General features: G+C 58.3%; 47 protein-coding genes (1 of these 47 only partly in view). 9 read left to right on the top strand and 38 right to left on the bottom strand.

The window, feature by feature from the left end; translation table 11 throughout:
* Positions 1–142 precede the first annotated feature (142 nt).
* The 3 genes from ACSSVV_RS13290 to ACSSVV_RS13280 all read right to left on the bottom strand — a co-directional run bounded on the left by ACSSVV_RS13290 (position 143) and on the right by ACSSVV_RS13280 (position 2,046).
* Positions 143–721: an outer membrane beta-barrel protein gene (locus tag ACSSVV_RS13290; RefSeq protein ID WP_011787098.1), complete on the bottom strand. Its 579-nt coding sequence runs from the start codon at positions 719–721 to the stop codon at positions 143–145.
* Positions 722–841: 120 nt separating this feature from the next.
* Entirely contained in the window at positions 842–1,138 is a 297-nt protein-coding gene (locus ACSSVV_RS13285; protein WP_014422941.1) for a hypothetical protein, read from the bottom strand.
* Positions 1,135–2,046, bottom strand: a complete 912-nt coding sequence (locus ACSSVV_RS13280; RefSeq protein WP_022993262.1) for an esterase/lipase family protein — start codon at positions 2,044–2,046, stop codon at positions 1,135–1,137. The genes ACSSVV_RS13285 and ACSSVV_RS13280 overlap by 4 nt, the downstream gene beginning before the upstream one ends.
* Positions 2,047–2,256: 210 nt before the next feature.
* On the opposite strand from ACSSVV_RS13280, the gene ACSSVV_RS13275 reads away from it, so the two are divergent.
* On the top strand, positions 2,257–2,856 hold the full coding sequence (locus ACSSVV_RS13275; RefSeq protein WP_011787101.1) for an ATP-dependent zinc protease family protein: 600 nt from the start codon (positions 2,257–2,259) through the stop codon (positions 2,854–2,856).
* 1 nt (position 2,857) lies between these two features.
* On the opposite strand, the gene ACSSVV_RS13270 is transcribed toward ACSSVV_RS13275, so the two are convergent.
* The 3 genes from ACSSVV_RS13270 to ACSSVV_RS13260 all read right to left on the bottom strand — a co-directional run bounded on the left by ACSSVV_RS13270 (position 2,858) and on the right by ACSSVV_RS13260 (position 5,642).
* The gene (locus ACSSVV_RS13270; protein WP_031211824.1) at positions 2,858–3,745 is read right to left on the bottom strand and encodes a DNA ligase; all 888 of its coding nucleotides are present in this window, start codon (positions 3,743–3,745) and stop codon (positions 2,858–2,860) included.
* A 51-nt stretch (positions 3,746–3,796) separates the two neighbouring features.
* On the bottom strand, positions 3,797–4,234 hold the full coding sequence (locus tag ACSSVV_RS13265; RefSeq protein ID WP_014422944.1) for a YtoQ family protein: 438 nt from the start codon (positions 4,232–4,234) through the stop codon (positions 3,797–3,799).
* Positions 4,235–4,322: 88 nt separating this feature from the next.
* Complete coding sequence (locus tag ACSSVV_RS13260) at positions 4,323–5,642, bottom strand: glycerophosphodiester phosphodiesterase family protein (protein WP_022993264.1); 1,320 nt, start codon at positions 5,640–5,642, stop codon at positions 4,323–4,325.
* A 201-nt stretch (positions 5,643–5,843) separates the two neighbouring features.
* Here ACSSVV_RS13260 and ACSSVV_RS13255 point away from each other — a divergent pair, with 201 nt between their 5' ends.
* Positions 5,844–7,250, top strand: a complete 1,407-nt coding sequence (locus ACSSVV_RS13255) for an SPFH domain-containing protein (RefSeq protein WP_278350961.1) — start codon at positions 5,844–5,846, stop codon at positions 7,248–7,250.
* Positions 7,251–7,403: 153 nt separating this feature from the next.
* Here ACSSVV_RS13255 and ACSSVV_RS13250 read toward each other — a convergent pair whose 3' ends face one another.
* The 4 genes from ACSSVV_RS13250 to ACSSVV_RS13235 form a co-directional block, all read right to left on the bottom strand.
* Positions 7,404–9,023 carry a hypothetical protein gene (locus ACSSVV_RS13250; protein WP_454106372.1) on the bottom strand — a complete coding sequence of 540 codons (1,620 nt, stop codon included), beginning with the start codon at positions 9,021–9,023 and terminating at the stop codon, positions 7,404–7,406.
* Positions 9,024–9,058: 35 nt separating this feature from the next.
* Positions 9,059–14,323, bottom strand: coding sequence for a DNA repair ATPase (locus ACSSVV_RS13245; RefSeq protein WP_454106371.1), 5,265 nt, complete (start codon positions 14,321–14,323; stop codon positions 9,059–9,061).
* An 89-nt stretch (positions 14,324–14,412) separates the two neighbouring features.
* Positions 14,413–16,416, bottom strand: coding sequence for a hypothetical protein (locus ACSSVV_RS13240; RefSeq protein WP_011787107.1), 2,004 nt, complete (start codon positions 16,414–16,416; stop codon positions 14,413–14,415).
* Positions 16,417–16,459: 43 nt separating this feature from the next.
* Entirely contained in the window at positions 16,460–17,086 is a 627-nt protein-coding gene (locus ACSSVV_RS13235; protein ID WP_454106370.1) for a hypothetical protein, read from the bottom strand.
* Positions 17,087–17,291: 205 nt separating this feature from the next.
* On the opposite strand from ACSSVV_RS13235, the gene ACSSVV_RS13230 reads away from it, so the two are divergent.
* The 4 genes from ACSSVV_RS13230 to ACSSVV_RS13215 all read left to right on the top strand — a co-directional run bounded on the left by ACSSVV_RS13230 (position 17,292) and on the right by ACSSVV_RS13215 (position 19,946).
* Complete coding sequence (locus ACSSVV_RS13230; RefSeq protein ID WP_141067326.1) at positions 17,292–17,696, top strand: YjfI family protein; 405 nt, start codon at positions 17,292–17,294, stop codon at positions 17,694–17,696.
* Between the two features lie 14 nt (positions 17,697–17,710).
* The gene (locus ACSSVV_RS13225; protein WP_141067325.1) at positions 17,711–18,409 is read left to right on the top strand and encodes a PspA/IM30 family protein; all 699 of its coding nucleotides are present in this window, start codon (positions 17,711–17,713) and stop codon (positions 18,407–18,409) included.
* A 66-nt stretch (positions 18,410–18,475) separates the two neighbouring features.
* Positions 18,476–18,808, top strand: a complete 333-nt coding sequence (locus ACSSVV_RS13220; protein WP_014422951.1) for a hypothetical protein — start codon at positions 18,476–18,478, stop codon at positions 18,806–18,808.
* A gap of 43 nt (positions 18,809–18,851) precedes the next feature.
* Positions 18,852–19,946 (top strand): rhomboid family intramembrane serine protease, encoded by a 1,095-nt coding sequence (locus tag ACSSVV_RS13215; RefSeq protein ID WP_023012133.1) that lies wholly within the window; start codon positions 18,852–18,854, stop codon positions 19,944–19,946.
* Between the two features lie 26 nt (positions 19,947–19,972).
* On the opposite strand, the gene ACSSVV_RS13210 is transcribed toward ACSSVV_RS13215, so the two are convergent.
* The 19 genes from ACSSVV_RS13210 to tssB all read right to left on the bottom strand — a co-directional run bounded on the left by ACSSVV_RS13210 (position 19,973) and on the right by tssB (position 48,208).
* Positions 19,973–20,422 carry a DUF4124 domain-containing protein gene (locus tag ACSSVV_RS13210; RefSeq protein WP_011787113.1) on the bottom strand — a complete coding sequence of 150 codons (450 nt, stop codon included), beginning with the start codon at positions 20,420–20,422 and terminating at the stop codon, positions 19,973–19,975.
* Between the two features lie 137 nt (positions 20,423–20,559).
* Positions 20,560–21,123, bottom strand: a complete 564-nt coding sequence (locus tag ACSSVV_RS13205; protein WP_226538076.1) for a hypothetical protein — start codon at positions 21,121–21,123, stop codon at positions 20,560–20,562.
* A 481-nt stretch (positions 21,124–21,604) separates the two neighbouring features.
* Complete coding sequence (locus ACSSVV_RS13200; RefSeq protein ID WP_454106369.1) at positions 21,605–25,645, bottom strand: hypothetical protein; 4,041 nt, start codon at positions 25,643–25,645, stop codon at positions 21,605–21,607.
* A 39-nt stretch (positions 25,646–25,684) separates the two neighbouring features.
* On the bottom strand, positions 25,685–26,182 hold the full coding sequence (locus ACSSVV_RS13195) for a DUF4123 domain-containing protein (protein ID WP_454106373.1): 498 nt from the start codon (positions 26,180–26,182) through the stop codon (positions 25,685–25,687).
* A gap of 60 nt (positions 26,183–26,242) precedes the next feature.
* The gene (locus ACSSVV_RS13190; protein WP_454106368.1) at positions 26,243–28,366 is read right to left on the bottom strand and encodes a type VI secretion system Vgr family protein; all 2,124 of its coding nucleotides are present in this window, start codon (positions 28,364–28,366) and stop codon (positions 26,243–26,245) included.
* A gap of 101 nt (positions 28,367–28,467) precedes the next feature.
* Entirely contained in the window at positions 28,468–32,061 is a 3,594-nt protein-coding gene (gene tssM / locus ACSSVV_RS13185; RefSeq protein WP_454106367.1) for a type VI secretion system membrane subunit TssM, read from the bottom strand.
* A 27-nt stretch (positions 32,062–32,088) separates the two neighbouring features.
* Positions 32,089–33,537 carry a type VI secretion system protein TssA gene (gene tssA / locus ACSSVV_RS13180; protein WP_454106366.1) on the bottom strand — a complete coding sequence of 483 codons (1,449 nt, stop codon included), beginning with the start codon at positions 33,535–33,537 and terminating at the stop codon, positions 32,089–32,091.
* Positions 33,538–33,548: 11 nt separating this feature from the next.
* Complete coding sequence (gene vasI, locus ACSSVV_RS13175) at positions 33,549–34,184, bottom strand: type VI secretion system-associated protein VasI (RefSeq protein ID WP_022991308.1); 636 nt, start codon at positions 34,182–34,184, stop codon at positions 33,549–33,551.
* Positions 34,181–35,746 carry a sigma-54 interaction domain-containing protein gene (locus tag ACSSVV_RS13170; RefSeq protein ID WP_023008681.1) on the bottom strand — a complete coding sequence of 522 codons (1,566 nt, stop codon included), beginning with the start codon at positions 35,744–35,746 and terminating at the stop codon, positions 34,181–34,183. The genes vasI and ACSSVV_RS13170 overlap by 4 nt, the downstream gene beginning before the upstream one ends.
* A gap of 259 nt (positions 35,747–36,005) precedes the next feature.
* Positions 36,006–38,693 (bottom strand): type VI secretion system ATPase TssH, encoded by a 2,688-nt coding sequence (gene tssH / locus ACSSVV_RS13165; RefSeq protein ID WP_454106365.1) that lies wholly within the window; start codon positions 38,691–38,693, stop codon positions 36,006–36,008.
* Positions 38,659–39,480, bottom strand: a complete 822-nt coding sequence (gene icmH / locus ACSSVV_RS13160) for a type IVB secretion system protein IcmH/DotU (RefSeq protein ID WP_023008683.1) — start codon at positions 39,478–39,480, stop codon at positions 38,659–38,661. Before icmH ends, tssH begins: the two co-directional genes overlap by 35 nt.
* A 3-nt stretch (positions 39,481–39,483) precedes the next feature.
* On the bottom strand, positions 39,484–40,818 hold the full coding sequence (gene tssK, locus ACSSVV_RS13155) for a type VI secretion system baseplate subunit TssK (protein WP_014422964.1): 1,335 nt from the start codon (positions 40,816–40,818) through the stop codon (positions 39,484–39,486).
* On the bottom strand, positions 40,818–41,351 hold the full coding sequence (tssJ, locus tag ACSSVV_RS13150) for a type VI secretion system lipoprotein TssJ (protein WP_011787131.1): 534 nt from the start codon (positions 41,349–41,351) through the stop codon (positions 40,818–40,820). The genes tssK and tssJ overlap by 1 nt, the downstream gene beginning before the upstream one ends.
* Positions 41,348–42,658 carry a type VI secretion system-associated FHA domain protein TagH gene (gene tagH, locus ACSSVV_RS13145; RefSeq protein ID WP_454106364.1) on the bottom strand — a complete coding sequence of 437 codons (1,311 nt, stop codon included), beginning with the start codon at positions 42,656–42,658 and terminating at the stop codon, positions 41,348–41,350. The genes tssJ and tagH overlap by 4 nt, the downstream gene beginning before the upstream one ends.
* 17 nt (positions 42,659–42,675) lie before the next feature.
* A complete protein-coding gene (gene tssG, locus ACSSVV_RS13140; protein WP_454106363.1) occupies positions 42,676–43,692 on the bottom strand; it encodes a type VI secretion system baseplate subunit TssG in 1,017 nt (338 codons plus the stop codon).
* A complete protein-coding gene (gene tssF, locus ACSSVV_RS13135; RefSeq protein WP_023008686.1) occupies positions 43,656–45,428 on the bottom strand; it encodes a type VI secretion system baseplate subunit TssF in 1,773 nt (590 codons plus the stop codon). The genes tssG and tssF overlap by 37 nt, the downstream gene beginning before the upstream one ends.
* Positions 45,429–45,726: 298 nt before the next feature.
* Positions 45,727–46,164 carry a type VI secretion system baseplate subunit TssE gene (gene tssE / locus ACSSVV_RS13130; protein WP_011787135.1) on the bottom strand — a complete coding sequence of 146 codons (438 nt, stop codon included), beginning with the start codon at positions 46,162–46,164 and terminating at the stop codon, positions 45,727–45,729.
* A 3-nt stretch (positions 46,165–46,167) separates the two neighbouring features.
* Positions 46,168–47,649: a type VI secretion system contractile sheath large subunit gene (tssC, locus tag ACSSVV_RS13125; protein ID WP_011787136.1), complete on the bottom strand. Its 1,482-nt coding sequence runs from the start codon at positions 47,647–47,649 to the stop codon at positions 46,168–46,170.
* 61 nt (positions 47,650–47,710) lie between these two features.
* Positions 47,711–48,208 carry a type VI secretion system contractile sheath small subunit gene (gene tssB / locus ACSSVV_RS13120; RefSeq protein WP_011787137.1) on the bottom strand — a complete coding sequence of 166 codons (498 nt, stop codon included), beginning with the start codon at positions 48,206–48,208 and terminating at the stop codon, positions 47,711–47,713.
* A 272-nt stretch (positions 48,209–48,480) separates the two neighbouring features.
* On the opposite strand from tssB, the gene ACSSVV_RS13115 reads away from it, so the two are divergent.
* Positions 48,481–48,741 (top strand): acyl-CoA-binding protein, encoded by a 261-nt coding sequence (locus ACSSVV_RS13115; RefSeq protein ID WP_011787138.1) that lies wholly within the window; start codon positions 48,481–48,483, stop codon positions 48,739–48,741.
* Positions 48,742–48,865: 124 nt separating this feature from the next.
* A complete protein-coding gene (locus ACSSVV_RS13110; RefSeq protein ID WP_011787139.1) occupies positions 48,866–49,180 on the top strand; it encodes a site-specific integrase in 315 nt (104 codons plus the stop codon).
* 22 nt (positions 49,181–49,202) lie between these two features.
* On the opposite strand, the gene ACSSVV_RS13105 is transcribed toward ACSSVV_RS13110, so the two are convergent.
* A complete protein-coding gene (locus tag ACSSVV_RS13105) occupies positions 49,203–49,649 on the bottom strand; it encodes a hypothetical protein (RefSeq protein ID WP_454106362.1) in 447 nt (148 codons plus the stop codon).
* Positions 49,650–49,765: 116 nt separating this feature from the next.
* A complete protein-coding gene (gene greB, locus ACSSVV_RS13100) occupies positions 49,766–50,281 on the bottom strand; it encodes a transcription elongation factor GreB (protein WP_014422972.1) in 516 nt (171 codons plus the stop codon).
* Positions 50,282–50,562: 281 nt separating this feature from the next.
* Here greB and ACSSVV_RS13095 point away from each other — a divergent pair, with 281 nt between their 5' ends.
* Complete coding sequence (locus tag ACSSVV_RS13095) at positions 50,563–50,844, top strand: hypothetical protein (RefSeq protein ID WP_011787142.1); 282 nt, start codon at positions 50,563–50,565, stop codon at positions 50,842–50,844.
* Positions 50,845–50,846: 2 nt separating this feature from the next.
* Here the strand turns inward: ACSSVV_RS13095 and ACSSVV_RS13090 are convergent, their stop codons facing one another.
* Positions 50,847–52,325 carry a HAMP domain-containing sensor histidine kinase gene (locus ACSSVV_RS13090; RefSeq protein ID WP_222534080.1) on the bottom strand — a complete coding sequence of 493 codons (1,479 nt, stop codon included), beginning with the start codon at positions 52,323–52,325 and terminating at the stop codon, positions 50,847–50,849.
* Entirely contained in the window at positions 52,312–52,992 is a 681-nt protein-coding gene (locus ACSSVV_RS13085; RefSeq protein WP_011787144.1) for a winged helix-turn-helix domain-containing protein, read from the bottom strand. The genes ACSSVV_RS13090 and ACSSVV_RS13085 overlap by 14 nt, the downstream gene beginning before the upstream one ends.
* Positions 52,993–53,095: 103 nt before the next feature.
* Positions 53,096–53,875 (bottom strand): hydroxypyruvate isomerase, encoded by a 780-nt coding sequence (gene hyi / locus ACSSVV_RS13080; RefSeq protein WP_454106361.1) that lies wholly within the window; start codon positions 53,873–53,875, stop codon positions 53,096–53,098.
* A 20-nt stretch (positions 53,876–53,895) separates the two neighbouring features.
* Complete coding sequence (locus ACSSVV_RS13075) at positions 53,896–54,807, bottom strand: NAD(P)-dependent oxidoreductase (protein WP_036148750.1); 912 nt, start codon at positions 54,805–54,807, stop codon at positions 53,896–53,898.
* 326 nt (positions 54,808–55,133) lie between these two features.
* Positions 55,134–55,994, bottom strand: coding sequence for an RNA polymerase sigma factor RpoH (rpoH, locus tag ACSSVV_RS13070; RefSeq protein ID WP_011787147.1), 861 nt, complete (start codon positions 55,992–55,994; stop codon positions 55,134–55,136).
* A 192-nt stretch (positions 55,995–56,186) separates the two neighbouring features.
* Positions 56,187–57,191, bottom strand: a complete 1,005-nt coding sequence (gene ftsX / locus ACSSVV_RS13065; protein ID WP_454106360.1) for a permease-like cell division protein FtsX — start codon at positions 57,189–57,191, stop codon at positions 56,187–56,189.
* Positions 57,181–57,191, bottom strand: partial view of a cell division ATP-binding protein FtsE gene (ftsE, locus tag ACSSVV_RS13060; RefSeq protein ID WP_014422980.1) — the 3' portion only. It continues 664 nt past the right edge of the window; 11 of the gene's 675 nt are visible here — the last part of the coding sequence; the start codon falls outside the window, past its right edge; the stop codon is at positions 57,181–57,183. Before ftsE ends, ftsX begins: the two co-directional genes overlap by 11 nt.

The following is a 57,191-nucleotide window of genomic DNA, read 5'->3' as shown; positions in this document are numbered from 1 at the left end:
GCAGGGGACTTTCACCCCCAAGTCATCCCGAGGCACCACCCTCGGGAACAGCGCCAGTCAGGCGCTGCGCGCCATGCCTGGCGCACAAACAAAAAAGCGCAGCCTCTAAGGGCTGCGCTTTTTTTAACGACTGACGTCAGTGTCAGAACTGGAATTTCAGACCAACCCGACCGGTATCGAAATCCGGACCGTCGTTGGTTACCTGGCCGTTGAAGTCGTCTTCATCGATGTCCACATTGTAGCGGTTGTACTCAGCAAACGCCGTCAGCTGTTCGGTTACCCGGAAGTCGACACCGGCACCGACAAAAGGATTCACCTCATCGTAGGTTTCGTCCTCATCGAAGGCTTCAACATCAAACGCGGAAGCAAACGCACCGGCCTTGGCATAAACGCCAAAGCTGTCGGTCAGTGGCAGGCGACCGATGGCACTCAGGCCCGCGCCTTTAAGCTTACCTTCCACGTCATCATCGCCGAAATTGCCAAAATCGATGTATTCGGCTTCAAGGGCAAAGAATTCGTTGAACTGATAGCCCAGAGCCGCGCCAAGCAGATCGTTCTCGTCCTCGAATTCGCCACCGTGGGCCTTGTATCCCCCGTAACTACCACTGATGTACGGTCCTGACTTGTCGCGGCTGACATTATCCTGAGCCCAGACAGCAGGGGCAGTGAAGACGGCAGCAGTCAGAACAGTTGCACACGCAAATCCAGCTTTGTAGCTCATAACGCGTTTTCCTCTGTGGTTGGGTTTTCCATTCGTCGAAACGATCAATCGGAAATCCTGTTTCCCGATTGCGTAAAACCAGCCTACAGAAGAATTCAGGGGTACCGGGTTAAAACCGGACTAAGATTTCTTCACATTCCTGTCATCTCGTTCCCGCAGATAACCGTCGGTAATCCGCGTCACGGCCGCTCCCGCCATCGCCACACTGCCATAACTCAGCCGGGAAATGCCGTGGTGCCATACCCGAACCACTCTCGCTCCGGGCCGGGTAACCGGCACAGCTTCCAGTATCCGAAAGCTTTCTTCGGCCACCGACAAATGAACCCGCTGCAGTTTCACCGCGCCGTGTTGCACCCCGTGAGCGAGCAGATCTACCAGGTCCAGCCACCAGTGCATGTCGCCATTACCCTTGTTCATACCAACCAGTCCTCCAGTTGCTGGCACACCGATGTATGGTGAGCCAGGCGGATATGATCCACACCCGGAAAATTCGCACAGCCCGCCAGCTGCCAGCCGGATTGGCCAGCGCCTTCAGCACTGGCCTGCTGCACCAAGGCGTCACCAAAGAGCAGGTTCGCAGGGTGTTGTTGACCGCGCAGGAGCAAGCCACTGATCACATAATGCCGGGCCTCCGGTAACAGTGGCTGAGGCTCCACACCGGGTTCCAGGACATCGCCCCGGGACAGGTTACGGATACCCTCGCTACGCAGGTCGATCACTTCACCAATCACCCTCAGATAGTCCCGGGATCTCCGGTTTAACCAGCCGGCCGCCCGGTGGGCACCAACCGCCAGCCAGGAGCCATCGTGTGGCGAACCGATGTACACGCAATCCGGGTTCCGTGTGACCCAGGAGTGCCCATTCACCAGACCATAGTGGCAGGCACTTCGAATCAGCAATCCGCCCATGCTGTGCCCGATCAGGATCAACCGCTGCACCGGAACGGGCCAGTTACTGACCAGGGATTCAAGCAGAGCCGCCAGCTCCTGACCGTTACGATAAATCGGCCGACCGGTGTTGAAACGCAGTTTCAGGGCGCTGGCATCGCCAAGCTGTTCCGCCAGGTAGCGCCCATAGTGGTAACCCGGTCGCGAGGGAAAATCCCATACCGACTCCAGTTCCATGAGGCCGTGGATCGACAGGCACAGGGTACGGCCGGGCGCCTCGGGTTCCGGTTTCTCTACCTGCAGCTCTGTATCTCCGGCAAATACGGACATAGGAACGGCAAGACCATTGCCACGATGCTCCAGCCAGTCGCCAAGAAAACCACTGGCGATGGCCGCTACCTGTTGCTGGATTCGCCCGGTTGAGACCTGAGGTGCCATCATCATTCTCCTGTTGATAACTCCAGTGTACGCCTGCCAGGGACAATGGCTATGGCGATAATCGGGCCAGAATACGGCTCACGGGCGAATGGCTGCCAACGCTTCGGCTCAAGGAAGTTTAATCTGCCCGCAAGGGCGACAGAGAGGGAATCCTGATACGCTTTCGAACCGTATTTGTCGTTTAACCGGGAAAATACAAGGAAGCATCCAATGCGATCTGCTGTTCTCTTACTCACTCTGACAAGCCTGATTTTCTCCGCGCTTCCGGCATCGGCCGAAAGCACAGAAGAGGCCACACCGGAACCCGAGGTTATGGGGTTCGTGGAATGGGTGGTAATGGGCGAAACCGGCATACGCCTGAAAGCCCGTCTCGACACCGGTGCCAAGACCTCCTCTCTGCATGCGGTCAATGTTGAACCGTTCGAGAAGGACAATGAAGAGTGGGTCCGGTTCCAACTTCCACTGGGCGACCACAAAGACCAGCCCAGTGAAGGGGATATTGATCACGAAGAAGTGATTCTCGAATTCGAACGGCCGGTATACCGGACCGTTCTGATCAAGCGCAAGGGCGCGCCGTCACAACGCCGATACGTGATAAAAATGGACTTCTGTATTGGCGGCAAAACCCATGAAACCCAGTTTTCACTGACGGATCGGGGCAAGTTCTCTTATCCGGTGCTGCTGGGCCGTCGCTTCATGCGCGATGACAACATCCTGATCGACTCAGGCCGCAGCTTTATCGTTGAAAACGAGTGTGAATACAGCACCCTCGAGGAACTCGCCGAGAGTAAGAAGGCGCTGGCAGGCTGAACTATTCGATACTCTCCGGTTCGTCATTACGAATTCTTAGAAAGCTGGCGAACCGGGGTAAGCCTGTAGCCGTGAGGCCGCGATAGCGGAACGTAACCCGGGCGCCAATAGCAGGCGGATTGTGCCGCTCCTCATCGGTAAACCCGGTGCCAAGCCGGAACCGGCGACCACTTTCCAGCTCTACCTCCAGTGCCCCCAATAATCCCTCATACTTGCCCTTGCCGGGAAGATGAGCAACCACTGTGGCTTCCGCATCCTGATGTTTTTTCACTTTGAGCAGGTCATCTGAACGGCCCGCCTGATACCAACTTTTGCGGCGTTTCAGCATCAGTCCCTCACCACCGGCCGCGACCGTTTGCTCAAGCCGGGCCATCAGCTCATCGTGGCTGGCAACTACCCGCTGTTCCACCAGTACCAGATAACGCGAATCTGCTGCGGTCACCAGCTGTTGCAAGCGTCTATAGCGTTGCTCAAAAGGCCGATCTGGCTCGGGCAAATCAAAGACGTAGAAGCGCACCTGACGCCATTCCTGGTCTACTGGCTGAACTTTGCGGACTACGCCAGATAGTTCCGCAAAACGGCCACGACCGCTCCAGAGTTCGCCATCCAGCGGTTGAGCGGGAAACTGACGGGTAAACCAGGCCGGTGCGCTATACCTGTACCCGCCCCGAGACCAGAGCGTCTCGCCATCCCAGAATACCCGGACACCGTCCAGCTTTTCACTGACCCAGTACTCTTCCAGATTGACCCCGGGATGGTAGACATTGGCGAGCGGAAGAGCCGGCGGCCGGCCACTGGCGTGCCCAAACGCTGAAAGGAAGATTGATACAACAATAAAACTGAATGCCAGAGGCATCGCCCTGACACGGGTGGTATTGCAGAGTGGCATAGTCCTTTGCCCTGTTACGTCCCTGTTTACAGAATTCCGATATTGCGGCTCTTAAGCCGTTACATACTTCAGCAGCTCTACCACCTGTTCCGGCGTTTGAGCCCATGCCATGGCGGCGGCGTCCACTTCTTTGAGCGGATGCACAATGTCTTCGTCATGCAGGGTAATGTATGGCGTGCCCATGGCCGCACAATAACCGGCGTCGAAGGCCGCGTTCCACTGCTTGTACTTGTCACCAAAGCGGATGACCGCCAGATCACACTGCTCAAGCAGGGTTTTGGTGCGGATGGCGTTTACCTTGGACGACTGGTGGTCACGCCAGAAATTGTTCTCCGGCTTGCCCAGGAAGTCACCTGCGGCATCACTGGATTCGTGATCGGTATTGGCAGACGTGAACTCTACCGGCAGGCCCGCCGCCTCGGCACCCGCAGCAATCTGCTCGCGCCAGTCGGTGTGGATTTCGCCGGAGAGGTATACGGTCCAGATCATGTTGGGCTCCTTACGCCAGTTTAAAGCCGGCCAGTCTAACCTACAGGCCGGCTTTAATGTAGGCATCAGACAGGTGTTACAGCTCCAGCTAACGGCGCCCTTTCGGGTTCATCATGCAGTTGGCGTAATAGGTGGTCGTGGCCGGCCAGTCCGAGAATACACCAATGACGCCCACCTCCCGAGCCAGCACATCAATCACATTCATGACATCGCCGTCGTTATTGATGGCATCCGAAACTGTCTGGTAATACCAGCCACCGCCATTTGCCAGGGGACCACTACGCTCCACGGTCCAGGCGATCAGATCAAGACCAGCCATGCGGGCATTGCGGGCATACTCAGACGGTTCAATCTCGCCATAACTATCCAGCGCCAGCATTTTCCAGAGCGCTGGCGCCAGAATGTTCACGCCCCGGGACTTCAGGCTTTCCATGTGCGCCAGAGACTCTGTATCCGGCGTGATCGGCGACTGATCCAGAAACACTGCCTGTTCACCAAAGCGCGGCATTTCATTCACCCAGAAGAGTACGTCGTCCAGATTAAACGATTGCGGCCACACATCTTTCGGGTTAATGCCAGCGTCGATGTAATCCTGAATCATCTGACGGGCGTAGTCCCGCTGGCTGTACTCGCCCTCAAACGGCATATCGACCACTGGCGTTTTAAGCTCCGGTGTGAACTTGGCGCCCAGTGACTTGAACAGCTCTATACTCTCGCGGTGGGTCATCAAGGTGCCCCGGCTGGCATACAGATCGGTGCGCCAGTCAGCAGTGCCGCCGACATACTCTTCCGGTGTGGTCGCCATCGGATCGTAGGCGTCCATCTTACCCTCGAGGGTCTTGAACTCCGCCAGGGTGATGTCACTGGTCCGGCATTCAGCCTTGGCCGGAGTGCCGGATGCCGGATCAGCAGGGACGAACGGCTGGGTACACTTCGCGTTCAATTCCGGAATGGTGACAATGTTGGTGGTGGTGTGCAGATCATTCTGGGCGTGGCGACACACCAGCTCGCGATCCTTGGTGAAAGCAACATCACACTCCAGAATGCCAGCGCCCATCCTGGCGGCGGCGATGTAGGACTCCCGGGTATGTTCCGGGAACTGCAGGGGCGCTCCCCGGTGGCCAATCGAGAAGTCCGTAGCCTGGAAGTTGCGCACGTCACAGCTCTTGAGACGTTCCTTGAGCGGGCCGTCATCCATATCCTCAACCAACCAGTACGGCCTCGCGCCCACCTGAACCGATGGCTTGCCCTGATACTTGTACCAACCTTTATGCCCCTGGTGATCGTGCCATGCCTTTTCCAGCCCAGGCGGCATCCACTGACGTTCATCATGCCAGCCCGGTGTGGCATTGGCGGCTCCGGCCATCAGAGTACTCAACACCACACTTGCGATAACGCGTAACTTCATAACCTGCTCCTTGTGAAATGAATGATACTGCAGCGTCAGTGTTCACAAGAGCCATGACCACCGCATGACGTTTTTTTGACCAGCCGATCAACTTCTCTTCATATGCAGACTTTTCCTACAAGGATCTGACTGATCTTCCTACACACTATTTACGACATTCCGGTACATTCGGCCGCCCCAAGAACCCATCTGGAGTATCGAATGGACGCCCCGGCAATCTCACGGACAGAGAAAATGCTCTCTGCTGTTCTGAATAATCTGAAAAAATATCTGTTGGCCATCGCAAGCTCGCTGTTCGCGGTCTTCCTGGCCATGTCTTCCTTCTTTACCACGGAGCTGGGCTACACCTATGTGGTTCAGGACACCCTGTTTGGCACCATCCGCGTGTTCACCGAGCCCGGCCTGCACTTCAAAGTGCCGTTCTTCTCAAACGTTTATACCTACAATCAGGCCATGACCCTGAGTTTCGGTAACCAGGAGAGCGGTGAAAAGATCAAATCCACCCGCCAGCTGGGCGAAGTGGAAGTGCAGTTCGCTGACACCTACACCGCCCGGATTCCGGCCACTTTCCGGTTCCGACTGTCAGCAGATCCCGAAAAGATTGTGGCTATGCATCGTGAGTTCCGCAGCTACGACAACCTGATCGATTCCCTGCTGATCAAGAACGCCAAAAACGTGACCGTAGTGACCGCCACCCAGTACACCGGCGAAGAGTTCTTCCAGGGTGGTCTGAACAAGTTCAAGGTTCAACTGGAAGACCAGTTGCAGAATGGCCTTTACGAAACCGAGCGACAGCAGGTGGAAGTGGAGCAGACCGACCTGGCTGCCGTATCTTCAACCAATGACGACGGCGACCGGCTGGAGCGGAAAGTGCAGCTGGTCTGGAAGAACATCATCCTGCAGGACAGCGCCGGCCAAGCCAAGCGCATTGCCAACCCGCTGGATGCTTATGGCATTCAGGTACGCCAGGTGACCATTGGTCGTCCGCTGCCCGAGAAGCGACTGGATGAGCTGCTGGTGAAAAAGAAGGACCTGGTCGCCAAGCGGATTACCGCGATCCAGGCCCAGGAAACCGCCCGCGCCGAAGCCAAAACCGCGCAGCTGGAAAAAGAGATCGAGAAGGCCCGGGCCATCCAGGACGCCCAGCGCAGCAAAGAACTGGCCATTATTTCCAAGCAGAAAGAAGTGGAAATGGAGCGTCAGCAGGCAGAACTGGAAACCGTCCGCAAAGAGAAAGAAAAGGCCGTAGCCGTGCTGGAGAAACAGAAGCAGCTGGAAATCTCGGTTGCTGAGAGAGACATCCAGAAAGCCAATGCCGAAGCCGCCACCTACGCTGCAAAAGCCATTCGTGAGCAAGGCCTGGCGGAAGCCGAAGTCGCCAAGGCACACCTGCTGGCCAAACAGGCCGCCCGGGATATCTACATGGCCGAAATCCAGCGCGATATCGCCCAGGTAATGTACCCGGCCCTGAAGGACGTAACCATCGATATGCCGGACTACTATGTCGGGGCCGACGCAGGCGCCAGCCCAGTCAGTAGCCTGGAAGTATTTACCAGTCTTGGTGCTATGGAGCAGTTGCGGAGGGCGAACACTACGACAGCGCCATAAACACTCTACGACGTGGGGGTGTGACCTCTTCTGGTCACACCCTGCGAACGCTCTTGTCAAAAAACCAAGGACAAAACCATTTCCTGTTATTCAACGAATGGCCTGCACTTAAGGCGCTGTTATGACAAGCCATCCATTGCCATGCCGCGTATCTCAGCTCAGCACAAGAACGAGCACCAACAGGAAAGCCATAATCCCAAGACAGATGCCAATCACCGCACCGGGATCATCCGGATCTTTTTCAGTTGCAGGCATAACCCTGGACTGATCCCACAGAAACGCCTTCAAATCGGAAATGAGTTGAGTGTTAGAGGTTCGAATACCTGTGTACCACTCGTCAGGGAACTCGATGGCCGTCTGCGGCACCACAATAGGCCCGCACATCGAGCCAAAATGAACGACTCCATTCAACAGCAGACTGTCTCGGCGCAGTGTTCCCCTTGGCAGCTCTGCCGCTGACACTTGCAGGTCTTCCAGTGCTTCAACCACATAACCTTCGGGTAGCTCACCATGCACCAGCACAGGCAACGGTTGTTCGCCGCAAGGCATAGAAGCCAGTGCCGGGAACCGGGTATCGTCCAGGGGAGGATGAAAGATCCGGTCCAGATTATCCGGGCGAAAAGGCCTTAGCCCCGCAAACTGCCCGGGAATCAGCGACACTCGCGAACCAGGCTCTCGCCCCTTCCAGAATAACGTCCAGGCGATGGCCCGAACTATTTTCAAACGCAGAGATTCCGGAACTTCATGACGTCCGGGCGATTCTGGCAACCAGACCTCGTCCGAATAGTCCGTCACTGCCAAGCCATCGCCGCCCAGCCACAGGCACCACTCTGGGTGATCATCAAACACAATGCAGAATTTACGGCCCTCGACTCTATCCAGCTCGTCATCTCCGGGCTCTTCCAGTTCGGCGAAAACCTGACCTTTGCTAACGTCCAGATGAAGCCGGCGTGCATCGGGCATGATCTCATTGTTTATAGCCCGCTCAAGTTCACGAAATGAGTCCAGTAACGCCTCATCCAGCAATGATGGGTGAGGAACATAGGTGTCCTCAACAAGGTGATCCGCTTCCCTAACTGCATCCTTGGTTACAGCCTCAAAGTTATAGACCGGCGACGCCCAGGTGCCAAAGAGCATCGCCTCCTTGGCCCTTAACTGGCTGAGCTTGCGTGAAGAGAGGATTGAGCCTTCGTTCTCTGCGAACGCAAAGGATTTGCTGTCATCATAAACAAAGAACTCACGGGTCCGCTGAAGGCCGGCCCCACCCTCAATATCACTGACTTTCCAGATCTGGGCACTTACGTTAGCCGAGGTGCCGCTCTTATTCAGTGCAGGGGAGGCATAAACCTTCGCTTGATAAAGTCTCTCTTGCCCATCATCCAGCGTCACCAAGGCTTTCATCCCCAACAGTTCCATGAGTGAACTGTCCATGATGATCTTGGCATCAAACCAGTTCAGCCAGGCTCCCAGCATGTGGGCGTTTCTGGCCAACTCCCGTAACGGTACGGCCCTGACGAAAACATCGGCGTCTTCCGCCAAGACAAGGCGCTCCAGGAGGGCTTCTTGCACTTCATTTGCGTCCGGGCTTGCCAAAAAACTGCGGTGATCATCAACACTGTACAGCATTGGTAATTCGAGCCCCGGGTGTTCTCTAATGAACACGGTGTGAAACAGGACGTCACCCCATTCCCGAATGAGCTTCAGGTGGTTACCACTATTGAGTGCTTCCATAAACTCAGTGGCGGCCGGCACAGGCACATCTTCCTTGATCATAATGGGCAACATCCTTTTCTTGCCTTGTTTACGATTTAGCTCTGAGCTCCATCCTGAGTGAGCAATCTGTCCTGCAAGTCACGGATCACTCTCAACACACGACTCATTTCCTGCTGGGTTTTCAGATCCAGGTCCAGCTTGCCATCCATGGTTTTCACCAGCGGCACAATGGATTCTTCAAAGATCCGGGCGAAGGCCATCAGCGCGTCGCCCACCTGGGGCGGGCTGTCCAGGTTGACGGTGACAGCGGGATTCAGCTGTACCGATTGCAGGCCTTCGGTGAGGCCGGTTTCGAGGGAACGGGACAGCTGGCTCAGGGCTTTATCCAGATCAGGTTCCGGGTGTTTTCCGTTGTCCAGTCCGGCAACCAGCTGTTGCCCCAGTTGCTGCAAATGTTCCGAGATCAGGCCCAGCTGGCGAACCACTTTCACCCCGGTTTCCTCGTCGCCACCGGCTTGCTGACGGCGGCGGTATTCTTCACAGATAGCCTGCCAGCGCGCCGCTTCTTCGTCGGTCATGGTGCCGCGCATCTGCTTGAGCTTGAGCAGATTTTCTTCGGCGCCGTAGGTCAGCAGCTGAGCCTCGCCCTGATAGTGGTCATCAATCAGGGCTTCCAGCTCCTGGTCACTCATTACCGGTGACAGCTTCTCCGCCAGTTTGTTCATGTTCCGGTAACTGCCCTGCAGCTTGAAGGTGGGCTCGGTTCGGTAAGCCTCGGCCTGGGCGCTGGAGGCAATGTAAGCCTGATTGACCCGCAACACGGTTTCCCGCACCCGGATCATTTTCTTCAGCAGGGCAACGATTTCATCGCGCTCGGCGGCACTGTAGTCGTGTTCAAAGTCCGAATCCGCCACCGTTTTGCCTTCGGCCAGATCGGCGAACCGGTAAAAGTCCGCCATGCCCCGGGTGGCCAGCGGTGCCAGCACCCGGTTGGAGCTCAGGCTGTTCTCGATGTAGGACAACGCAAAGGCATGCTCCATGCCGGAGAGCACGTCACCCAGGTTGTAGATGTCGGCCCGGTTGGCGAGCATGTCGGGGACCTTGAAGACTTCGCCGCTCTCGGTATATGGGTTCCCGGCCATCACCACACAGAAACGTTTGCCACGCATGTCGTAGGTGCGGGTCTTGCCGCGCCACACCCCTTCAATGCGGCGCGTGCCGTCACACAGGGAGATAAACTTCTGCAGGAATTCGGGGTGAGTGTGCTGGATATCGTCCAGATACAACATCACGTTGTTACCCATTTCCAACGCCAGGTTAAGCTTGATCAGCTCTGCTTCGGCGGTGGAATGCGGTGCCTTTTCGGGGTCCAGCGACATCACGTCGTGGCCCAGGCTCGGGCAGTTGATCTTCATGAAGATCAGACCCAGGCGGTTGGCCACGTATTCCATCAGCGTGGTTTTACCGTAGCCCGGCGGCGAGATCATCATCAGCAGCCCGGACTGGTCGGTGCGGCGGTCTTCACCCGCCGTGCCCATCTGCTTGGCCAGGTTATCGCCAATGATCGGCAGGTAACTCTCGCTGATCAGCTTGTTACGCACGAACGACGACAGCGGGCGGGGCCGGAACTCGTCCAGCCGTAACTGGCCACGCCATTTCTCCAGTACCTGCTGCCGCACCTCCTGCAGCTGCTGCCAGCCAGGAATGATCTCCTGCTGGTGATAACGCAGGCGCTCGTCGAATTCATCCAGCTGCAGACTGAGCGTGCGCTCTTCAATGCGGGGATGCTGGCCCAGCAGGCCCTCAATCTGAAACGCCAGTTCGACACTGCGGACCGAGGTTTTCACCGTTTCACCCACGTTCAACACCGCCACGGCCTCCGGAAGATAGTGCAGCAGATGCTGCTGATCCGTCTTGGCCATCCAGGCTTTCAGCCAGTGGCTGGTGATGCTCCAGCGAGCGGCCGGCTGATCGGCCACAACCTCCAGTGCCTGCTGATACTGGGCAAACTGGTTATCCCGTTTCAGGGCTTCGACAAAGCCGGTCGCCAGATCCCCGGCATAGCGAGTGATATCGAAGGCTTCGGATTCTTCCGCCAGCTGCCGCACCAGATACTGAGCAGCCGAGTGCACCAGGCTGCGGCCATCGCTGCCCGGCCCGGCCAGCCTCAATTGCTGTTCTTCCACAAAGTTTGCGAGCTGCGGTTCCAGTTCCTGTTGCAGGGATTCCAGCAGCTCATCCGATTGCATCATGCGGCTGAGGATGCCGGCAGACAGGCACCGGGAACGCAGTTGCTGGCCCGCGCTCTGTTGCTGGCTCAACCCGGCCCAGAACAGCATGGCCAGTGCCCGCGCCCTGGGGCTGAAACGGAGCAACCCGGCGTTCTGAATCGCCGGCCACAGTGTACTGACAATCAGCGCTGCGTCGTGATCGTGGATGCCTTTTTCGTAGCCCTCCCGGTATCGGGGCGAGGCGAACTTGCGGATGTAACCGGTCAGTTCATCCAGATCCGCGACGTTAACCGGCAGGTCTCCGGCCTTGCGGAACTCATCGATTACCAGTGCCGACAGATACTCCGCCCGGTACACCCGGTCGGATTCCGAAGGCTGGCTCATGTTCCAGTAGCCCCGGAGGCGGTCCAGCTCGGGCTCCTCCAGGCGCTCGTAATACTGGGTTCCGGTCAGGTGCAGCAGCACATGATCGTCCCGGGGAATCAGGGTCAGATCCAGCTCCCGCTGGTTAACGCTGAACTTGTGCTTGCCCAGCCGGATAACGGCACCGCCATCCTCAAAGATATCGGCCTTGTCCCGAACGCTGCGCAGGGCGGTGTCCTGAGCCGCTTTGAGCTGGCCCAGGCAATCGTCCGCTTCCATGGCGGCGCCCAGCTCCCGTAACTCTCCGGCCATACTGCGCAACCGGCTAACCATGGCATCAGAGGCGAAGAAGGCATGCAGCTCTTCAGGGCTGCTGAAACGTTCGGTACGGCGGCCCAGGTTCTTGAGAATACGGGCAGCGGCATCGGTGAGCGTGGTTACCCGGCGCTGTTGCTGATCCTGGAGCTGCTGGCGCCGTGCCTCGATGCTCTCGTGGGCGTTCTCGCGCTGCTCCAGAATGGCCGCCAGGAACTCGTCATATTCGCCAAACTGGCTTTCCAGCTCCTGCAGCTGATCCAGCATCCGGGTCATCAGACCATCGCATTCGCGCACATCCGACAGCGCGCTGACGCCGTTCGCCAGGCTCTGCTCAAACAGCCGGATACGAGCCGCAAACTGGGCCCGGGCTTCCGCACTGCCCTGCTCTTTCAGCCGGATTTCCGCTTCGGAACGCTGCTGGTTGATGGTCGCGTAGATGCCCGAGATGTTATCGGTGATCGCCGTTTCCAGCGCGGCATCGTCACCGCCCATGGACGCCAGCATGCCCTGGATCATGTCCAGGCCTTCGGTCAATTCCCGATAGCGATCGACAATCTTCTTCAGGGCATCCCGGCTGTCGGCCTCGGCCAGCGCAGTCTGCAACTCGGTCAGGGTCTGGCGGTAGCCATCCAGCGCCTCCGGCGACGCCAGGAAACGGAAGGTGCGCTCGGTCAGCCGGTCCTCAGCCTCGGCCAGCTCCTCTTCAAGAGTGTCGATACGGGCTTTGTCGGCGTAACGCCGATCATTGAGGGTTCGCACCCGGCCGCGATGATCGCGCAAACGTGCCAGGTAACTGACAAACTGATCCGGTGCTTTCCAGCTATCCGGTTTCAGGTCCCGCATCAACGCGCCCTGGTCCTGAGCGACCTCGGTAATGGCAGCTTCAGTCTGGGCGCGAATGCTCTGGACTTTCTCATACTCATCCAGCACCAGCTCTGCGGTGCTTCGGATGGTGCTGAGCTGTTGGTTTAACCCGGCAAACAGGGCTTCTTCCTGGCGCGCTGACAGCCAGAAAAACTGATCCAGAATACGGTCCACGGTACGAATCAGGTTGGTGAAATGCCGCTCACTGGCGCTGGCGCCCTCCACCAGGGTAACCACCGTATTCAGCTCGGCAATTCCCCGCACCAGCTCGGGATTGCCAATGCGCGCCAGCTCGGAATCGTTGGCGACGTTCGCCGCAGCGTGGAAACTTTCAGAAGTGAACGGCGTTTCCCACACCTGCAACGGGTGCACCAGCGTAGGTTCCTTGTCGGCATTGAAAATCACCAAATGCCCGTTTTCGAACAGGGCGTAACCGTGGCCAATCAGTGGCACATCCGCCTGTTTGCGAATCAGGTTGTAGCGGAACAGGATCACCTGACCGGTGCGCTGTTCGAAGAAGACATACAGCATGTCTTCGCCGTTGGGGGCCCGCAAGGTACGCTTGAGCCGGAAATCCCCGTCGGGAATCTGGAAGGTTTTTAGCTCGCCGGTACTCAGGTAGTAACCCGACGGAAAAATCAGTCCGTGATTGTCCGGCAGCGACGCGACGGAACCGGCCATGGCGTCAACCCGCTCGATCTTGCGCTCGGTGCGATTGAACAGGTAATAGCGCCAGTGTTCTTCGTTAAACGGCAGAATCCGTACCAGCAGAATCTCGCCCAGATCGGCAAAATCGAAGCTGGCGTCGTCCAGTGACTGGGAATCGGACTCCACCGGGTCCGAGTAGATGCCTTCGCCGGTGGAGGTGTTGTTCTCCACCTTGAAAGTAATGTTGCCCCGCAGGTTATCCACAAACAGGGTGTCGGCGATGTTCAGGTGCGGAGAGCGGCCCTGAACCTGGCTGTCGCGGCCCACGGTTTTCCAGGGAAAACTGAAACGTTCCGGGAAAGACAGATCGCGCTCGCCGCGATTATCAATGTAGCGGCTGACCTCACCATCGGGCTTCAGTTCCCAGCGAAACACCCGAAGATCATCAAGCTTGTCACCGATGCGAAACGCCATCAGCAACATACCTTTGAGTATCACCAGTTGCGACAGCGTGGCGGTGTTGTAGTACTGCTGGAGTTCCCGGAAGTCGGTGGCGAAGCGTTCATCCTTGAGAAACGAGCCCTCAATGGCCGCTTCGGTCATCTCGAAGCCGCTGTCGCCGTCGTTCAGGTGGTACAGCCGGAACACGTCCTCAATCACCAGCGTCTTGCGCAAGCCCAGCTGTAGATTGAAACCGAACAACAGCTTGTCGCCCAGACGCACCACATCCCGGGCGATGGCGTTGTTTTCGGTTCGCACCCGGGCCCGGCCCAGCACGTTCATGCCGGCACTGCCAAAGATCTCTTCGCGGGCCTGGTTCAGCCCGGACACCTGCTCACGCAGTTGCCCGCCCTGCTCTTTCAGCCGGCGCTTGATGGTTTCAAAGGCTGAACCTTCCTGAACAATGCTTTCGAGCTCGGTGCGATCCGTCGACATACCAAATCATCCTGAACCAAAGAGGGGAATGCGGTTAGGGGAAAGCACTCCCGGCACCTTGGGTCCGGTACCGGGAGCCATCGGCCTTATCAGGCCGTCTCGGAACTGCGGTTAGGCTTTTCACCTGCCACCCGGCCGGCAATGTTCGAGAGCGCCGCCTGCAGCGAGGGGGACTTGTCCAGCACGCCCTGAACACTCTTGCCGTAGCCAAGGCCCTGGGCAAACTTCTCGAAAATGCCGCCGTCGCCGCCGATCATTTCGAACTTGGCGTCTTTCAGGGCAGCAGCCATAACCCGGCCATTTTCCAGCATGCCAGCCTTCTGGGCGTCGATCTGGGCCATCACTTCCTTCTCATGAACTTCCAGGTTCATGCGGAACTCTTCAAAGTGACGGGATTCCTCAGACATGCCATCGTAGGCCTTGAGTTTCTCAACCAGACCAGCCGCTTCGGCCTTGGCCATGGCTTCGCGGGCTTCGGCTTTGGCGTGGCCCATGCGCTGCTCACCTTCGGCTTCGGCCAGAACCATAGCCTTACGGGCATCGGCCTTGGCAACACCCAGTTTCTCTTCACCCATGGCTTCGGTTTCCAGACGCTGCTCAAGCACCCGAACCTCGGCCATGCCGGCTTCTTCATCGGCCTTGGCGGTAACCGATTTGACCTCGGCGCGGGCCAGACCATCGGCCCGGATGGCAGACGCCTGAGCTTCCTTGACCTGCGCTTCAGCAAGACCATCGGCAGCCGCCATGGCCTGGCGACCGCGAGCCAGTTTCTCATCAGCCACCGATTTCTTCTCGGCTGCATCCATTTCCGCCTGGGCGGTGACCCGAATCTGCTCAGCTTCCAGCTTGGAGCGCTCAAACGCCGCCTCGGCCGCTTTCACATCTTTCAGCTTCAGTTCTTCGGCATCGGCTTCAGCCGCCACCACTTTCTTCACCTTCAAGCGGTCGGCTTCAGAGCGGTTGCGAACATCCTTGATGTTCTCTTCCTCTTCCGCCACATTGCGCTCAACAGCAATACGCTGGCTGGTGATATCGGCAATTTCCTTGCGCTCTTCTTCCAGCGCCTTTTCCATGCCAATGCGCTCGATTTCCACCGCCCGCTCACGATTAACATCCTCGAGCTCCCGGGCCTGGCGAATACGCACTTCTTCTATCTGCACCGCACGCTCGCGGGCTTTCATGGCCATTTCAATCTGGCGCTGCTTGTTTTCGTCCGCAATCGCCAGTTCTTCATCCGTCTTGATGCGAGCGGCTTCGGCACGGGCCCGTTCCTGCTCACGCACCTGCTCGGTTTCCGAAGTCTCACGGGCCTGCAGGGTTTCAATTTCCCGGCGCTGGCGCGCTTCGGCTTCGGCCTGGCTGCGTTCCAGTTCCAGCGACGCTTCCCGGGCCGACACATTCTTGCGCTGGATTTCCAGTTCCTGGTCCCGCTCCAGACGGTTGGTTTCCACATTGTGGAGGGCGGTGATTTCGGTAATCCGCTTGATGCCCTCGGAATCCAGGATATTGTTCGGGTCCAGTGAGGTCTTCGGCGTCTGCTCCAGGTAGTCGATGGCCACGTCTTCCAGCACATAACCGTTCAGGTCTTCCCCGATGGTCTCGACGATGGAATCGCGGAAGCGCTGACGCTCCTCAAACAGCTGCATGAACTCGAGCTTCTTACCAACGGTCTTCAGCGCTTCACTGAACTTGGCATTGAACAGCTCGTTCACGGCATCGCGGTCTGAGGCACGGCCCACACCCACCGATTTGGCCACGCGCAGCACGTCTTCCTGGGTTTCATTCACCCGCAGGTAGAAGGCAACGGTAATGTCGGCCCGCAGGTTGTCCTTACAGATCAGCCCTTCCTTGCCGGTACGGTTAAGCTCCAGGGTAATGACCGAGATTTTCATGGTCTCGGCGCGGTGGATAACCGGCAGCACCATGGCCCCGGTGAAATACACCTTGGGCGTGGGCGACAGGTCGTTCACGATCAGGGCCTGGCCCTGGTCCACCTTGCGGTAAAACGCCTTGAACAGGGCCAGTATGCCCAGTATCAGCAGAACCAGGACCCCGACGGTCATGATTGCTGGCATCATCCAAGATAAATCCATTTAGTCATTCTCCTGCGCTGATTGAAGGGAGTAGGTGCGGGGATTAACCGGCCGATTCGCCGGCAAGGAATTCAGCTTCCGGAACCACCCACCAGGCGTTCTTGTCCGGAATATGTTCGATCAGCACCGCGCGCTCGCGATGCGCCAAAGGCGTATGGCTGCGGACCTGCAGCACCAGATGGGCACCGTCCAGAATCGCTTCTGCCCGGCCTTTGGTTTCAGTCACCGTTGCGGAGGTAATCACGCAAGCGGTACCGATAATACGTTTCTGAAGCGGGGGTAAATACGCCCGCCGGAACAGTGGCCGCAGTGGGCGGATAACAACGGCTGTCACCAGAACACTCATCACCAGAGCGCCGGCGATGACCGCCAGGCCGAACAGTGCATACAGGAAACCATCAGGCACCAGTGCACCGAGCAACAGCTCCGCAAAATAGCTCGCCAACCAGGCAATCAGGAACAACAAGGTAAGTACGAGTGGCAGGGGCACGCCCTGAAGCCCCAGGGTTACCATCAGGCCGGAGAAGTCGCCGGAGGCATCAATATCGCCATCGGCCTCGATATCGCCCAGACCCACAAGGGAAATCAGCCAGTAAACGATGGCCACGCACAGCAATACGGAAAAAATGACCGTGGGGAAGGAGAAGGCAATTGCAAAGAATGTATCCATACGCGACCAGACATCCGTTCTGGTAAATCCACTGGGCGACAGTCCGTGTCAGACTGACGAGTTGTTTATAACGTAAACAAACTATTTCTTGCAAATGTTTAATTGCGAGGTATAGACTCGGATTATTGACATAAAATGTCAAGCGACAGGACAAGGTTCGTCCGGATCGGCCGAACCGATTCAACGCCACAGGAAGGAGCTATTCGTGGATACCCAATCTCTCACCCTGGCCCTGGGTGACGCCACCCATGCTGGCCGAACCTTCGATGTCATGCCCATTGCCGGCGAAGAACCGGTGCTGCAGGTAATCGTGTCCGGCGCCGAAGAAACACCGGTGTATATTACCGTAACCGACACCCAGATTCTGTGCCTTGCGTACCTTTTCGACGAACAGGAACTGGCCCCGGAACGTCTGAACGAGCTGCATGAAAACATGTTGCGCATCAGTGTTCCCATGCCCTTAAGCTCTCTTGGCAAAACCAGCCAGCACTATGTGGTCTATGGCGCACTGAGCCCCACGTCCGGCACCAGCGAGATCATGCAGGAACTGGTAACCCTCGCCGAGAATGCCATCGACCTGTTACAGACTTTTGAAGACTACCTGGCTTGAGTGAGGGCTGAGACATGAGAACCGTACTTAAAAAAATCCTGACCGCCATGCGCGGGGGTGTGAACGAACTGGGTGAAGCCGTTGTCGACGGCCAGGGCAACCGGATTCTGGAACAGGAACTGCGCGATTCCGAGCATGAGCTGAAACAGGCCAAGCAAGAGCTGGCGTCACTGATGGCCGAAGCGGCCTCCCTGGCCCGCCAGATCCGCACCGAGCAAGACAGCGCCACCAAGCGTGAAGACGATGCCCGCAAAGCCATCGCGGCTGGCCAGGAAGACCTGGCCCGGGAAGTGGCCGAGCGAATTGCTGGCCATGAGCGCCGCGCCTCAGAGCTGACCCAAACCCGGGAACTGCTGCAACAGCGCATTGTGGGGCTGAAAGAGCGAGTTCAGAAAGCCGAGAAACAGTTGGCCGACTACCGCAGGGAACTGCAAGTGGTGAAGACCAACGAGCGGGTGCTACGCACCACCGCGCAGATCGACACCAACATCAACAGCCAGCAGTCCTCCCTGAGCACCGCGAAAGAGACATTGGAACGGATTCGCGAGCGCCAGGCCCGGGAAGAAGACCGCCAGACCGCCAGCGCGGCCCTGGAAAAAGAGCTGACCGGCGCAGATCTGGACGAAAAACTGAAAGCCGCCGGCATTGACGGCGAACAGGATGCCGTCAACGATGTGTTGGCACGCCTCAAGGGCGGCAACGCAAACCCGTAAACCCTGAGCGCCCCGAGTTCGGGGCGCTCACTCAAGCACCTCAAAGGCGCTCTCACAGGCAACCCCATGGCGAAGAAACAGGACTGGTCCCGAGAAGAACAGGCCGTTCAGGCGGTACAGATGGCCTTCGACCTGTCCAACGATATCCAGCGCGCGTTTCGCGTGTCGGCGGCCATGCAGGATATGACGACCGCCGACATGGTGCGCAAAGTGCTCCACCTGCCCTACCGTAAAGGCCGTGCCCGCCCGCGGCTGACGGTAACCCTCAAAGACGAGGACTTCGAACTGCTGGCAAGCAAGTACGAACTGGATCCGCAGGATCGTGCCGCTATTCGCCAGCGCGTGGCGGAGGAGTTGCAGGGATTTGCCAGGCAGTATCTGACTGCCTCGGATCAGTAATCGCCAGGCGCTTCAGAAACCGCTTTACCAGGAAAAGGACGTCATGCCCAGAAACCGCTATCGACAGTGCCCGGCCTGCAATACCGCAAGCCTGGACTCCTCCAGCCATCCCTCCATATTCGACTGCCGCCTGTGCCACGGGCTATGGTTTGAAGATGGCGCATTAAATCAGGCGATTGCCGAGCATCATGACGGCGTAGACCAGTACGATCACGAGCAGCACCTCGGCCCCGCGCTTCGCACCAGCGACCGGCTTTGCCGGCGGTGTCGCGTGCCCATGACCCACTACCAATTGCTGGCTCACTACACTACGGAAATTGACTGCTGCCCCGGCTGTGACGGTGTCTGGCTCGACAAACACGAAGTCGATCAGGTAATGCAGTCGCCGCAACTGAAGCAGGCTCTTAAAGACCTGAACCAGAAGGTGAGCTGGAAATCCTGGCTATTCCAGTTCCTGACCGCCATGCCGGTGGAATACAACGTAAAACCCCACCGCACCCCCTGGGTTACCCGAACCCTGGTGTTCCTCTGTGCCCTGGTGTTTGGTGTTGGCGCGCTGTCCCCTGAGGCTAATGAGTGGATCTTCGTAAACCTGGGATTGAACTCCGACACCCAAAGCCCGTCACATTTTGTGCTTCAGTTGCTGAGCTATCAGTTTGTGCACGGTGGCCTGATGCACCTGGTCGGGAACATGTACTTTCTGTGGATTATCGGCGACAACCTGGAAGATGCGCTGGGGCATGGTGCCTTCCTGGCACTCTACCTGTTTGCCGGCATTATGGCGGCCCTTGCGGAACTGCTGTTGTTCGATGCCAGCCAGGGCCCTCTGCTGCTGGTCGGGGCCAGTGGCTCCATCGCTGCCCTGTTCGGTCTCTACCTGATGTGGTTCCGGCACGCCAGTCTTACCTTCATGATCATTGTTTACCAGAAGAAACTCGCACCTCACTGGTACTTCCTGATCTGGAGCCTGATAAACCTGTTCGGGATGTTCACCGCCCAGGGCGGTGTGGCGTGGGCCGCGCATCTGGGTGGCTTTGGCTTGGGGTTACTGCTGGGCTACCTGTTGCGGGATTATGTGCTGCGGAAGAATCCGCTGATTGCGATGCTGAATCAGCCGGAGGCTGCGATTAACCGGTAGCTTTGCCGGTTAATCGCAATAGGTACCTACTCGCCGCAGGTTTCTTTAACCTTGGCGCGGAAACGGTCCCGAATCTGCTGATTTTCTTCCTCAGACACGTACTCCCGCTCACCCTTCTCATTGATATCGTAGAAGGTCGAAACACTCTCCAGGTGCTTGAGACGGGCCTGGAGATTCCTGCATAGCTCCTCCTGCTTTTCGGCCTGTTGCCGGGCTTTCGCTTCTTTGGCCTGACGCTCCTCCCGCTCCTTCTGTTGCTGTTCCAGGAACTCCGTCATTTTCTGCTGCCGGTCACGGGCTGTGGCATCAGCCTGGGCCGGCGCTGCATTGACGCGCACTTCCTTGGAACTGGCCTTCGCCGGGGGGCGATCGCCGAAATGGGTCTGACCGTTGGCATCTGTCCACTGGTAGACGGCAGCGTGAGAAAACGGACCAAGGGATAGCAGAAATAAAGAGATGAGAAGCTTGCGTGTCATAACTGAATTCCTTTTCGAATAATGCTTTGGACAACTTTCGAAGGAGTAGTCTACCCGATGATGTGTTTGGGAACTTTGACCGGGTAGTCACAAGAGCCGTCCTACCTGGTTCGCAATGGAAGCCCCCAGTTCACAAGTCAGGACGCATAACTCAGCTTTTCCGCCATCAGGTCTGGCCTGCGTGTGGTATCGATGATGGAGACATCGGTAAACATGTCGTCCACTTTCTGCTTGAACGTCTTGTCATCCATATCCCGCCAGTAACGCGACGGACGGCCTGTCGCCTGATCATGCTTTGCGGTGGTTGGGTCAAGGTGTCGATACTGCTCCAGCATGGGCAGCTCCGGCAGCGGCCTGGTGATGTCCATGTAATTCTGGATGAAATCCCAGTAGGCGTAACACATGGTGGGACTGCCGTGGGCGCCGAGAATATCGCCAACGGTAACATCCAGTTTGCTGTAACGGTGGGAGAGCACCAGGTCAAACAAAGTGCCAAAGCGATCCACCCTCGCGCAGCACCAGGCATCGAATTCGTAGAAGGGCTTTTCAACCACTACCGGCGGCTTTCTGGGGAGAAAAGGAAACTTTTTCGGGTATTGCCAAACCTTGATCATGCCGGTGCGACGGTTGAATTCCCATTCAGGGCCTCGGCCATTCCGTAAAAGCCATTTCGGGAAGAGGCGTAACGCCAGTTTGGCCATCAAAATGAGAAGCCAGCCGCCTCCAAGGAAAATCAAATAGGGCAGCGCTTGGTCCAGAGAGTAATCTAACCAGTTCCTTTCACGTTCACCAAACAAGGTTATTAAGACCAACATAAAAAAAGCGAATGGAGAAACAATATAGGCCCATAACGCACCTGTAACACTAATTATACTCACTAATCGAGCCTGGAGAGCCAATGGTGCATGCCGGAAGCATTCATGATTACTCTCAACGTGAAGTCCGTACTTCTCTGCCAGATCCTCTTTTTTCTCCAGGCGCCGCAACTTCTTGGGCGGGTTTCTTGACATGAAGGTGGGTGGCATCACTTCACGAGTATTACCCCACGGTAATCGTAAGCTGGCTGAGCGATCTAATCCGGTTCGGTTTAGTTCCTGAGTCTGATTGCTTAGCTGGGGAATCGAGTCAGAACGGTAGCTATGCGGTCCATAATAATCGCTCGAGCTACCGTGCGGAGAAGAATCAATTGACATTTTCTTGAACTCTTTGACTGTACCAAAATGGCTGGTCTTCACTGCTAAAGTCAGGTTTGGAATGGCGCTCGTCCGTTTCACTAAACACGAGAGGGTCTTCCGGTGGAGGTGCCGGGAATACCATTAACAAGGATTGTAGCGATTGCCTCGCCTGTATCTGGACTTTTGCCTTCCATCCATAAGTTCGCGTTTCCCATGCCTCGCTCTGCCAGACCGCGGTATCCAACTTACGTCTAGCGCTCTCAGGTGCATCCAGATAAACATACAAACCCGCACCAACGTTCTCGGTCATTAGTACATATGGTTTCAGATCAGCTCCTTCTATTCGGTTATTCCGAACGTGACCCGATCTACCTTTAGCAACTGCAATCGTTTCGTTGAGTTGGAGCTTTGGTAAAACACTGACAACCCCGCCAGAACTGAACAATTCAGGAATGGCGCTCTCAATAACAAGACGTTCACCAGCCATCGACAAAGCGGCTATCTGATCATCGCTATAGCCTTCCAGAACGCCGTCTCGCGCCATTCGTCGCAAGGGATTGTATTCAAGTCTGACCGTGACGCCCATTAACTGGCTGATCAAGCGATAGTAGGCTTCGTCTGGCTTTTTCAAGAAGGGTTTCTCCGCCAATGGCCCGAAAGGCCCATGCCGCATCCAGATGTCGAGCGGTTCGTCGCTGAATGCGAAAACCGTCGCCAGGCCCGCTACGGCCAGGATAACACCTACCGCTAGCCAACCTTTCGGTCCTAACACCAAAAGAAGTCCTGATTTACCTACAACACTTGCGAATCCGAAAGCGATCCCGCTACCCGCCAGCAATCCATAGCCGAACGCCGCTTTGTGATTACCCATCCGATACTCGTAATAGGCGTCCCACCCGGCATCCAAGGCCATAAAAAAACCGGCTGCGGCGCCAAGACCGCTTCTTACTGTTAGTGGAGCACCAAGCGATTTAACGAAAACTCTTCCAATGTCTTCTGGCAGTTCGAGCGCCAAGATCTTGGATGGCCCCAGTACCCACCGTTCACTAATTGCCGTGCCTGCAACAAACAAATCAAAACCAGCACTAAACTTCCGAAAATCCGCACGCAGCTGGCCTTTTACCCTGCCATCTTGAGCTGACGCCGACCAAACACTCGCAGTGTTAAACACCTCAATCAAACCAACAAATACCGGAAAAGCCGGCTTATTCAACACCCGATATAAACGACTGGATCTGTTACTGTTAATTTCTGCCTGATCAATCTTGTTCGCCGCATCGTTCGCGGCCTCCAGGTCACGGATATACTGTTCTTTCTTCGCAACACGGCTTCTCCGGCTATCAATCTCTTGCTCGAATGCTTTGAGTTCCCGTTCCGCTCGGGCAACTTCAGCTTTTGCTGCCTCGATTCTTTGCGCAGCGGCAGCCATTGCCGCGGCGGGGGTGCCGGGACTCGGCCCAACGAGCTCGTCGAGTTCAGCTAACGCACGCACCGCTTGCCGGAAGTCAGACTCAGCTTTCCGGATATCCTCAATTAACGTCACAACCGTTTCTGTTTTAGGGACTGCCAGCACGTATACATCCTCAGCAACCTCGGATGCGATACCCGCAGCCTTGCTGCGTCTTTTACTTGTTGACGCGCGAACGTCAGGTTCTTCGCCTGCCTGTATCAAGTCCCCAAAAAGCTCTACAGCCCGCTTTCCAGTTCCAGACTTGAGCTCAGCCTCACTAAACTCGAAGATGAAATAATCTTTCTGACGCGCTTTCGAGAGTCGCATCAACTCTACTTTCCCTAGAAGCTCTGGTAGGGACCGACGTAATTGCTCCAACGAAACAGAATAAAGCTTCATTCTGCCTGCAACCGCCGTTTTCATGATTGATTGTTTCTGCCGGCTCAGTTCTTTGAAGCGTACGTCGAGCTCGATCAGTTTGTTCCGGATCGCCTCAAGCTCAGCTTCTTTCCCTCTGAGGTTGTTAATTCTCCGTTCGATGTTCCAGCGTTGGTTTTCAAGATTGGAGATTTCTATTCGAAGCTCTGCCAACTGCTTCTTTATAGCCGCCAGCTTTGCATTTCTCGCCTCAATAGCTTGGCTGGCATGATGAATCGCAGCCCACATATTGCCGTGGACACTCATCAAAACCTGACTACCGAGCCTCATGTTCGCCGTCAGAAGTGTTTCGTAGGACCCTGCGGCAGCTTCGACTGCTAATTCAAGCCCATCGATCGTTTTTAGTTCATCAATATCGGGAAGATCGGTAATAGACATGGCAGCGAGTTCCGTTTCGCGGAACTGCCCGTTGCCATGATTGACCTGAGGCTCTGCCGGAGGTTGATACGGTTTTTTCTGATCTTCCGGGCTGAAGCGGGGGAACAGCAGAGAGTAGAGAACTCGACTGTGCCGGCCCTCACACAGCCCCTGTAACCAGTGTTTTCCTTCACCATCGACCGCACCCTCAACGTCAATGTCGAGGGCATCACATTCCGCCGGTTCGGTGACAAGGTTCATAACCAGAGATGTTACGAAATTGAATGCACCAGCGTAATCATAGCTGTCATGAGTGAACAAATCCGTCAGAACATGATGGGTGCGTTCGTTTGATAGCAATTCCAATAGCTCAGAATGCACCTTCTCGAGATAAGCTCGCCCCATCTGACGCTCAGAAACCGCAAGCGAGCGTTCAAGCTCTGCTCTGCCCTGATTATTTATTTCCGCCATGTGCTTGTGAAGCTGATTAGGCTCCGACGCAATGTGTTCTGGCTCGATTACAGAATGGACCAGCAAGGCAGAGTCAAAGTATGGTCTTGCCTTGGCGCGCCGCACAGCGGCATTCATATACCAGGCCGCCACCTGTCGACGACGCTGGTTGTATCGAAGCTGGTAGATCGGATCGTCCAGCAGAATAACGCCAATGCCACGTTCTTTTGCATTGATCGTAGCATCCGTCTCAGCAGTTCCAGAGCCAGGCCAAGTGAAGGGCTCTGGGTCCTCTGGCCGACACTGCTGTATCAATGCCTCCTCAGCCTGGTGCAATGATCGATGCAGGCAATTGCTGAGAGCAGTCATCTCCGGTCTTTCGTCTTCGGCGATCGGGTCTTCGGGATCCGGACTTTCCTGCCTCTGGTGAATGGACTTTGCTTTTTGCATAGCCCGATCCGGATAGGTTCCCTCTAAATCCAACAGATAGTCATCGGGGCGATCAAACTGCCACTCCAATGCGGGCACCCGGGAGCGTTGCGGTGAAAGATACTCCGCAAGAAATGCAACACTGTTACCGCTGGAAGTATTGGAGTTCTCTACACTTTCCTTCGTTTCTGATCCAAAACGCATATCGATGCTAACGCAACGACTTTCCCGGTCTGTAGCGGAGCGCTCCAAATGCATCACGCGCTCTCCCGGCCACTGCGATTCGCTGAAGGCCATCTCCAATGTCAGCCAATCACTTTTAATCCGGGCCGGTATCCAGATTTCACTCATTGCGGACCCAGTGACTTTCCGGTATCCAGACTCTAGCTGACCACTGCGCGAACGATACTTGGTAAGCGCCACATCGTGATACGAAGTTTGCCCTTCTTCATCTATGCGGATTTCAATTTCACGCCATAGCTTTTCCTTGTAAAAGATATACAGGAACCCTGCACGAGCCAGAACCTGGCGGGCAGGCTTCTGCCCATGTAGCTCTATGCCAGACAACAGGGTCGCCGGCACGACCGGTAGTACGACGTGGCGTTGATGCTCAACTTCCCTTTCGGTGCTGGTCGCATCATCCAGAAATGGCACCCGAATCGGGCCATCTTCAGACTTGATTTCTATCCAGACATTCCTTGAGGGCTGCCCCTTCCAGGGCCAGACATGCAGAATGGAATTTTCCAGAGGTTCTATTTCAACCTGTTTCTCCAACCACTCTTGCTGCTCGTAGTTGGATTCATCAAAGATTCGAAAAGCATGCCCATCCGGGTGCTCTTTGCCGATAACCTCAATAATCAGCGATTCGTCCTCGCAAGTCGGGCTACAACCAGTTGTAGACTGCTTTGCACTATTCTCAGACATCCCTGTCATTCCTTGCGTTCTAAACGTATCAATTCGGACTCAGGCCTCTGGCTTGTTCAATGCCTGCCACTGAGTTTCTGAAAGCGTTGGTACGGGCAACATAGTGAACAGACTTGGTCTGTCGGTGGTTTGCCAACGTTCCTGACCGCTTTCTCCGTACCAATAAATAACCCGTTCAATCACATCCGCCTGGTCTTGAGTACCCGGAGATAAGCGTTGCCATACCTCAGGGTCGTAAAGTCGCAGCAGGCCCTGTCGTTCCCCGTCAAAGCGCACTGTCAAGCGAGCCCTTAGCCAACTCGTCACGGACTCAAGGCTCTCAGAGGACTCCAGAATCAGCCCGATAAGCCGCCCTTCTTTCAAGCCTTTCAAAGCCCACTGATACTCCGGGCTCTGCTGTTTAGCCTCCAGAACAACGGGGCTTTCGGCCAGGTACTGTTGCCAGTCAGTCTCAGCAAACAGATAAAGCCACTTCGGAGCGTCTGTCTGTTCATACAAAGACCGCACAACTGATGGTTTCCGCTGCGCCTCCAGCACTAAAAAAAACACCTTGTCAGTCGAAGGTTGTGCAAATACCACAATGGGCTCCTTCACGTATCACGCTGTCTGATTCTTACCGCAAGGACAGTTCCCAAGCGGACAAGTGCCATCGGGTTTCTGCTGGCACTGCTCAACAATAGCCGTTCGATTCATCCGAGCCTGTTTCAGTCGGTGGGCAACGATGGCTTTTGGCTGAGCACTCGCTCTCTGGCTAACCTCCGCCAACGCCTCCGGCGCCACTGCCCCGCCAGCAGCCGTCACCAACCCCGGCATCTCCGGCACCTGCACCTTCTGCCCACTGCCTTTACCTGCAGCCCCACCGGCATTCATCTTGATACTCGCGCCCCCCATGGCCACGCCACTGGGATCGATCTTTACGAAGCTGCCGCCGGCTTTCAGGGTGATCTCAGCGCCGGCTTCGATCACGGCTTTCTGGCCGGCTTTGATGTGCAGTTCGGTGCCGGAATTGCTGAGCCAGGCGGTGCCGGCTTTCAGGTGCAGAGTACCGGTGACATTTAAGCTGTGGTCTTTGCCGGTTTGCTCGCGCTTTTCGCCGTCCACGGTGTGATGGCTGTTGCCTTTGGTGTGGCTGAAGCGGTTGTTTTCCACCGTCAGGTGGCTGTCGTTCCTGATGACTTCGGTGCGGTTGTTTTCCGTCAGCAGGTCCAGGTCTTTCTGGGCGTGCACGTAGATCTGTTCTTCGCCGGCTTCGTCTTCAAACCGCAGTTCGTTGCTGCCCTCGCCCTTGTGGGTTTTGGTCTTCAGGGTGGTCCGGGTTTTGTGTTCCGGCAGCGCGTACGGCGGTGTATTGGTGGCGTGATAGGTTCTTCCGGTGATGATGGGCTGGTCCGGGTCGCCGTCGAGGAAGGAGACGATGACTTCGTGGCCAATTCTGGGCAGAGCCATAAAGCCGTACTGGCCACCCGCCCAGCCCTGGGCCACGCGCAACCAGGCGCTGCTGTGTTCGTCGTTCTTTGAGTATCTATCCCACGGGAATCGTACTTTCACCCGGCCGTACTGGTCGCAGTGGATTTCTTCCCCGTCCGGGCCAGTGACCAGAGCCATCTGGGGGCCGTCCATCACAGGTTTATGGTTGCACAGGGGGCGCCAGGTTTTGTCGGCCGGGATGGCACTGAAGGTGTTGTGGTAGCTGGTGGGCTCACTGCCACCCTCTTCTTCCAGGGCCTGGGGCTGTTTGCCGGTGTGGGTGATGGCGGTGAGCAGCCATTCCCGGTTCAGAGTCTGGCTGTCGTGGTCCTGCAGTTCCACTTTGGCGCCGGGGGTGAAGTCCGGGCGGTTGCTTTTGCCGTTGGCCATGGCGGCGTTGTTTCGCAGGGCATCCAGTTTGTTCTGGGTGAACGGCTGGCCGCTGGCGTCGGCTTTGTAGCGGCCGGGGTAGTCGTAGTGCTGGTAGTCTTCCCGGTGGTTAACACCGCCGGCATTTTGTTCGTGCATCAGGGCGTAGGCGGGGTTCTTGAAGGTGTAGTCCTTCATGGCCACGGTGGCGGCTTTGACCCGTTCTTCGTAGGCAAACTGGAACACGCAGGCCTGTTGGGTGCTGCCACCGGCTTTGGTGTTGCAGGTGACCGGGTCCAGTTTCGGGGCGTCGCCGTGGTGGTCGGCGAGAATCAGTGCCGGTTGTTCTTCACCATCCACGCTGCCGTGCTGGTAGCGGTAGTGCCAGCCTTCTTCGGCGGCCAGGCGTTCCAGGAACTGCAGGTCGGTTTCCCGGTGCTGGACGCAGTATTCCCGTTCTTCCGGTGGGCGTTTGAAGTCGAAGATGGAGTCCACAATGCCCCGCTCTTCGAGCAGGGTGCGCACGATGGCGTCGGTGGTCTGGGTCTGGAAGATGCGGCTGTTGTGCATCAGGCCCAGGCGCCACAGGGGCGGCTGGATGACCACTTCGTAGCGGGTGCGGCGGTGGCCGGTGTCGCCCCGCATAAATTCGTTCACCACGCCGGTGAACCGGCGCAGGGGCTGGCCGTCCTGCCACACCACCAGGTCTACCGGCTGTTCCAGTACATCGGCGGCGGCCACATCCGGGTCGGTGCTGGCCAGCTGCAACCGGCCATGGAACAGATCAGACAGACGTTCGGTCAGCGCGAAGCCGACAACGACAAAGTGATCCGAGGGGAATTCGCCTACACGGGCGGTGAACTGCAATCCGCTTGCCTGGGGCATGACTTCGATCCCTGAAGATTGAATGTATCCGTTTTCAGCCTGCGCCATCCGGGTGCCGGCTCCCGCCAACCCGGGCACAAACCCGGGCGACGGGACACAGTTTAATACAAGCTGCGGGGTATGCGGTACCCTGAGAGCAATTGCTCTGTGAACGGGTTGGTATTGCTGGCCGCGTGCAGGCGATAACGCATTTCCCCGTCATCCACCGTGAACTTCACGTCCACCGCATTGCTGCTGACACCGGTAATGTCCGCTTTACCCAGCAGCCGGAACAGTGCCCAGGGACCGCTCTCGGAAATACTCCGGGGCGAGCGGTTAACCTGAATCGGCACCAGCGTTACCCGGCTCTCCACGGTGTCCCGCAGGGTGTTTGGCCATACCAGCGGAATGCTCTGGCTGGGGCCATGGGAGAACTCCACCAGCTGGCCATCGATGTTCACCACAGAGCGACGTTTGTTGTTGCTGAGGTTCAGGGGTTCCAGCGCGAATTCCACATCCAGCGTACCGCTGCGGGTAAAGAACGCCTGGCGAATCTGCCGGGCGCGGTCCAGCGCAGCAACCACGTCCCGTCGCACCAGGCTGGCCCGGCGGGCATCACCCACATGTTCCGGATGGTCTTCCAGGAACAGCTTCAGGTTGTCGTTGTAGAAGGTTTCCAGAATACCGTCCGGCGCGAAGAAGCGCTCAAAGTCCTGAAGTGCGGCATCACGTCCTGCTCCCTGGGTAAACGGATAATGCCGGGCCAGGTTCTGCTGGAATGGCTGGTAAACTTCGCGATACCAGTCACGCTCCAACTGGGCTACCGCACTGTCCAGAACCACCCGCCAGCTTTCGGTGGCCAGGCGGTTCAGTATCCGGTTCAGGGGTTCCGGCTGATGACCGGCCATGCGCTGCAGGGTGAAGATGGGGTCGGCGCCCTGCAGACCCATGCGGGCACGGGCGGCACTGAGGGCGGCTTTGCCGGTATCCGGGGATTCCTGGATGCTACGCATGTATTCATGCAGCTCACCCACCACCAGCATGACTTCCTCCAGCCCAGACGGCTCCTCACCCTGCTTGCGGGTAAGCTGGTTCAGATCGCTGAACTGGCGCTCTATGTCCTGCAGCATGCGGTAATGGGGGGATTGCTCAAGCAACTTGCGTGCGGCTTCCGCTTCGCCTTCACCTACCGGAATCAGGCGGGTGTTTTCCCGCACCTGCGCCAGCAATCGGGCCAGTGGCTGATGGCCGCTGGTCAGGCTGTCGAGAATACGAACGCCGTGGTTGAGATCCTCAAACCGATGGATATCCAGCCGGCTCAGCGCTGTGCGCCAGGCCTCGGCATAGTGCTCGGCGTACAGCGTTTGCAGGCTGGCCAGCAGTTCGGCTTCATCGGCCTTGCTGAAATCAACATCATCCCGACGGCCCAGCACCCAGGCGTCAATCAAGGCCAGTTCGGTGACCGATCCGGATTCCCGAAGGAACCATTTTTCCAGTCCCTCCCGGGTCAACAACGCTGGTATCGAGAGTGGATCCTCAGCAGACGGCACATCCTCGGCAAGCGGCTCGCCGTAACTGTCCAGGCGCGTGAACACGGTCGAGAACGCCGGGCCGGAGCTGCGGGCCAGTTCCAGTGGGGTCGGGAAATCACGGCTGGCCTCGTTCTCCAGCTCGCGGTATACGCGGTCTGAGGTGCTGATACGACCAAGCTCGTGCTGTGCCCATTCAACACTGCTGCGGAAGGGCGCCAGAGCCATAGTGGCGGTTGGGTCGCCGTTGGCTGCCAGGTCCGACAGGTCAGTGTGGGCCATGGCGTATTGCAGGTGCCCATACAGGCGATTCTGCACATCGCGCTGGCCGGGGAAACGGGCCTGCCAGTATTCACGCATGTAACCGGACACGATGTCGGTACGGCGGCCGCTGGCATCGTATAGCATCCGCAGCACGCGCAGGTGTTCGAGCCGCTCAGTGCTGTTATCCGGGGCCTGGCCCATTTCCTCCATCACACCAAACATCAGCGCAGGCAGGTATTGATAGGCCAACATGTTCAGGTAGGCCTTATCCACTTCCGGGCCCACCTTGTGCCCCTGGTACAGCCCCATATCGGTCACCAGCGGCCACTCCTTGCGGTAATCGCCGAAGGCCAGCGTGGCATCCCGCAGCTCATCCAGCGGTTGCAGAAGATTACGGCCGGTGGTGTCCGGCTCATAGCCAACCGGCTGCCAGTCGTTCAGATAGCTTTTCACTCGGTTTTCCACCTGGGCGGCCGCTTCGGCATTCTGAAGAAAATAATGCTGCCAGCCCGCGGTCATGCCCGCACCGGCGGCCAGAGCCACCACGGCGGCTACCGCCACCCGACGATGACGCTGGCGCACCACCCGCCGGTTATCCCCGGCCAGGCCCGCCTCCGGATAGATGATTTCGGGGAACAGGCCCTTGGTGAACAGGCTCGCAGACTGGCCACCACGCTGGGCCGGCTGAATCGGGTTCGACATCTGGTAGTTCCGGGCAGCAGCGGAGACAAAGGCGTCCTCGGGCACACCTTCCTGCAACACCGAGGTGAAGTAGGTGCCGCGTACCAGTGCCGGCGTGGAGAAAGCATCCGCCGACAGCAAATCCGTCAGGAACTGCTCCATGGCGGGCTTCAGGCCCGCCAACTGGCGGGTGAACGAATAAGCCGCCGCCCGTTCTTCGTTATCACGGGTGTTAGCCAGCACGTCCGGCAGACGTTCGGTGAGCTCATCCACCATATCGGCGTAACGCTCGGCAAACTGTTCCAGCCACTGGTCCTGATCCTGCTGGCCGTCCAGCCTGAAGGTGAACCCGAGGGCCTTGTCCTTCTCCGCCTTGCTGAGAGTACGGACAAACGGCGCAAATCCGTACATCAGATCCATCTTGGTGAAGATCACATACACCGGCAGCCGTGACCCAAGCTGTTCCATCAGCTCCCGCAGGCGGGTGCGCAGCAGAATGGCGTGGGCTTCACGCTGTTGTTCGTTGGCGGCACTCAGGCGCGCAAGATCCACAGCCAGGATAACGCCATTGAGCGGCCGCTGGGGCCGGCTGCGTTCCAGCCAGGCGATAAAGTGGTTCCACAGCCGGCTCTGGATTTCGCCAGTGGCGCCCTCACCCTGGTTCTGGCTCAGCAGTTCGCCATCCGGGTCGATCAGGACACCGTTGTCGCCAATCCACCAGTCAAAACTGAACGGGTTACGGTCGCCACGGTTGTTACGGGTGACGTTGGTCAGGGTATAGGTTTGCCCGGCACGCTGAATCAGGCTGGTCTTACCGGCATCTTCCAGGCCCATCACCAGATACCAGGGCAGACGGTACAGGCCCTTGCGACCCGGCAGATTGCTTTTCAACGCCTGCAGCTGGCGGTCCAGCAGCCGCTGTTGGCGACGCTCCATGGGCAGAATCGGGTCTTCCTGCTCCCGCTGCTCCTCGGCCTTGGCCCTGTTCACTTTACCCAAGCGACGGGCCAGCATGGTACCCCAGACCATCACCACCAGCAGGACCACCCCGAGGGTGACCAGAGCACGCATCTGCCAGGCCATCAACGGGTAGTCGCCGTTGATTTCCAGGCGTGGCCCCAGCCACCAGGTGGCTACCAGCAGGGCAATTACCCCCAGAGCCAGGGTGACGGGGGCGGCGCTGCGGATGTAGGGCAGAAGCCAACGACCAATGAGTAATGCTTTTCTCCACATGGTTTCCATTCCTGCGTTCGTTGCGTCTTGCGGGCGTTACGCCAGTCGTTCCAGTTGTTTTATAAGAGCCGGTTCCCAGTCATCGAGAACCCGCCCCTGGATCTGATTTTTCAGATCCTGAATCTGTTCGGCGGCCAGGGCTTTCAGGCCGGTTTCCTTGAGCAGCCGGGCCGTGGCCAGGCGCCAGTAGAAGCGCTCGCGCGGCTCCCGGGCATCGGCCAGACCCTGCTCCAGCAGTTCCATGGCCGGCGCCAGTTTGTTCTGCCGCACCAGCTCAAGCGCACCGTCGAATGCCTGCTCCCAGGGATTGGCACCTGCGCCCGTTCCTTTGCCAGCTGCCGGGGCTGTGTGCAACCAATCTGCACCATCGTCACTGAGAAACGGTGTGCCATCGTTGAAGGTGAGCTCGGCCAGTTGCGGCAGGCGGTCGACAAACGCTTTCAGGGCTTCCCGGATGGCCTCCGCGCAATCGGTATTGCCAAGGGCCATGGCCGCCCGGGCGCTGAGCCAGTGGCCATCGAGCCAGAACGGGCTGACCGACAGGCTTTGTTCAATGCGCTGCCACAGTTCAAGGTCCGGTGTTTTCTCCAGAGCTTCCTTGTACTCGGCCACCCGATCTGCACTGACGGCGGCCAGGTCTGTGCGCTTGCCATCCCGGGTTGGCGGCAGGCTGGTGATACTCTGCCAGATGGCGTACCGACGCATGCGGTAGCCCAGGGCGTTGTCCGGTTCGCTGCTGGTCAGCAGTTCGGCGACCCTGAGCAGACTCTGTCGGGTCGCACGCTCGTTACTCGGGTCCAGTGTCAGATTGCCCAGCGACGCGGCCGTGGTGTTGGAACTGGCCGAGCTGGAGGGCGATGAGCTGGCCGTGCTCTCCTGTTTGTTTGTCGAGGTGCTTTCAGAAGCTGTCCGGGGCGCCGTGGCCTGATCCGGCTTGGGCAGCTTTTCCACGGCCCGCTTCAGGTCGAACAGGGCGGCATCAGGCAAATCCCGGTCTTTGGCCTGGGTATCCAGTTTCTCAACCAGGTCCAGACAGAACTGACGACCATCTCCTACACTGGCATCAAAGTTCAGGCTCTCGACCGCTTTGAGGGCCCGCTGCAGCATCTGGGTAAACAGCATCTTGCGGGCCCGCTGCCCCTTGGCACCGGGATAGGGCCAGGCGTTTTCCCACCAGTCGTCCAGCACCCGATGCAGCAGGTACAGCGACAGGGCAAACCGTTCACCATCGCCGCCGCGTTGCAGGCTGAGCATGACAAAACCCAGCACCTTGATGTCCTTGCTGCGATCCGCCAGCAGTTTCAGTGCTTCGCTTTCAACCTTGTGCCAGTCGATGTCGTTGTGGGCCAGCGAGCCCACTTTCATGATCTCGTCTTCGAGAAACTCCAGCGTGCTGTCTTCAGCCAGGCTTTCGCCGACCCCGGTGTCACCCGGGATCGGGTTCAGTACCTGGTCCACGTAAGGATGCTGTTCAATCACCTGCATGCCATCACTCCTTACCAGCCACAGGCCTGGCGCAAAGGCTTGATCGCCTCAGCAAAGCCGTTGAGGTCAAACAGCAGGCCATCAAGCTCCCGAACCCCCGCCTGCAGGCGCACATCCGGCTGGTTGACCACATCCAGTACGGTGCGGATAGCGGGCAGGCCGCGACCGGCGCTGACCACCAAACCTTCATCCCTAACCCGCCAGTGTGCCCGATGGGGCCCCAGAGTTACGTCCACTCGCTCGCGATCCAGTGGCTCCGGCAGCATGATGGCCAGCTCGGTGATGTTGTTGTGGCACTGCAGCGACAGCACCGGGCGTGGAGGTTTTACCCCGAGCGCGGTCACCGTCACCAGATGACCCGCCGCGCTGCCGGTGTCGCGATAGACCACCCCGCCGGCATCGTTCCCGCTGGCCTGTGCAAACACCCGGCGCCAGCGCTCCGACTGGTTCACCAATGCCGGATGCTGGCCGGCCTCGTACTGCGCCAACGGCGTACCGAACACCTCATCAAAACAGGCCAGACGTTCCAGCCGGTTCGGTTGTTCAGTGCAGGCCCGGGCTTCCGCCAGGCGGGTATCGGCCCAACTGCTGGTACTCACCAGCAACAGGACCATCAAGGGCAATCGGTGCAGGTCTTTCAGGGTCATACGTCGGTTACCTGATACTTCAGACATTTATGGGCCAGTGTGCGTTTTGGCAGGCCCAGGCTTTCCGCGGCCTGGGCGCGATTGCCGCCATACTGGCGCAGACGTTCGCGGATGATGGCGGCCTCAAAGGCCTGGGCGGCGGCTTTCAGGTCTCGGATATCATCGGCCGGAGGTACGCCCGGGATGGTTTTGGCTTCCACGAAGGCCATGGTCGACTCCGGGGAGTCGGCAAACAGATCATCCAGGCGCAGGACTTCCGGCTGAATGTCGTCACCGGCCGGGGTCTGCAGACAGGCCAGTTCGATGATGTTGCGCAGTTCCCGGACATTGCCCGGGAAGTGGTAGTCGGCCAGCGCACTCAGGGCATGGCTGCTGATGCCCAGCGGGCCACTGCCCTCGCGCTCGGTGTAGAGCCGGATGAAGTGACGGCTGAGCGCTTCCAGATCTTCACTGCGTTCCCGCAGTGGCAGAACGCGCAGGGGAAACTGGCTGAGGCGGTAGAACAGGTCACGCCTGAACCGGCCATCCTCAATGCCCTCCTGAAGCGGCTGATGGGTGGCCGCCACCAGGCGGAAATCCGAATGTTGCTCTTCCCTGGCGCCCAATGGCCGGAACTGTCGGCTTTCCAGCACCCGCAACAATTTGGATTGCAGTGCCATGGGCATATCGCCAATCTCATCCAGAAACAGGGTGCCGCCGTTGGCCTGGGCCAGCAGGCCTTCTTTGGCCTGGTCGGCACCGGAGAAGGCACCCTTGGTGTGACCAAACAGTTCACTCTCCAGCAAGGTGTCCGGGATGGCGGCACAGTTGACCACCACCAGAGGCCCACTGGCACGGTCGGACATATCGTGGATGCCCCGGGCCACTACATCTTTGCCACAACCGGTTTCGCCCTGAATCAGCACAGACAGCTGGCTGCCAGCCGCTCGCACCACCTGGGCCCGGAGGTGGGTCATGGCTTCGGAATTGCCAACCAGGGTATAGGCTAACTGGCTGCAGCGCTGGCGCAGGCTTTCGGCATCGTGCAGGTGGTCCAGGGAGCGCTTGAGCAGCCGCCGTTGCCACACCTGGTCACGGGTTTGCAGCTGGCTGATCCATTGATGCACCAGCAGTTGCTTCAGGCCGCTGTACAGTGGCTGCGTAACGATGCCCTGCCAGTCAGGATGGTCGCCGCACAACACGAGCATGCCGAGGGTGCGGCCATCTTCGCCCTTTAATGGCTCCAGCCAGAAGCTTCTTGGGCGGCCACTAAGTTCCAGGAGCGTCTGGAAGCCGGCATGATCCAGGCGATAGCTGGCAGCACGGGTGAGTTCCCGCGGCTGGCCTGTCTGCAGCACGTGGGCAAAGGGGTGGCTGAAGTCGTTACAATCAAACTCGCCCGCTTCGTCCAGTTTGCTGCAGTGCAAGGTCCGGCCGCTGAGGTCGAGTTCCAGCGCCCAGCACTTGCTGAGCCCGAAGGCGCTTTCGAGTTGGCGGGTGGCGGTGTTCAACAGCGCTGGCAGTGTGTCCTGTTTGATCAGTGCCACCGCCAGATCGATGCCGGTGTGCAGTTCCTTCTGCATCCGTCCCATTGATATCGTTCCTTCTTCATGGAGATCGCCGCCCGCACACCGTGGGGGATAGCTTTCCAAAACACGCTGTGAATACATCCCTGTAAGCTCCGCTCCGCCCCTCACTGCTTACTGCTCCTGCGTCGCAGTGAGGGTCCTGTCTTGGCCATCCCTGGCCAACCCGTGAAGGGCTTTCGCCCTTCACCCATGGCTCCGCAGGGTTTTGGAAAGCCATCCCCCACGGTGCGCTACGATTCAGTCAGCCCGAAAGTCAGGCGACTGTGCCCGTGAACTTGTTTTCAGTAACCCCAAGCGTCACCTTCGTCACCGGCTCCCTGGCCGCCAGTTTTTCCAGCAGCGCCAACGACACCGGTGGCAGCAGTTCGCCTTCGATGATCGACTCCAGCATCCGCGCGCCGTTTTCACTTCTGGTGGCGCGGCTGCGGATGGCTTCGACCAGGCCGTCTTCCAGTTCCACCTCGGTGTGGTAACGAGCTTGAATCTGATCCGCCAGGCGCTGGAGTTTGTCCTCAACGATGCGGTTAAGAGTGTCTTCACCCAGCGGCAGGTAGGGCACCACTTCAATCCGCGCGAGCAACGCCGGCTTGAAGAAGTTGGCCAGTTCCGGGTACAGCGCTTCTTCGATCTTCTCCGGCTCTTCGGCGTGGTTGACGATGGTCTGGAAGCCGAGGTTGGAGGTCAGGAAGAAGACCACGTTCTTGCAGTCGATCAACCGGCCTTCGCCGTCGGCCAGTTCGCCTTTGTCGAAAGCCTGGTAGAACAGGTTGAGCACTTCCGGGTGGGCTTTTTCGACTTCGTCGAGCAGCACCACGGAATAAGGCTTCTGGCGGATGGCTTCGGTGAGGATGCCGCCTTCTCCGAATCCGACGTAGCCTGGGGGCGAGCCGATCAGGCGGGAGACAGTGTGTTTCTCCTGATATTCGGACATGTTGATGGTGGTGAGGAACTGGCGGCCGCCGTAGAGCAGTTCAGCCAGTTGCACCACGGTTTCAGTTTTACCTACGCCACTGGGGCCCACCAGCAGGAAGGCACCCATCGGGCGGCCCGGTCGGCGCAAGTCGGCGCGGGCGGTGAGCAGGTGCTGGTGCAGGCAGTCGATGGCGGTGTCCTGGCCTTTGATATGGGCCTGCAGGTACGCCGGCAGATGGGTGATTTTTTCCAGCTCGTCGGTGGTCATGCGATTAACCGGGATGCCGGTCCAGTCGGCGATGACTTCGGCCACCTGGCGGGCATCCACCCGGGCGTGTACCAACGGTTCGTCGGCCTGGAGTTCAGCCAGTTCCTGTTCGATGGCGGAGGCTTCGCTTTTCAGGTCCGGGCGTTCTTCGCGATCGCTCTCGGCCAACTCAACAGCAACGTCATCTGCGGTTTCGCGCTCGACATCCCCCACCAACAGCTGTTCACGGATCTCGACCAGCCGGGCAACAAGCTCCCTCTGGTCATTCCAGCTTTGTTCCAGTGCTCCGGATTCGGCGGTCAGGTCGGCAATCTTCTGTTCCAGGGCCTGTTCGCGCTCGGCATCCACGTTCTGGCCAAGCGTGTGTTCCCGGCTCAGAAGCTCCTGTTCCATGGCCAGCTGGTGCAATTCACTGCGCACATGGCTGAGACGGCGTGGCGGTGTACTCAGGTTCAGGCTGACCCGGGCGCATGCGGTATCGAGAACATCGATGGCCTTGTCCGGCAGCTGGCGACCGGCCAGATAACGGGCGGACATTTCTGCGGCGGCTTTAAGGGCGCTGTCGGCGATCAGTACCTGATGGGCTTTTTCATAGACCGTGCGCAGGCCACGGAGGATGTGGACAGCTTCGCCCGGCGTTGGCTCGTCCAGGGCCACCGGTTGGAACCGGCGGCTGAGAGCCGGGTCTTTTTCGAAGTATTTCTTGTACTCGCGCCAGGTAGTGGCAGCGATGGTGCGCAGTTCGCCACGGGCCAGGGCTGGCTTCAGCAGGTTGGCTGCGTCGGAGCCACCTTCGCTGTTACCCGCGCCGATCAGGGTGTGAGCTTCGTCGATGAACAGGATGATCGGGGTCGCCGAACCTTTCACGGCTTCGATCACGCCCTTCAGGCGTTTTTCAAACTCGCCCTTCACCGAGGCACCGGCCTGCAGGGCACCCATGTCCAGGGTCCAGAGTTCGACGTTCTTCAGGCGGTCCGGCACGTCGCCGTTGACGATGCGCAGGGCCAGGCCCTCCACCACGGCGCTTTTGCCCACGCCTGCGTCGCCCACCACGATGGGGTTGTTCTTGCGGCGACGGCATAGGATATCGATCATCTGATCGATCTCGGCATCGCGACACACCACGGGGTCCAGTTTGTCTTCCCGGGCCAGCTTGGTGAAGTCAGTGGCATAACGTTTGAGCGGGTCCATATCGGCTTCAACCGCTGGCCTGGCACCACCGCTTTCCGTCAGCTGCGGACGCTCCACAGAACCCTCGGTTACCCGATCAAACTGCTTGCGCAGCTGTTCCCGGTTGATGTCCACCAGCGCCTGCGCCACCCGGGGCATCAAGTAGCGATCGGCGTTCATCAGCAGGGCCAGGAACACCGCGCCGGAACGCAGTTCGGTATGGCCGAGTTCGGTGGAGGCCAGCAGCCAGGCGTCCTGCATCAGTTCTACCAGCAGTGGCGAGAACGACGGATACGGTTCGGCGGTCTGAGGTTCGCCATTCAGGCTGTCACCCACCACGGGTTGCAGTTGCTGGTGGTTGATGCCGGTGTGTTCGAGGATCTGGCGCACATCCGAGAACGGCGTTTCCAGCAGTTTGAACAGCAGGTGCGCCGGGGTAATCTCGGCGCCCTGACGGCTGATGCACAGGGCCGCGGAGGCTTCCAGAGCCTGGCGTGAAATGTCGTTAAGGCGCCCGATCAGCGCCGGCAGTTCTACCCGAATCACAGTGATGTCCTTATTTCGGTAGTTGTTCCAGAACGCTGAGCACATCCCTGATGCGTTCGTTCAGCGCCATGTTATAGAGCGAATAGATCCCGGCCATGGCCGCCACAAACAGGCCACCAATACCCCACAAGGGCAGGCCGCTGCGCAGGCGGTTGCGGGCCGGCATCAGGTTTTCCGTAGCGTCGGCCAGCGGCCGGCTGTCGCGGTCGCCACGCAGTTCGCGAAGCTGGTCATAGAGGCCACGAACCACCTGTTCGTATTCGTCCCGACCGTTTTCCATAACCTTGTAGCGACCCTCAAAACCCAGACACAGGCACAGATAGATGAACTCGAGCATGTCCCGGTAACGAGTCGGCTCTTTTTCCATGCGGGCCAGGATGGCAAACACCTTTTCGCCACCCCAGGTTTCGTTATGGAATCGGCTGAGTAGCGAATGCTGTGACCAGACGCTGTGGGCGCCCCAGTCAGTGCCCAGCACGGCCTCGTCGATGAAGGCGCAAAGCACGTAGCGGTAGGCCACCACCGTGGGGCGCTCATAGCCCTGCTCCACCAGTTCCCGGTCAACGGCGGCGACTTCGTCCACTACCTGCTGGTACAGGGTTTCCACCTCGCGGAAATCCGCCAGTCGCCGCACCCGAATAACCAGTCCCAGCAGCGGGGTGGCGGCGTCAATCAGCCGGTTATCTTCCAGGCCACGAAGCTGGAAGCTGCTGTCATCGGATTCAACCGGCGACTGGCCGGCGCCGCTATCGGCAAACAAAAGGTCGCTGAATGCACGATCACCCGAATCCCTGGTGTTGTCTGGTCTGTCCATTACCGGTGCATCTGCCATGATTTAGCTCCTGATTGCCCAGAATTGCATCTCCAGCCCCGGGAAGCTGCCCGCCACGTGGAAGGCAAATCCACTGGCGTTGTCCAGCATCTGCCAGGCCTGGCTTTGATCGTCCAATCGGAAATACACAAAGCCGGCGTGGTAGGGCAACTGACGCGGGGCCACCGGAAGTGCCGACAGTGGGATGCCCGGCAGCTGGAGGCTGATGAGATCCCGAATCTTCTCCACAGAGGCCACCTTGCACTGTTGAACAAACTGTTTGCGCAGGTCGTCCAGTGGCATATCGGCTTTGACCGCCAGGATGAACTCGGCGTCGTTCATCAACTGGCCATCCTGAACCGGTGCCACGGTGAGTCCGTACTGGCGCTGCTGCAGGGCAATCGACAACGCCCGGGGTTCCAGGACCGTGCTCAAGGCCTGCCGCAGAATCTGCATCAGCGGGCTGAAACAGCCTTCCGGCAGATCGTGATCGTAAGGGGTGAATTCCCTCGGCAAACGGCTTTCATCGGTAAAGGTGACCAGCTCGCCACACAGCTCCAGAAGCGCTTCGTACAGACGCTCCGGGTGCAGCTGACGCAGCCGTGCCAGGTGCATGAAACGCGGGTGCGCCCGGTTCAGCATCTGCAGCAGCATGAAATCCGAAACATCGGCGACACCGCCCTGCCCGGGCGCGCCCACCCGTTCGGCAATGTTGCGGGCCCGTTCCTGCATCAAACCCGCCATTTCACCGACAAAGCGCTGAAGCCTTGGCGCCGAGCGCACGCTGAGCATGGTCGGCAGGAAGTTCGGGTCCATTACCAGGCTGCCATCGGGGCGCTTTTCCAGAATCCGGCCAATGGCCAGTGCTGCATAGGCACTGCGGTCTTCCCGCTCCAGCATCAGGCGCGGAGCCACCCGCCCCACATCGATAGTGTGAGCATCGCCGTCAATGGAATGCAGATCCCGCACTTCCACCGGCTGCGCCTGGAACCGGCCGGCCACGGGCGCTTCCGGCCATTCGACTTCGGCCAGGCTATCGCTGCCCAGAGGTAAAGCCAGATAGACCACCTGGTTGGCCACCGAGGCATCGGTGATCTCCAGCGGCTCCGGCATCACGTCGTCCTGGGGCAGGTTGAACCGGGTTCCGTCCGGAAACAGTCCGGAGGCCCGCACCAGTCCGACCCGGCCAAAACTCAGGTATTCGGCATTGAGCTCCAGATCACTGAACCCGAACAGGTAGTCCGAGACGGCCAGCGCCCGTTCATTAATCTGGTGTTCCAGATAGCGTTGCTGTTGCTGGAAGTGCTGGGGTTTGATGAACAACCCATCACTCCAGACCACTCGATTCGTGACTGCCATTAGCTTTCATCCGACCGTCTGAGTTGCACTTCACGTTCGCGCAGGTTCACCAGCAGGTGATACCGTCCGCCAATCGGGTCGACCTTCACCACTTTTTTCCACTGGGACAGGTTCGGGTAGGCGTAGAAGGCGATCACGGCGATGTAGCGGGTGTCGGTACTGACCTCAAAGGGCTCGACAAATTTGAACTGGCCGGGCACGAGGCTGTAATCGCTATGGTCTACGTAATTCTGGCCCAGAGAGTCCTCCAGGTCGTTCAACAGCTGGTCGAAATCGCCCGCCATTAGCAGCGAGCTGTCCCGCAGTTCAATCACCTGAAACGCAATGGGGGTGGGTGCCAGGGATTCATTCGGGTTCACGTTCGGTTCCGCCAGCATGGTGAGATCCACCCGGCTGGGCAGATCTTCCGGGTAGCCAACAGGAATATCTGGATCCCAGAGCACCTTGGCGGTCTTGGTCACCGCGTTGTAAGGGGTGCTACACCCCGCCAGAATCAAAGCAACAACCAGCAAGCTCCATTTGCAGTACTTCACAACAGTTTCTCCCTCTGTAATTGGCGCAAGTGTTGGTCATAAGCCTGGTCGAACACTTCCTGGAACAGGCGTTCGAAACCCTGCTGACGACTGGATTTCAGTTCACGGTAATAGTGTTTGTACATATCCCAGGCCCAGCGGCCCTCGTCTTCGTTGTCCTGCAAACCACGGCGATAGCCGTGAAACCGGCGCAACAAGGCTTCCGGTGAGAAGGCGTGCAGAATGGCTTCCAGCGCCTCGCGAATGGCTTCCCGGGTGGCCTGCTGGTGGTGATTCAGGCTTTCCAGACTCTCACGGACAGCGGCGGGGGCCGACAGATGCACCGGGCTGCGCTGGGCGGCAAACAGGGTCTGAATGGTGTCCGGATAGTCGTTGGCCAGCCGCAGCGGGTTGTCCTCGATGGGCTGCAAGCGGGTGCGCAGCGCCTGGTGACGGCTGTCTTCGCCCTGATGCAGCGCCAGCAATCCTTCCACCGTTGCCTTCAGGGTCTGGCCGGCTTCCTCCAGAAACAGCCGCATTTCGTCGCTGTCGGCAAAATCAATATCCGCATCCAGCCCCCGGAGCAGTGGTGCACCACTGATGTGCTGGCGGCTGACCTCCCGCATGTTTCGTGTCGTTTCGGGCATTCCCTGTCGTTCCTTATGCTCGCGTTGTGGGGTGACCGGCAGACCCATGGCCACATCCCGGTTCTCCCGGTACTCATCGCTAACCTCAGCCGAACGGGCAAACCAGGCTTGGTCGCTGGCCAGCAGCTCGGGAGCCTCCTCGTCCGGGCGCGCCGGTTTTTGCTGCCAGGGCGCCAGCGGATCACAGCTGACCGGATCGCCGGCTGCCGGCTGCAAACCCTCCAGAGGCTCGCGACCTTCAGGCCGGCTCTGTTCGTTGGCGGCATGCCGTAAACCATTCTCGGGCGCATCCACCAGACCATGATCTTCGCGTGCGTCGTGTTCGGTTTCACCGACAGCCGCCGGGACGCCGGAGAGTTCGGCCCGTATCTGGTAGCGGCCTATGGTCACGGTGTCGCCGTGGCTCAGTCGGGCACGACGGCCCCGCCCCACAGGCTGACTGCTGCTGTTGATGTAGGTCCGGCCACTGCGATCAATCAGGCAGAAGCCACCGTCCAGGTAACGCACCTCGGCATGGCCGGCGACAGCGCCGGTACGGTGAGGCGAAAGCTGCCAGCTATCGCTGGCCGCGGTGCCGATGGAACCGCCACGGGTTCCGAAGCTATGTTCAATGCTGGCGCCACCACCGGTTTCCGTCGGGTTGGTGATCACTAATGTCAGTTCTGCTGCTTGTTGTGCCACGTCTCCGGCTCCCTGCCCTAACGTCTGATCTGTATCCGCACCGCCGGACGCTCACGGGCCCGATCCGGTGTTACGAAGGAATTCCAGCCCAGGCGAACATCCTCGCCCAGTTGCATGGGGCGAATATCCTTGGGCCGCATTTGCAGCTCCAGGTCATAGGCCAGTTGCTCCCGGGTAGCGAACTCCACCAGTTTGACCAAGCGCTGGTGATCCCGGCCATTGGGCAGAAAATCCGCAAACCGCTGCCGGGTCAGATTGCGCAGCCGGAGAATGAACTTGCCGCTGCGATCCCGGATGCGCGAACCCACCAGCGTGTCTTCGCCCAGGGTGGCGTTGGCCCTGCCCAGCGAGGTTTGCTGATCCCGGGCGATGTCCACTTTGCGCAGTACCCACTGTTCGATGCTGACGTCGTCCAGGTCAAAGCAGTGGCCGGTGATACCGCTGACCACTTCCGGTGACCGGCTCCGGCCCGCCATCAAGCCGGCATAGGCCAGCATCTTGGACCAGTTCACCGGTGTCGCTTCCCGCAGCCGACTGTCGCCCAAACCGGTCAGGGCAAACACCAGTTCCGAAAAACCGTCGCTGGCCCCGGGCTGGAATCGGATGTAGTACCGGTATTTGCGCCAGGCCCGATGGAACAGGGTCACCAGCCGGTGATTAAAGAAATCGAGAAAATGCCGACGAACACCGAGATTCTGCCCCGCTTCCCAGGCTAGATCTTCCAGGTAATAACCGGGCAGTGGCGACTGGGAGCCGTGAAGCCCCAGAAAGCTGACTTCCATCTGATAGGGGGCGTGCTCATGCTCCGGCGACAGCGCCGACACCACATCGCTGCCAGGAAACCCCAGGCCGGCCGAGGCCGAGAACCGGATGCGTTCCTGGCGGGGCTCATCGTGACCGCCACGCTCCAGGTCGTCTCCATGGTGCCGGTGAATCAGATCCACCAGCTGAAAAAAACTGTATCGCCGCGCGTTGCCGAGAACGGGTTCCAGCCCGGCTACATCAGCGGCTGCTGACCTTGCTGTAACGTCCATGTGTACCGTTCCTGATTGTCTGTATTCACCACTTCCAGTTGGTGAAACGCATTGATACTCGCGTAAAGCGCAAAAAACTGACTCAACACCGTGCCGAACAGGTAGAGGTCACCTTCACTGGCAAACCCATGCTGATCCAGCTGCAGCTCTGAGCGGATACCGCGCACCGGCAGCCCGCGAATCATGCGGTCAACCGGCTTGGTGGTGATGCCCGTGATACCCGCCAGCCGCTTCTGGGACACCCGCTCAGCCTGTCGGTCGACGAGGGCCCGGAAGTCATACACTCGCAGCACGGTGCGCAGGGCATCCACATCCAGCATCGACAGGTAGTTCAATGACAGGTTGGAGATCAGCGTCCACAACAGGCTGCCATCCAGGGTCGGCCGCAGGGTCGCCGTCGGGCGCGTGATATTGCTGAATGCGGCAAAGGCCGGTGTGCTCTCGGTGGCCATGCACACTTCCCCGACGGCCAGTTGTTGTGGCAACTGGCGATTGGTGCAGGTGAGCGTGAGCGAGACCGCTTCCTGACGATTCAGACATTCGGTTTCATCACCGCGAACAAAGGAAATGTAGTGATCAAAACCATCACCACGCACGCTCTCCCGGGTACGTACCCGGTAGTACAGGGCGGTGCGGCCCCGATCCCGCTCCACTTCATGCTGGAAACTCTCGAACGCCGTGTAGATGCGCGGCTCGCCTCTACCGGAACGACCTTCCAGCCAGCCCTCAACCTGCTCGATACTGAACACCTCGTAGTGTTCCGGGCAGCGGCTGGAGGGTGAAATACGGTATTCAGTCTGGCGACCGTTCAGGTCTACCGGCTCGCCTTCGTGGCTAAAGAGATTAACCGCGGGGGTGCAGTACAACTGCATGGAGTCGCGGGTTACCCGGGTGTCCGGGGGCAGAATCCGGCTGAAGTGGAAACGCAGACTGATCTCATCAGCCTGCACCGCTGGCAACCGGGATTTCAGGCCGGTGATATCAACAAACCGGAAGGCCTCCGGGAAACTCAGGTACTCCTGGATAATCCGGTAGCCGGCATAAGCATTCTTGGGGTAAGGCAGGATCGCCTCATCTGCCGCAAAGCCAACCGGCTGCAACAGGGATGAAGGCAGGCTGACCACACGGTCGCCCACCACCAGTTCCATACGGCTGAGGTAATGGTTCAGCCACAGATACAGAGTCTCTGCCGTGTGGTTGTCGCCGCCCAGGTAAAAGCGCAGATTTTCCAGGCCAATGCCATTCAGTGGCTGGTCCGTATGCAGCGCCAGGTCTACGGTTACGGAGGAGACTTCCCGTGAGTGCTCGGCATTGGCCTCGGCCACACTGATCGGAAAAATATCCACCGACCGGCAGGTGCGGAACCGGCATTGGGTCTGGCGGCTGGCGTCGCCCAAGGGGCGGCTCTTGATCTCGGTATGACGATCAACAACCTGACGTTCACTGATGGCATGCAGCTGTGGATCAAAGCGCATGATGGTGCAGCTGGGCACTGGCCGCAGATAATTGGGCCAGAGCATGTTCAGCAGCGAATGAGTCAGCTCCGGAAACTCGTCTTCAACTTTTTCCCGCAGTTTGCCGGTCAGGAAGGCGAAGCCTTCCAGCAGCCGTTCTACGTCCGGGTCGGTGCTCTGTTCGGATAGAAAGCGGGTGAGCTGCGGGTGGGCTTCGGCAAATTCCCTGCCTTGCAACCGCAGAAAGCTCAACTCATCCCTGTAGAACCTGTTTAACTTCATGTTTACTGCACCTTGACTGCTCGGTCTGGCTCCGAGCCAGGATGTGGGTAGTCTTTCCAAAAGACGCTTCTAGCCCGTCCATGGGACGCTTGGGCTCCGCCATCCATGGCTCCGCACACTTTTGGAAAGACTACCCACACCCTGACTCTCATACCTGCCTTCAAAAACTTCGGCCGCATTCCACTCAGGTTTGCCGGAGGGGATGGGGATGCTTTTCTGGCGGGAAAAAAGATGTCTGAGCAAAGCGAGTTATTTTTTCCCAGAAGAAAAGTGTCCCCATCTCCTCCAGCCACCAAGTCTAAACAACCCGGTAGTACCGCTTATCATCCAAAACCAGGTCTATCGTCGTCCGATCATCGCTTCCTGCAACGTTCAGGTAGACCGTCACCTGGAACTTCAACTGCAACGGGTCCGGGCCCGGTGGCATAGCCACCACATCCACCCGCTTAACCCGCGGCTCAAACTTCTCAATGCACTGACGGATGGCCCCGCGGATCTGGATGCTCAGGTCATGAGTGCCCAGAGTGGCGTCGTTGAAATCCAGCAAGCCAAGATCCGGTGCGCTGCTGCTGTTGCCCGGGTGGGCGTTCAGCAGTCGCACCAGGTGGCGCTTGATGGACTCCACCACATGGGTGAACTCCCCCATGCTCTGGCCCGCAGGAGCGGCAGCCTGTTCAAGCCGTTCAAACAGGCTGCCGGTGTTGCGAACGCCGTCAGTGCCGGTGCCGCCGAACACGGATTAATCCTTGTCCAGTCGGCCAACCAGCGAGAGTTCGAAGTTGGCGCCCATGTATTTGAAGTGCGGACGCACTGCCAGGGAGACCTGGTACCAGCCCGGATCGCCTTCTACATCGGAGACTTCCACTTTCGCGGCACGCAAGGGACGGCGGCTGCGGACGTCCGCGGGCGGGTTTTCCTGGTCGGCCACGTACTGGCGAATCCAGGTGTTCAGTTCCCGCTCCAGATCCTGACGCTCTTTCCAGGAGCCGATCTGCTCTCGCTGCAGCACCTTGATGTAGTGGGCCAGGCGGTTCACGATCATCATGTACGGCAACTGGGTACCCAACTTGTAGTTGGTTTCCGCTTCCTTGCCTTCCTTGGTGTTCGGGAACTGCTTGGGCTTCTGCACTGAGTTGGCGGAGAAGAACGCGGCGTTATCGCTGCCCTTGCGCATGGTCAGGGCGATGAAACCTTCTTCCGCCAGCTCGTATTCGCGACGGTCGGTAATCAGTACCTCAGTCGGAATCTTGGCTTCCAGCTGACCGAAGGACTCGAAGGTGTGCACCGGCAGATCTTCCACCGCACCGCCACTCTGTGGACCAATGATGTTCGGGCACCAACGGTACTTGGCGAAGCTCTCGGTCAGGCGTGTGGCCAGCAGGTAGGAGGTATTGCCCCAAAGGTAATGCTCGTGGTCACCGGAGACATCTTCCTTATAGTTGAAGCTACGCACCGGGTTTTCAGTCGGATCGTAAGGCACCCGCAGCAGGAAGCGCGGTGCGGTCAGGCCCAGGTAACGGGCATCCTCAGATTCCCGCAGGGAACGCCACTTGGCGTATTTCGGCCCTTCGAAAACGGCGCTCAGCTCTTTGATAGCCGGCAGTTCCTGGTAGCTGTCGACGCCGAAGAACGACGGTGCAACGGAGGACAGGAAGGGTGCGTGGGACATGGCGCCAACCGACGACACGTACTGCAGCAGCTTCATGTCCGGCGTTGATGGGCTGAAGGCGTAGTTGCCGACAATCGCGCCCACCGGCTCACCACCGAACTGACCATACTCGGCCGCATAGATGTGCTTGTAGAAGCCGGTCTGGGTCACGTCCGGAGCAAATTCGAAATCTTCCAGCAGTTCGGTCTTGGTGGCATGGAGGATATCCACCTTTATGTTCTCGCGGAAATCGGTGCGATCCACCATCAATTTCAGGCCACGCCAAGACGATTCCAGTTCCTGCAGCTTGGGCGCGTGCAGAATCTCATCCATCTGGGCGCTGATTTTGCGATCCAGCTCGACCACCATCTGGTCGACCAGCGCCTTGTTGACCGGCTGGCCTTTTTCATCGCTCTTCAGCAGGTTGGCAATAAACGTGGCCACCCCTTTACGGGCAACATCGTAGCCTTCATCGGCCGGCGCCATACGGCTGTTGGCCATGACCTGGTCAAGCAGAGAGCCTTCTGCTACGGATTCGGAGGCAGCAGATTGCTGCACAGCAGTATCAGACATACCACATCCCTTCAGTACGTGATTGATAATCGGTGTAGGTTACCGGGTTCCGGTGTTGCGATTACTCGCCGCCGTCGGTGGCCAGCTCAAGTTCAGCCAACAGCTTTTCCCGGGCGTCGTCGTTGTCCAGCAGCTCCTGCAGCTTGGAACGGAACGAAGGCACGTTGCCCAGCGGGCCCTTGAGGGCAACCAGGGCTTCACGCAGCTCAATCAGCTTCTTGAGCTCAGGGACCTGGCGGGCAATGCTGTCCGGAGAAAAGTCTTCGAGCCCCTGGAATTCGAGATTCACGGGGAGGTCGTCGGCACCGTCTTCGAGCTTGTTGGAAACACTGGTGGAAAGCGTCAGACCCGCTTCCTTCATGACAGAACGGAAGTTGTTCTTGTCGACGGAAATGGCCTTACGGTCTTCAATGGGGGTTTCTTCAGCGTGACCCTTGAAATCACCAACCACGAACATCTTCAGTGGTAGTTCGGTTTCGGCCTGCTGATCGCCTGTGGCGGGGACATACTTGATATTGATGCGCTCTTTCGGCGCAACGGAACCGTCTTTGGCAGACATGGCGTGCTCCCTGTGCAAGTCATTTGCAATTGTATCGATCCTTGGTGTCTGCCCTCCTGGCAGACAACGCGTAAAACTGTACACAGGTCACCCAGGGTTCTCAAGCAAAAATTGGCCAGCGATAGCTCAAAATGTGTGCTTGGGCAAACTTTTGCCAGATTGCCAGGGCGACCGGAAAACCGCTATTTCGGTCAATGACGCCAACCAGCCCCGTCGCTATACTGCCGGCATACTTGAATGGAAAAAAACCACCAACACCACGGAGACACAACATGAGTGACCTGAAAGCGAAATTCGAAGAAGCGGTAAACTACATCCAGACCGCGGAAGGCGACTTCAAACCTTCCAACGAGTTGAAACTGGAATTCTATGCCCTTTACAAGCAGGCCACCGAAGGCGATGTCAGCGGCAAGCGTCCGGGCATGATGGATTTTGTTGGCCGGGCCAAGTACGACGCCTGGGAGAAACTCAAGGGCATGTCCAGCGATGACGCCATGCAGCAGTACATCGACAAACTTGAATCCCTGAAGTAACGCCCCTGCCCCGCCGTCAAACCGGCTGCGGGGCACCGCACCCGCCAGAATTTTGCGCCGTTCAAACGTTTGTCATATGATGCGCGCAACATAACAAAAACAAGCTTTTGAACGAGTAAACACCATGGACATTACTGAGGCCCTGGAGCAATCGCGCCCAGGCATGATTGGCCAGGTACAGGCCGCCATCCGCAAACGCGAACTGAATCAACGCGCCGAGCAAACCTATCTGCACTGGATCAGCCGATTTGTGCTGTTTCATGATCTGAAGGATCCGGACAATCTGGCCGAAGAGGATCAGAAGCTGTTCCTGACCTATCTGAGTGAAAAGATCCGGGTATCCCGGGCCCGACTGAATCAGGCCAGTCAGGCTCTGAGCTTTTTCTACGAAGATGTGCTCGGCAGGCCCGCTGCTGCTGCAGATTCAGCCGCTGCCTGAGCCCGGGCAGCAGGGCCGATGATTAACGGCCAGTGAGATTGGTATTCAGGGTATCGTAGGTGCGGTTCTCGGGTGGCCGGATCACGTAATTGTTGCCGTGGCTCTGGCCCGGTATCACTTTGGGATTACTGAAACGGATCACGACGGGAATCTCGGAACGGCCCAGATCGGTTCGCGGGTCTCTCGGCTGCAGGGCCAGCGGGTCCAGATAGAAATCATCATCCGTTGCCTGCTGCACCGGTACCCCGGCCGCCGGCGCTGCCAGCCCACCCTCAATCACAGTATTGGCCAGCTCCTCTTCCGCGACTGAGCGAAACGGAATCGTGTCGATTGTGGAACGCTCTTCGTACTCAAACGCGGCGTCATCTTCACTCTGGGCATAGGCAGGCAAGGCCATCAACAGCATCAACGGCAACGCCAGCAACGCTGCCCCGGCTCGTTTTCCCTCTGTCTGTTTCCTGGCATTCATGGCGTTCATCCCAACCCTAGCCGATCTTCCATTTTCCCTGACGGGTGACAATATTTGATCAGTCTATCGCCAAAAATGACCCTTTGCCCAGACAAAAGCCAGTTTTGTGACAGCACTCACTTGTCGTTCGAGGCCATTTGGTAGCGGATATCGGTAATCACCACCTGCTTCCAGCCCTCAGGGGTTCTCACCGATACCTCGTCATCCAGATGCTTTCCAATGAGCGCGCGGGCCAGCGGAGAATTGATACTGAGATAGCCTTTTTCGAGATCGAATTCATCGGCACCCACGATTCGATACTCCTGCTCACTGCCGTCCTCATCCTCGATGGTCACCCAGGCACCAAAGAATACCCGGCTCCGGTCTTCTGGCAGGCGATCCACCACCGAGACCTCATCCAGCCGCTTGCTGAGGAAGCGTACGCGACGGTCGATTTCCCGAAGCTGCTTTTTGCCATAGATGTACTCGGCGTTCTCGGACCGATCCCCCAGGGCGGCTGCTTCACGTACTGCCTGGGTAACCTCTGGTCGCTTCACTTTCCATAGGAATTGCAGCTCATCCCGGAGCGCCTGTTCACCTTCGGGGGTGATATAGCGCGGCCGGTTGTTGCCTGAAGGCGTCTGGTTGGCCATGGGTGTCCTGGTTCAAGAAACAATGCATTTCGGAAGGGCAAAAAAAACCCCGTGAATCACGGGGTATAAGGCTAGCGCTGTGCTGGAGGGGGAAGCAAGCAGATCATCCGCCCGCTTCCGCATCTACACCCTCTATTCTGCACATTGACCATTACCTGCCTGTGGCCATGCGATTACCTTTTGGCAAGGCATCCGTTTCGCAATCTAGGTTGAACACTCTAGCGCCAAGGATTAGCGTGGCCGACAATGACACCTAATCTTTTCTGCATGGAGATATGCTAATGGATACCAAGAAACTGATGAATCTGGCACTTGAAGGGGTGGATAGCCTGGGTTTCCGGCTGGACCAACTGGGCATCACCAGCCGCGTCAATCGCCACAATATTGCGGCGTTTCTGATGGCCGAACAGAAGCATCTGGAAGGCGAGTGGGACAGCATTCAGGCCAAGGTGGATCGCCGTCGCTCGCAGTTTGATCATATCAGCCAGCAGGTCGAGTCACGGGCCGACGCGGTACTTGGCCCTGTCCTGAGCCGTATCAACCGCTTTCGCGCCAGCCAGTAATCTCAGGCCGTGCCGGGTTCTGCGGAGGAGCGACCCTCCTCCGTTGAACCACCATTCTCAGACTGTGTGGCCTTGATCCGCTTTTTTACGGCGGTGTACGCTGGCATCCGGACCGTGACGGTCAAGCCCGGCATGTCTTCACCAGGATGGGTATCACTCAGCAGAATCTGGCCCTGATGAATCTCCGCCACCGCCGACACCAGGCTGAGCCCCAGACCATTGCCGGGTAACGAGCGGCTCTTGCCAACCCGGTAGAAGCGCTGGAAAACCTGGTCTTTCTCATCATCCGGAATACCGATACCGGAATCCTGAACCTCAAACACCGCTCCGCCGCCGTCCCGGCGAACGACCACCTTGATGGCACCATGCTCCGGCGTGTATTTGATGGCGTTGTCGATCAGGTTACTGATCATCTGGAACAAGAGATCCCGGTCTCCCTCAATCCGGACGTTTTGCTCAAGTTCCTGAGAGAAATTCTGATCCTTGTCCTCAGACAGGGCCTCGTAGAGTTCACAGGCATCGCTGACCAGTTCATCCAGCGCCACCACTTTCATGTCGGCCGAGTTGCCCCGGGTCTCCAGCCGGGCGATGCGCAGCAAGGCATTGAAGGTGGCCAGCAGCTGGTCAGCCTCCGCCACAGCCTGCCCGACATGCTCGCGCGCCTCGTCATTGTCGACCGTAATCAGCGTGTTTTCGAGCTGGTTACGCAGTCGCGTCAGTGGAGTGCGAAGATCATGGGCGATGCTGTCGGAAACATGGCGTATGCCTTCCATCAGATACACGATCCGGTCCAGCATCTGGTTCAGGTTTTCGGCCAGTTGATCAAAATCGTCGTCGGTCCCACGGGTCGGAATCCGGAGGGACAGGTGCCCATTCATGATCCGGCGGGAGGTGTTGTTGATCACTTCAATGCGGCGAGTGGTGCTTCGGCTCATCAGGAAGCCACCCAGGAGCGCCAGGGCAAGGGTAATTCCCATACCCCAGTTGATGGCAGTTTCAATCACCCGCTTGAGGTTGGTGAGGTCATCCACATCGCGCCCCACCAGCAAGCGCAAACCACCCTGGACCTCAAAGATCCTGGCCCGGGCCAGGCGCTCGGGGCCCTGCCAGCCAACGGAGGGGTTCAGGGTGAAATTGATCCAGCCACTGTCAGACGAGCGGCTGCCCTCTGGCCAGGTTTCAATATTCCCGGCCAGTTTCAGAAAGTCGTCTGTGGTCAACAGGTAAATGGACTTGGCATTCGGATCCCTGGCCACCCGTTCCCGGATGATGGTGATCAGACCATTTACACCACGACTGCGATACTGCTCCGCCAGGCCGGCGATTTCCGCTTCAATGGTCTCGTCGGTCTGGGCAGTCATGAACCCGGCTGTACGCCAGTAGATAAATGCCAACAGCAGAAACACCGAGGTGGCAAACACCACCATATACAGCAGGGCAAGCTGGAAAGACGATGTTCTGAGCTGACTAAGCAGTTTCACGTAACATGTATCCCGCCCCCCGCACTGTCTGCAGCAGGGGTGTATCGAATTCCTTGTCGATCTTGGCGCGCAGACGGCTGATATGCACGTCGATCACGTTGGTCTGGGGGTCGAAGTGATAGTCCCACACTTTCTCCAGCAGCATGGTACGGGTAACCACCTGCCCGGCATTACGCATCAGATACTCCAGCAGCCGGAACTCCCGGGGCTGGACATCAATATTCTGGCCAGCGCGTTTCACGGTGCGGGCCAGCAGGTCCATTTCCAGATCCGCCACTTTCAGAACTGTCTCGGTCTCGGCCGCCTGACGATTACGCCGGATCAGTGACTCGATACGCGCCAGCAGCTCGGTGAAGGAGAACGGCTTGGTCAGGTAGTCATCGCCACCGCCACGCAGCCCTTCGACACGGTCATCGACATCGCCCAGGGCACTGAGAATCAGCACCGGCGTCTGGTTGCCCGTGGCCCTTACCGTCTTGATAATGGAAAGGCCATCCATACCCGGCAACATCCGGTCGACAATCATGATGTCGTATTCTTCACTGGCCGCCATCATCATGCCTTCCTTGCCGTCGGCCGCATGATCCACCACGAAGTCGGATTCCCTCAGTCCCTTTAGCAGATAATTTGCTACATCCCGATCGTCTTCGATTACCAGCGCTTTCACCGGTGCTCCTCCTGATAGCGGAAAACATTAACAACAAGGGTACGAAGAACTCCGGGAACCGGCCAGTTACGATCTTGTAAGAGGGTGTCGCCTATGGCGACGGTCAGTTTGCCTCAGAAAACCAGCCCAGAGACGGCTCTGTCGCCCCGGTAGGCCTGTACTCTGCGCTCACCCAGCCGCCATAACCCAGTCTGTCTATCGCCGAGAAAACATTCGAAAAGTTAATCTCCCCGGTTCCCGGCTGATGCCGGCCCGGGTTGTCGGCGAACTGAATGTGGCCAATCCAGGGCAACAGGCATTCCATGCCACGAATCAGATCCCCTTCCATGATCTGCATGTGATAGAGATCGTACTGCAGGCGCACGTTGTCTGCCTCCAGCGCCTCAATCAGCGCCATCACCTTGCCACTGGTATCGAGCATGAAGCCCGGCATATCCACCCGCGAATTGATGGCTTCCAGGCACAGGGTCAAACCTGCTTCGGCGAAGCGGTCGGCTGCGTACTGCACATTCGCCACCAGGGTCTGCCAGGCCTCTTCCTCGGCAACGGATTCGGGCTTCAAACCTGCCAGACAGTTCAGTTGCTTGCAGTCCAGCATCCGGGCGTAGTGAATGCCCTGCTCGACACCGGCGCGAAACTCCTCAATGCGACACGGCAGACAGGCAATGCCACGCTCCCCCGCTGCCCAATCGCCGGGTGGCAGATTGAACAGCACTTGTTCCAGCCCGTTGCTCTGAAGCCGCTCCGCCAGCTGTTCCGCCGGCCACTCATAGGGAAACTGATACTCCACACCATGGAACCCGGCACTTCGGGCCCGGGCGAAACGTTCCAGAAACGGCACTTCGGTAAACAGCATGCTCAGGTTGGCAGCAAAACGGGGCATGGCAGATTTCTCCGGTTAATTCAGTGCTTGGGGCCTCGGCCCAGGGAACCCATCAGGGTACCGTTCAGATGCTCCAACTCCAGCAACAGGCCGCTGTGATCGACATCGCTGTGGCCATTGGCGACCAGGGCAAGGTATTCATTATGCACCTGCTGGGCCAGCGGCAGGGTCAGATTTTCCGAGCGGGCCTCATCCAGAATCATACGCATATCCTTGAGCTGGATGCGGGCCGGAGCGCCCGGCGCGAAGTCCCGGTCAATCATCCGCTGGCCATGCAGTTCCAGAATCCGGCTGCCGGCAAACCCGCCCATCAGCGCTTCCCGCACGGCGGCCGGATCCGCGCCACCTTTGGCTGCCAGCAACAGCGCCTCCGACACCGCACCAATGGTGATACCCACAATCGCCTGATTGGCCAGCTTCGCCAACTGACCGGCCCCCACCGGCCCGATGCGGGTGCATTTGCCCAGCGCGCTGAACACCGGCAAAGCCCGCTCAATATCGGCTTCAGAACCGCCCGCCATGATACTCAGCCGGGCCTCGGCCGCACCCACCGTGCCACCGGACACCGGTGCATCCACATAACCCACCCCCTGCTCTGCGGCCAGCTCGGCATGCTGTCGCGCCAGCGAAGGCTGCACCGAACTCATATCAATTACCAGCGCACCCACCTTCACCGCAGCCAGAGCGCCCTGATTTACCAGCACATCGTCCACCACCTGGCCATTTTCCAGCATGGTGATCACGATATCGGCCTCCGCCACCGCCTCGGCGGGCGTCCCGGCGATCGTCGCTTCGCTGGCAAAGGGCTCGCATTTGCTGGTGGTGCGATTCCAGAGCGTCATGGAAAAACCGGCGTCCAGCAGGTTACGGGTCATCGGCGTGCCCATCAGGCCGATGCCGAGAAAAGCGATACGAGGAGAATGTGTAGACATTTTGGGGAATCCCACTCAGAAGCCCGGCGAAGGGATTGGGGTAGCCTTTCCAAAAATTTGCGGAGCCATGGATGGCGGAGCAGAAGCGCCACATGGGCTCAGCCGAGCGATTATGAAGCAACGCTTCATGCGACAGCTGAGCGACCGCAATCTGTGATTGCGGGCCGGGCCCCGTAGGGGTGCCGCAGGAGCGTTTTTTGGAAAGGCTACCCCAATCCCTTCTTCCCAGCCACGTGAATTAAATGGTTTAGGCGGATTATACAAACAAAAACGCCACCAACCGCGAACGGTGGTGGCGTTTTCAGCTTCCGGGCTGCAATAAAGCCTCAGGCGACCTCGGCCATCTGCACCCGGATCTTCTTCATGGCGTTTTTCTCAAGCTGGCGGATCCGCTCAGCGGACACCCCGTACTTGTCGGCCAGCTCATGCAACGTCGACTTGCTCTCCGACAACCAGCGTTCACGCAGAATATCCTGACTGCGCTCGTCCAGCTGCTCCAGCGCCTGCATCAGCCGGCCGTTGGAGTCCTCAGACCAGTCAGCGTTTTCCAGCTGAACCGCCGGATCGCTACGGCGATCTTCCAGGTAATAAGCCGGCGCCTGGTAGGCGTTGTCTTCGTCATCATCCATCGGGCCGTCAAAGGCGGTGTCCTGGGAAGCCAGGCGACCTTCCATTTCCCGCACCACGTGCGGCTCGACACCCAGATCATTGGCGACCGCTTTCAGCTCATCGTGATTCAGCCATGCCAGCTTCTTCTTCTGGCTGCGCAGATTGAAGAACAGCTTGCGCTGGGCCTTGGTGGTGGCCACTTTCACAATGCGCCAGTTACGCAGAATGAATTCGTGAATCTCCGCCTTGATCCAATGCACGGCAAACGACACCAGACGCACACCATACTCAGGATTAAACCGCTTGACGGCCTTCATCAGGCCAACGTTGCCTTCCTGGATCAGGTCGGCCTGGGCCAGGCCGTAGCCGGCATAGCTGCGAGCAATGTGAATCACAAAGCGCAGGTGCGACAGTACCAACTGACGCGCGGCCTCAACATCGCCATGGTAGTGCAGCCGTTCTGCCAGTTCCCGCTCTTCATCAACGGAGAGAACTGGAATGCGACTCGCCGCCTGAATATACGACTCGAGATTCGCACCCGGAACCAGTCTGTCAACCAGCTGTAAACTCGTACCCATGCATTAACCTCCGAACCTGACAGCCTTTAAATATAGCAACTCAATATGAGACCGCCAAGAACTCAATTAGTTCCCGAACTCCCCAGTAAAACGTTAAAAATCATACATCTGGAAAGATCGCCTTTGCTTCTCTATAAACCAAACTACGTCAGAAAAGGCTCTTTTTTCAATACGGTTTTCCCGCGATCCGGATCAGCCTCCAGCAATATCGCCCGGCTCTATGTCATCCAGATGACGCCTCACCGCAACCCAGGCGCCCAGCCAGCCTAACAGCATCGCTACGATTATCAATGCCAGCGCGCCATCGAACCCCGGTCCCTGCAAGGTAAACTCACTGCGATACAGCCCGGCAAGACGCTCGATCGGGCCGCTTAACCACCAGAGTGACACCTGAATCAGTAACCACGCCACCAGGCCACCCCCGAGCCCGAACCAGGCGCCGGTGTAAAGAAACGGGCGACGAACGAAAGCATCGGTTCCGCCGACCAGTTTTGCCACGAGGATTTCATCCCGCCGGTTCTCGATGGCCAGACGCACCGTGTTACCAATCACCAGGATAACCGCGGCCCCCAGCAACAAAGCCAGCGCCCAGACGGCGCGGGCAAGGATCTCGGTCATTGCGTTCAGGCGTTGCAGCCAGCCCAGGTCGACCTGGACCTGATCGATACCGTTCATATTCTCGACAAACGTCACCAGTGCCTGAACACCCTCTGCCGAGCGAGCGCTGTCTTCGGGTGTAATCAACAGCGTATGCGGCAAAGGATTCTCTTCCAGAAAATCCAGCGCCTCGTCCAGCCCGGAACTGGCTCGAAAGTCGGCCAGGGCCTGGTCACGCTCGACCAGCTGAACCGATACCACTCGCCCATCGCTTTCAATGTCCGCGGCCATACCCCGGGCTTCCTCCGCCGGCAGATCCATCGCCAGATAGGCGGTAATCCGGGCCGTGCTCTCCCAGCCTGCACTCACACCCTGCAGGCTGGTCAACAGCAACAGCAGGGCAACCGGCAAGGCCAGAGCTACCCCCATCACTGTCCAGGTCATGGCGCTGGCTACCGGGGTTTTCCACATTCTCTGGATAGAATCCCGGGCTACTTTCCGGTGGTGGCCCAGATAACTCCGGGCCTGATCACTCAACAGTGATCGCGAACGGTCAGCTCCCCGGCGATTATCCGGCTTCTGGCGAGAGTCAGTGGCCAC

Source organism: Marinobacter sp. MBR-105 (assembly GCF_053628895.1).
This window is presented reverse-complemented; position numbering and strand designations above follow the sequence as displayed.

What these genes read in the sequence shown, in the direction of transcription:
- ACSSVV_RS13200 (WP_454106369.1), bottom strand. Translation starts at nt 25,645, where the DNA reads ATGTCTGAGAATAGTGCAAAGCAGTCTACAACTGGTTGTAGCCCGACT.
- greB (WP_014422972.1), bottom strand. Translation starts at nt 50,281, where the DNA reads ATGGCCAACCAGACGCCTTCAGGCAACAACCGGCCGCGCTATATCACC.
- ACSSVV_RS13225 (WP_141067325.1), top strand. Translation starts at nt 17,711, where the DNA reads ATGAGAACCGTACTTAAAAAAATCCTGACCGCCATGCGCGGGGGTGTG.
- ACSSVV_RS13110 (WP_011787139.1), top strand. Translation starts at nt 48,866, where the DNA reads ATGGACATTACTGAGGCCCTGGAGCAATCGCGCCCAGGCATGATTGGC.
- vasI (WP_022991308.1), bottom strand. Translation starts at nt 34,184, where the DNA reads ATGACCCTGAAAGACCTGCACCGATTGCCCTTGATGGTCCTGTTGCTG.
- tssF (WP_023008686.1), bottom strand. Translation starts at nt 45,428, where the DNA reads ATGAAGTTAAACAGGTTCTACAGGGATGAGTTGAGCTTTCTGCGGTTG.
- ACSSVV_RS13210 (WP_011787113.1), bottom strand. Translation starts at nt 20,422, where the DNA reads ATGACACGCAAGCTTCTCATCTCTTTATTTCTGCTATCCCTTGGTCCG.
- ACSSVV_RS13250 (WP_454106372.1), bottom strand. Translation starts at nt 9,023, where the DNA reads ATGATCAAGGAAGATGTGCCTGTGCCGGCCGCCACTGAGTTTATGGAA.
- ACSSVV_RS13270 (WP_031211824.1), bottom strand. Translation starts at nt 3,745, where the DNA reads ATGCCACTCTGCAATACCACCCGTGTCAGGGCGATGCCTCTGGCATTC.
- ACSSVV_RS13255 (WP_278350961.1), top strand. Translation starts at nt 5,844, where the DNA reads ATGGACGCCCCGGCAATCTCACGGACAGAGAAAATGCTCTCTGCTGTT.
- tssG (WP_454106363.1), bottom strand. Translation starts at nt 43,692, where the DNA reads ATGGACGTTACAGCAAGGTCAGCAGCCGCTGATGTAGCCGGGCTGGAA.
- ACSSVV_RS13105 (WP_454106362.1), bottom strand. Translation starts at nt 49,649, where the DNA reads ATGAATGCCAGGAAACAGACAGAGGGAAAACGAGCCGGGGCAGCGTTG.
- tssK (WP_014422964.1), bottom strand. Translation starts at nt 40,818, where the DNA reads ATGGCAGTCACGAATCGAGTGGTCTGGAGTGATGGGTTGTTCATCAAA.
- rpoH (WP_011787147.1), bottom strand. Translation starts at nt 55,994, where the DNA reads ATGGGTACGAGTTTACAGCTGGTTGACAGACTGGTTCCGGGTGCGAAT.
- tssM (WP_454106367.1), bottom strand. Translation starts at nt 32,061, where the DNA reads ATGGAAACCATGTGGAGAAAAGCATTACTCATTGGTCGTTGGCTTCTG.
- icmH (WP_023008683.1), bottom strand. Translation starts at nt 39,480, where the DNA reads ATGGCAGATGCACCGGTAATGGACAGACCAGACAACACCAGGGATTCG.
- tssA (WP_454106366.1), bottom strand. Translation starts at nt 33,537, where the DNA reads ATGCAGGTGATTGAACAGCATCCTTACGTGGACCAGGTACTGAACCCG.
- ACSSVV_RS13235 (WP_454106370.1), bottom strand. Translation starts at nt 17,086, where the DNA reads ATGGATACATTCTTTGCAATTGCCTTCTCCTTCCCCACGGTCATTTTT.
- ACSSVV_RS13280 (WP_022993262.1), bottom strand. Translation starts at nt 2,046, where the DNA reads ATGGCACCTCAGGTCTCAACCGGGCGAATCCAGCAACAGGTAGCGGCC.
- ACSSVV_RS13205 (WP_226538076.1), bottom strand. Translation starts at nt 21,123, where the DNA reads ATGGCCAAACTGGCGTTACGCCTCTTCCCGAAATGGCTTTTACGGAAT.
- ACSSVV_RS13075 (WP_036148750.1), bottom strand. Translation starts at nt 54,807, where the DNA reads ATGTCTACACATTCTCCTCGTATCGCTTTTCTCGGCATCGGCCTGATG.
- ACSSVV_RS13115 (WP_011787138.1), top strand. Translation starts at nt 48,481, where the DNA reads ATGAGTGACCTGAAAGCGAAATTCGAAGAAGCGGTAAACTACATCCAG.
- ACSSVV_RS13285 (WP_014422941.1), bottom strand. Translation starts at nt 1,138, where the DNA reads ATGAACAAGGGTAATGGCGACATGCACTGGTGGCTGGACCTGGTAGAT.
- ACSSVV_RS13290 (WP_011787098.1), bottom strand. Translation starts at nt 721, where the DNA reads ATGAGCTACAAAGCTGGATTTGCGTGTGCAACTGTTCTGACTGCTGCC.
- ACSSVV_RS13240 (WP_011787107.1), bottom strand. Translation starts at nt 16,416, where the DNA reads ATGGATTTATCTTGGATGATGCCAGCAATCATGACCGTCGGGGTCCTG.
- hyi (WP_454106361.1), bottom strand. Translation starts at nt 53,875, where the DNA reads ATGCCCCGTTTTGCTGCCAACCTGAGCATGCTGTTTACCGAAGTGCCG.
- ACSSVV_RS13245 (WP_454106371.1), bottom strand. Translation starts at nt 14,323, where the DNA reads ATGTCGACGGATCGCACCGAGCTCGAAAGCATTGTTCAGGAAGGTTCA.
- ACSSVV_RS13220 (WP_014422951.1), top strand. Translation starts at nt 18,476, where the DNA reads ATGGCGAAGAAACAGGACTGGTCCCGAGAAGAACAGGCCGTTCAGGCG.
- ACSSVV_RS13095 (WP_011787142.1), top strand. Translation starts at nt 50,563, where the DNA reads ATGGATACCAAGAAACTGATGAATCTGGCACTTGAAGGGGTGGATAGC.
- ACSSVV_RS13215 (WP_023012133.1), top strand. Translation starts at nt 18,852, where the DNA reads ATGCCCAGAAACCGCTATCGACAGTGCCCGGCCTGCAATACCGCAAGC.
- ACSSVV_RS13170 (WP_023008681.1), bottom strand. Translation starts at nt 35,746, where the DNA reads ATGCAGAAGGAACTGCACACCGGCATCGATCTGGCGGTGGCACTGATC.
- ACSSVV_RS13260 (WP_022993264.1), bottom strand. Translation starts at nt 5,642, where the DNA reads ATGAAGTTACGCGTTATCGCAAGTGTGGTGTTGAGTACTCTGATGGCC.
- ACSSVV_RS13190 (WP_454106368.1), bottom strand. Translation starts at nt 28,366, where the DNA reads ATGCCCCAGGCAAGCGGATTGCAGTTCACCGCCCGTGTAGGCGAATTC.
- tssC (WP_011787136.1), bottom strand. Translation starts at nt 47,649, where the DNA reads ATGTCTGATACTGCTGTGCAGCAATCTGCTGCCTCCGAATCCGTAGCA.
- tssB (WP_011787137.1), bottom strand. Translation starts at nt 48,208, where the DNA reads ATGTCTGCCAAAGACGGTTCCGTTGCGCCGAAAGAGCGCATCAATATC.
- ACSSVV_RS13275 (WP_011787101.1), top strand. Translation starts at nt 2,257, where the DNA reads ATGCGATCTGCTGTTCTCTTACTCACTCTGACAAGCCTGATTTTCTCC.
- tssH (WP_454106365.1), bottom strand. Translation starts at nt 38,693, where the DNA reads ATGTGCTCAGCGTTCTGGAACAACTACCGAAATAAGGACATCACTGTG.
- ACSSVV_RS13265 (WP_014422944.1), bottom strand. Translation starts at nt 4,234, where the DNA reads ATGATCTGGACCGTATACCTCTCCGGCGAAATCCACACCGACTGGCGC.